35 protein-coding genes and 3 pseudogenes (2 of these 38 only partly in view) are annotated in these 57,671 nt (G+C 72.3%); 13 read left to right on the top strand and 25 right to left on the bottom strand.

All coding sequences use genetic code 11. The features are described 5' to 3' along the window. The 4 genes from OHB00_RS03590 to OHB00_RS03575 all read right to left on the bottom strand — a co-directional run. On the bottom strand, positions 1–446 hold the start of the coding sequence (locus OHB00_RS03590) for an extracellular solute-binding protein (RefSeq protein ID WP_406431112.1). It extends 928 nt beyond the left edge of the window; the window shows 446 of its 1,374 coding nt (coding positions 1–446); its start codon is at positions 444–446; its stop codon lies off the left edge, out of view. Between the two features lie 135 nt (positions 447–581). Continuing rightward, positions 582–1,229: a peptidyl-prolyl cis-trans isomerase gene (locus OHB00_RS03585; RefSeq protein WP_406431110.1), complete on the bottom strand. Its 648-nt coding sequence runs from the start codon at positions 1,227–1,229 to the stop codon at positions 582–584. Then, positions 1,226–5,491 carry an NEW3 domain-containing protein gene (locus tag OHB00_RS03580; protein WP_406431108.1) on the bottom strand — a complete coding sequence of 1,422 codons (4,266 nt, stop codon included), beginning with the start codon at positions 5,489–5,491 and terminating at the stop codon, positions 1,226–1,228. The genes OHB00_RS03585 and OHB00_RS03580 overlap by 4 nt, the downstream gene beginning before the upstream one ends. A 107-nt stretch (positions 5,492–5,598) precedes the next feature. Next, entirely contained in the window at positions 5,599–6,483 is an 885-nt protein-coding gene (locus OHB00_RS03575; RefSeq protein ID WP_406431106.1) for a MurR/RpiR family transcriptional regulator, read from the bottom strand. Positions 6,484–6,684: 201 nt separating this feature from the next. Between OHB00_RS03575 and OHB00_RS03570 the strand changes: the two genes are divergently transcribed. Continuing rightward, a complete protein-coding gene (locus tag OHB00_RS03570; RefSeq protein WP_406431104.1) occupies positions 6,685–7,473 on the top strand; it encodes a sugar isomerase domain-containing protein in 789 nt (262 codons plus the stop codon). Between the two features lie 207 nt (positions 7,474–7,680). Here the strand turns inward: OHB00_RS03570 and OHB00_RS03565 are convergent, their stop codons facing one another. Both OHB00_RS03565 and OHB00_RS03560 read right to left on the bottom strand, forming a co-directional pair. Continuing rightward, positions 7,681–10,002, bottom strand: a complete 2,322-nt coding sequence (locus tag OHB00_RS03565; RefSeq protein ID WP_406431102.1) for an FUSC family protein — start codon at positions 10,000–10,002, stop codon at positions 7,681–7,683. Positions 10,003–10,231: 229 nt separating this feature from the next. Beyond that, positions 10,232–11,005 (bottom strand): polysaccharide deacetylase family protein, encoded by a 774-nt coding sequence (locus OHB00_RS03560; RefSeq protein WP_406445601.1) that lies wholly within the window; start codon positions 11,003–11,005, stop codon positions 10,232–10,234. Positions 11,006–12,100: 1,095 nt separating this feature from the next. On the opposite strand from OHB00_RS03560, the gene OHB00_RS03555 reads away from it, so the two are divergent. Further along, complete coding sequence (locus OHB00_RS03555) at positions 12,101–12,388, top strand: hypothetical protein (RefSeq protein ID WP_406431100.1); 288 nt, start codon at positions 12,101–12,103, stop codon at positions 12,386–12,388. On the opposite strand, the gene OHB00_RS03550 is transcribed toward OHB00_RS03555, so the two are convergent. From OHB00_RS03550 to OHB00_RS03540, 3 genes are all read right to left on the bottom strand, one after another. Beyond that, positions 12,381–13,466: an LLM class flavin-dependent oxidoreductase gene (locus OHB00_RS03550; RefSeq protein WP_406431098.1), complete on the bottom strand. Its 1,086-nt coding sequence runs from the start codon at positions 13,464–13,466 to the stop codon at positions 12,381–12,383. The genes OHB00_RS03555 and OHB00_RS03550 overlap by 8 nt on opposite strands. Beyond that, a complete protein-coding gene (locus tag OHB00_RS03545; protein WP_406431096.1) occupies positions 13,466–13,972 on the bottom strand; it encodes an SRPBCC family protein in 507 nt (168 codons plus the stop codon). The genes OHB00_RS03550 and OHB00_RS03545 overlap by 1 nt, the downstream gene beginning before the upstream one ends. 83 nt (positions 13,973–14,055) lie before the next feature. Then, the gene (locus OHB00_RS03540; RefSeq protein WP_406431094.1) at positions 14,056–14,556 is read right to left on the bottom strand and encodes a winged helix-turn-helix transcriptional regulator; all 501 of its coding nucleotides are present in this window, start codon (positions 14,554–14,556) and stop codon (positions 14,056–14,058) included. A gap of 151 nt (positions 14,557–14,707) precedes the next feature. Between OHB00_RS03540 and OHB00_RS03535 the strand changes: the two genes are divergently transcribed. Both OHB00_RS03535 and lpdA read left to right on the top strand, forming a co-directional pair. Continuing rightward, a complete protein-coding gene (locus OHB00_RS03535; RefSeq protein ID WP_406431092.1) occupies positions 14,708–15,406 on the top strand; it encodes an SDR family oxidoreductase in 699 nt (232 codons plus the stop codon). Positions 15,407–15,472: 66 nt separating this feature from the next. Beyond that, on the top strand, positions 15,473–16,870 hold the full coding sequence (gene lpdA / locus OHB00_RS03530) for a dihydrolipoyl dehydrogenase (RefSeq protein WP_406431090.1): 1,398 nt from the start codon (positions 15,473–15,475) through the stop codon (positions 16,868–16,870). Between the two features lie 44 nt (positions 16,871–16,914). On the opposite strand, the pseudogene OHB00_RS03525 reads toward lpdA, so the two are convergent. The 5 genes and pseudogenes from OHB00_RS03525 to OHB00_RS03505 form a co-directional block, all read right to left on the bottom strand. Then, positions 16,915–16,995 (bottom strand): annotated as a pseudogene (locus OHB00_RS03525) (VOC family protein); the annotation flags it as partial. 149 nt (positions 16,996–17,144) lie between these two features. Next, positions 17,145–17,777 (bottom strand): TetR/AcrR family transcriptional regulator, encoded by a 633-nt coding sequence (locus OHB00_RS03520; protein ID WP_406431088.1) that lies wholly within the window; start codon positions 17,775–17,777, stop codon positions 17,145–17,147. A gap of 56 nt (positions 17,778–17,833) precedes the next feature. Further along, entirely contained in the window at positions 17,834–19,372 is a 1,539-nt protein-coding gene (locus tag OHB00_RS03515; protein WP_406431086.1) for a sensor histidine kinase, read from the bottom strand. After that, on the bottom strand, positions 19,369–20,031 hold the full coding sequence (locus tag OHB00_RS03510; protein WP_406431084.1) for a response regulator transcription factor: 663 nt from the start codon (positions 20,029–20,031) through the stop codon (positions 19,369–19,371). The genes OHB00_RS03515 and OHB00_RS03510 overlap by 4 nt, the downstream gene beginning before the upstream one ends. A 49-nt stretch (positions 20,032–20,080) precedes the next feature. Next, entirely contained in the window at positions 20,081–20,749 is a 669-nt protein-coding gene (locus tag OHB00_RS03505) for a DedA family protein (protein ID WP_406431082.1), read from the bottom strand. Positions 20,750–21,058: 309 nt separating this feature from the next. Between OHB00_RS03505 and OHB00_RS03500 the strand changes: the two genes are divergently transcribed. Beyond that, a complete protein-coding gene (locus OHB00_RS03500; protein ID WP_406431080.1) occupies positions 21,059–21,850 on the top strand; it encodes a hypothetical protein in 792 nt (263 codons plus the stop codon). 313 nt (positions 21,851–22,163) lie between these two features. Here the strand turns inward: OHB00_RS03500 and OHB00_RS03495 are convergent, their stop codons facing one another. Both OHB00_RS03495 and OHB00_RS03490 read right to left on the bottom strand, forming a co-directional pair. Beyond that, positions 22,164–23,363, bottom strand: coding sequence for a glycoside hydrolase family 3 N-terminal domain-containing protein (locus OHB00_RS03495; protein WP_406431078.1), 1,200 nt, complete (start codon positions 23,361–23,363; stop codon positions 22,164–22,166). A gap of 101 nt (positions 23,364–23,464) precedes the next feature. After that, positions 23,465–23,662, bottom strand: a pseudogene (locus tag OHB00_RS03490) (proprotein convertase P-domain-containing protein); the annotation flags it as partial. Between the two features lie 284 nt (positions 23,663–23,946). Between OHB00_RS03490 and OHB00_RS03485 the strand changes: the two are divergent. Continuing rightward, positions 23,947–24,300 carry a hypothetical protein gene (locus OHB00_RS03485; RefSeq protein ID WP_406431076.1) on the top strand — a complete coding sequence of 118 codons (354 nt, stop codon included), beginning with the start codon at positions 23,947–23,949 and terminating at the stop codon, positions 24,298–24,300. Positions 24,301–24,343: 43 nt separating this feature from the next. On the opposite strand, the gene OHB00_RS03480 is transcribed toward OHB00_RS03485, so the two are convergent. Then, positions 24,344–24,748, bottom strand: coding sequence for a winged helix-turn-helix transcriptional regulator (locus OHB00_RS03480; protein WP_406431074.1), 405 nt, complete (start codon positions 24,746–24,748; stop codon positions 24,344–24,346). A gap of 127 nt (positions 24,749–24,875) precedes the next feature. On the opposite strand from OHB00_RS03480, the gene OHB00_RS03475 reads away from it, so the two are divergent. Beyond that, positions 24,876–25,766, top strand: coding sequence for an NADP-dependent oxidoreductase (locus OHB00_RS03475; RefSeq protein ID WP_406431072.1), 891 nt, complete (start codon positions 24,876–24,878; stop codon positions 25,764–25,766). A 123-nt stretch (positions 25,767–25,889) separates the two neighbouring features. Here the strand turns inward: OHB00_RS03475 and OHB00_RS03470 are convergent, their stop codons facing one another. Then, positions 25,890–26,504, bottom strand: a complete 615-nt coding sequence (locus OHB00_RS03470) for a TetR/AcrR family transcriptional regulator (RefSeq protein WP_406431070.1) — start codon at positions 26,502–26,504, stop codon at positions 25,890–25,892. Positions 26,505–26,655: 151 nt separating this feature from the next. Here OHB00_RS03470 and OHB00_RS03465 point away from each other — a divergent pair, with 151 nt between their 5' ends. Then, entirely contained in the window at positions 26,656–27,210 is a 555-nt protein-coding gene (locus tag OHB00_RS03465; protein WP_406431068.1) for a cysteine hydrolase family protein, read from the top strand. A gap of 81 nt (positions 27,211–27,291) precedes the next feature. Here the strand turns inward: OHB00_RS03465 and OHB00_RS03460 are convergent. From OHB00_RS03460 to OHB00_RS03450, 3 genes and pseudogenes are all read right to left on the bottom strand, one after another. Next, positions 27,292–27,405: pseudogene (locus OHB00_RS03460) on the bottom strand (MarR family transcriptional regulator); the annotation flags it as partial. A gap of 93 nt (positions 27,406–27,498) precedes the next feature. Further along, positions 27,499–30,021 (bottom strand): right-handed parallel beta-helix repeat-containing protein, encoded by a 2,523-nt coding sequence (locus tag OHB00_RS03455; protein WP_406431066.1) that lies wholly within the window; start codon positions 30,019–30,021, stop codon positions 27,499–27,501. A gap of 37 nt (positions 30,022–30,058) precedes the next feature. After that, on the bottom strand, positions 30,059–43,828 hold the full coding sequence (locus tag OHB00_RS03450) for a hypothetical protein (RefSeq protein ID WP_406446364.1): 13,770 nt from the start codon (positions 43,826–43,828) through the stop codon (positions 30,059–30,061). 171 nt (positions 43,829–43,999) lie between these two features. Between OHB00_RS03450 and OHB00_RS03445 the strand changes: the two genes are divergently transcribed. Both OHB00_RS03445 and OHB00_RS03440 read left to right on the top strand, forming a co-directional pair. Further along, the gene (locus OHB00_RS03445) at positions 44,000–44,854 is read left to right on the top strand and encodes a hypothetical protein (protein WP_406431064.1); all 855 of its coding nucleotides are present in this window, start codon (positions 44,000–44,002) and stop codon (positions 44,852–44,854) included. Positions 44,855–44,900: 46 nt separating this feature from the next. Beyond that, a complete protein-coding gene (locus OHB00_RS03440) occupies positions 44,901–45,212 on the top strand; it encodes a hypothetical protein (RefSeq protein ID WP_046730425.1) in 312 nt (103 codons plus the stop codon). A 69-nt stretch (positions 45,213–45,281) separates the two neighbouring features. On the opposite strand, the gene OHB00_RS03435 is transcribed toward OHB00_RS03440, so the two are convergent. The 3 genes from OHB00_RS03435 to OHB00_RS03425 are packed head-to-tail and all read right to left on the bottom strand — an operon-like array spanning position 45,282 to position 51,642. After that, positions 45,282–49,826 (bottom strand): FtsK/SpoIIIE domain-containing protein, encoded by a 4,545-nt coding sequence (locus OHB00_RS03435; protein WP_406431062.1) that lies wholly within the window; start codon positions 49,824–49,826, stop codon positions 45,282–45,284. Between the two features lie 59 nt (positions 49,827–49,885). After that, a complete protein-coding gene (locus OHB00_RS03430) occupies positions 49,886–51,070 on the bottom strand; it encodes a hypothetical protein (RefSeq protein ID WP_406431061.1) in 1,185 nt (394 codons plus the stop codon). Further along, positions 51,067–51,642 carry a sigma-70 family RNA polymerase sigma factor gene (locus OHB00_RS03425; protein WP_406431059.1) on the bottom strand — a complete coding sequence of 192 codons (576 nt, stop codon included), beginning with the start codon at positions 51,640–51,642 and terminating at the stop codon, positions 51,067–51,069. The genes OHB00_RS03430 and OHB00_RS03425 overlap by 4 nt, the downstream gene beginning before the upstream one ends. 386 nt (positions 51,643–52,028) lie before the next feature. On the opposite strand from OHB00_RS03425, the gene OHB00_RS03420 reads away from it, so the two are divergent. Beyond that, complete coding sequence (locus OHB00_RS03420; protein WP_406431057.1) at positions 52,029–52,871, top strand: ricin-type beta-trefoil lectin domain protein; 843 nt, start codon at positions 52,029–52,031, stop codon at positions 52,869–52,871. 10 nt (positions 52,872–52,881) lie between these two features. Here the strand turns inward: OHB00_RS03420 and OHB00_RS03415 are convergent, their stop codons facing one another. Next, positions 52,882–53,544 carry a polysaccharide lyase family 7 protein gene (locus OHB00_RS03415; RefSeq protein ID WP_406431055.1) on the bottom strand — a complete coding sequence of 221 codons (663 nt, stop codon included), beginning with the start codon at positions 53,542–53,544 and terminating at the stop codon, positions 52,882–52,884. Positions 53,545–53,785: 241 nt separating this feature from the next. Here OHB00_RS03415 and OHB00_RS03410 point away from each other — a divergent pair, with 241 nt between their 5' ends. Together OHB00_RS03410 and OHB00_RS03405 are read left to right on the top strand one after the other, a co-directional pair. Then, positions 53,786–56,128 (top strand): glycosyl hydrolase family 95 catalytic domain-containing protein, encoded by a 2,343-nt coding sequence (locus tag OHB00_RS03410; protein WP_406431053.1) that lies wholly within the window; start codon positions 53,786–53,788, stop codon positions 56,126–56,128. A gap of 25 nt (positions 56,129–56,153) precedes the next feature. Continuing rightward, positions 56,154–57,671 carry the 5' portion of a glycoside hydrolase family 97 catalytic domain-containing protein gene (locus OHB00_RS03405; RefSeq protein WP_406431051.1) on the top strand. 378 nt of this gene lie beyond the right edge of the window, so only the first 1,518 of its 1,896 coding nucleotides appear in the window; it begins with the start codon at positions 56,154–56,156; the stop codon falls past the right edge of the window.

Below are 57,671 nucleotides of genomic sequence, written 5' to 3'. Positions count from 1 at the left end.
ACGAAGGGCTTGGCGGAGTCCGGGTCCTTCGTGCCCACGTCGAGCAGGTAGCCGGCCTTGGTGAGCGCGGTCGCCGTCGGGGCGTTGAGGTTGATGACGTCCGGCAGGGTGCAGGCCTGGGCGTCGGCGACCGTGCGGGTGGTGAAGGTGTTGTCGCCGGGGTCGTCGATCCACTTGACCGTGGCGCCGGGGTGGGCCTTCTCGAAGTCCTTGATCACTCCGTTGAAGAACGAGCCGAAGTCCTTCTTCAGGTTCGTGGTCTGGAAGGTGATCTGCCCCTTGACGTCCCCGGTGAGCTTTCCGGACCCGACGTTTCCCTTGTCCACCTTGCAGCCGCCCGCCGTCGCGCCCCCGCCGCCGGAACCGCCCGACAGGCCACAGCCCGCGGCGGTCAGAGCGAGGACGAGGACGCCCGCCATGGATCCGGTCAGTCTCTTCGCGCGCATGGTTGTCCTCCTGTGGCCGTGCCGGATGGTTCAAATCACCAATGTGGAGTTCAGTTGATGAAAAGGTGGACCAGAATTCATCGGAGGTCAATGGTTTGCATGTTGCGTTTCGGTTCCGTGCGCGAAGCCGGCGGCTCAGTGCCGGTGTTCGTGGTCGGGATGCGCCGGGTCGCCGGGGTGCTCGTGCCCGGCGGTGTACGCGACGCCGGCCCGGGCCCGGTCCAGCCAGTCGAAGAAGGCCTGGCGTCCCCGCGCCCGCCGCAACTCCCGTGCCACCTCCTCCCGTACGCGCTCGTACGGCTGGAAGTCCCCGGCGGCCGCCGTCGTGAAGGCGTCGACACCGCGCCGCAGCGCGTCCTTGGTGAGGAAGCGGTCCCGGTTGCGGACGTAGTAGTCCCGCACCGCCTCCTCCGGCACCCGCTGTTCGTTCTCCAGGGCGGCCAGCAGCGCGCGGGCGGCGGGGGAGTGGGCGAGGGCCACCGCGACGATGCTGCCCAGGTCGGCGACATCGGTACCGGACACGGCCAGGACCCGCTCGGGCGAGACCTCCCGCGGCGGCGCGAGGCCGCGCTCCGCGCAGGCCCGCCGGGCGAGTTCGTCGGTGACGACGACCTGGGTCGCCCACCGCCTGCGCTGCCGTTCGGCCTGAGCCAGGGCCTCCTGGCGAGCGACCTGCCGGTCCCGGGTTCCTGCCCGGTCCCGGGCGGGAACGGCCGCCAGCAGCGCTTCCACCCGATCCACGGGCACGGACTCCCCGTCCACCACAGCCGCGTGCTCGCTCACGGCGTCACCTCCAGCGCGACCGCCTCGGTGTAGGCGACACACCCGTGCCAGCCGGCTTTCGCCAGCAGCCAGTACGACCCCGGTGCCACCGCCGAGCCGTCCACCTCGATCCCGCACTCCAGCGACCCGCCTGCGGGCACCGTGAACCCCTGGCAGCCGGGGGCGACCCCGGCCCAGGTCCCCCACGACGACACCGCCCACAGGGTGCCGTCGACCGGCCCCCGGGTCGGGTTCCGGAGCACGACCGGGACCGTCACCCGTTCACCCCGGCGGACCCGGATCCGGGCGACTCCCAGCCGCGCCAGGAGAGTCGGCCCGGTCCGCCCGTCCGGCTCACCCTCGGGTACGGCACCCGGCACATCGAGGGCGACCACGTCCTCGTACGCCTGCCCGTCGCGGGTCAGCCGCGCCGCCAGCCAGTGCCGGCCGGGTGGTGCGTCCGGCGGCGGGGTGACCGTGACCTCGGCGAGGGTGAAGCCACCGGGTCCCAACTCGTAGGGCACGCCGGCGGGTTCGGCGGTCCAGCCGGGCGGGTGCCTGAGTTCGACCGTGCCGGATGCCGCGGCGTCCGTGAGCTCCGAGGAGATCCGGAGCGTCGCGGTGACGGGTCCGGAGGTGGTGAGCGCGGCCGGAGAGAGATGGACCGCGACCGGGAGGTTGCCGCGGGGCGCGGGCCCGGAGTTGTGCAGCCAGTAGCGGGTGGCGACCGGCTGGGCGGGCTCGTCCGCGGCGACTCCGCGTCCCCGCGCCGGCGCCGCGTCCCCGGGAGTCGCCCGTACGGTCGCCACCTCGAAACCGGTGAGGACGAACTCCAGCCCACCGGCGTCGGGGACCAGCGGCTCCCCGGGTCTCTCCAGCACGTCCGTCCGGGCACCCCGCGTCCACGGCCGGGGCCCGGTGACCCGGGCCCGCACCGGCCGCCCCTCCACCTCGTGCAGCCGTACGACGACTCCGCTCGCCGGATCGGCGGCCGCCACGCTGCCACACGCGAGGGGCGCACCGCTCGGCTTCAGCGCGTCGAGCAGCACCCGGCCCTCGGGTTCCAGGGACAGGAGGGTCGCGGTGCGCGACAGGGTGCCCGGTGCCTCGGCGGAGCGCCGGATCCGTGCCGTGAGCGGGTGGTTGAAGGCGTGCCCCGCCTGCGGCAGCCCCAACTCCCGCCAGTCGCCCGGACCCGCCACCACGGCGTACTCGAACGTGTGCGACCAGCGCTGGAGCTGGAAGCCGGATCCGTCGGGTGCGGTACGGCGGGGCGGGTCCACCCAGATGCCCGAGGGCCAGCCGGTGCAGGACCGCATCAGGGACATGTACAGGTCGCCGGAGGAGGTGACCACACAGCCGGGCGTGCCCCGGTTGAGCACGGCGAAACCGCGCCCGTCCCAGGCGTCCCCCGGGGGCAGCGCGTCGCCGCCCCCGGCCGCCGTGGCCCGTACGACCGCGTCGTCCAGGTCGGCGATCAGCGCGTCGACCGCCTTCGCGTCGTCCTCGGCGCCGGCCACGATCAGCAGCGGGAGCTGCTCCAGTTCGCGGAGGTCGGCGCCGGGCACCCACTCCTCGCGCAGCGACGCTCGCGGCGCCACCCAGACGGCCGCCGGGCCGCCCTCCGCCAACTGCCGGTTCAGCTCGCGGGCCGCCGCCGGATCCCAGCCCAGGGCTTCCGCGACCACCGGGTTGCGGTCGGGACCGCCCACGGCGATCCGGAGGTCGGGCAGGTTGGAGTCGACCTCCAGGTCGCCGTAGCGCGGGCCGCCCGCGACCGTGGACGTGGCCGTGACACCCGCCCGGACCAGGGCCGCCGCGAGCGGGGTGCCCAGCTCACCCGCGGATTCCCAGTCGGCGTAGATGAGTTCGGCGACGCCGACGGCCCGCTCCCCGAGCGGCCGTCCGGTGTCGTCGTGCACGGCGATCCGGGCCGTCGCGCCCAGCCCGAACCAGGTGTTGGCCGGATTGTCGAGCGTCCACGGGAACCGCTCGCTGTCCACCTCCACGAACCCGAAGCCACGCCCGATCACCGCGTCCGCGACCTCGTGCACGGGCAGTCCGCCGTGCACGTCCGAGGGCCAGCGCACCCGGATCAGCCGGTCGGCGCCGTCGTACCCGTCGACGCTCGTCGTCACGTCCAGCCGGTCGACGCCGGTCCAGAGCGTCAGCCGCTGGGTGTACCGGAACAGGCCGAGGTCACCGCGGACGGTGATCCGCGACCCGGCGGGGGAGTGCTCCACCTCGACGTCCGCGGTGACGTCCCGGCTGCGGGCGACGGTCGTGCCGGTCGGGGTGAGATGCCAGGGCCCCTCGCCGAACCGCGGATGCCGGGGGTACTCCTCCTGGACGACCAGTTCGTTGCCGATGTCTGCTGAGCGCAGCAACTCCCGCCCGTCTTCGGCGAGTCGACGTAGGCCGCAGACTCCGCCGCCGCGTGCCGGATCGACCGTGACCTCGTAGAACTCGTTGCGGATGGTGAGCCCGTCGCCCGGCGCCCACCCGGGGACCGAACCCTCCGCCAGCGAGAGGGCCTTGAGGCCCGTCCCGGGCACGTCAGGTACCACGACCCGGAGCCGCCCCTCCTCCCGTACGGCCGGCAGCGGCAGGCCGGTGAGGTCCAGCGGGACCAGGCCGCCCGGGTCGGCGACCGTGAGCACGTCCCGGCGCCGCCAGGTGGCCGAGTTGAAGACGACCAGGTCCGGGGCGCCGCCGGGGAGCGGGACGACCTCGCGGGCCAGCGCGTCGGTGGCGTCGGCGTGCACCGTCTCGGCCAGGTCGTACAACTCCCGCCAGCCGGTGAGGAGGTCGATGTACACCTGGTCCGACTCGGAGCCGGTGATGGCGTCGTGATGGGCGCCGTAGATCAGCTGCCGCCACGCCTTGTCGAGTGCCGCGTCCGGGTAGGGGTGCCCGGTGACGAGGGAGGCGAGGGTCGCCCAGGCCTCCGCGTCGGCCAGCAGAGTCTCGCCGTGGCGCTGGGCCTGTTTGGTGTCGATGTAGGAGACGTCCTTGCCGGTGTAGACCGGATTCATGTCCCGGGTCTGCGGGGACGCCGTGCGGCCCTCGGCCGCCAGCTCGGCACGCACGGCGGCGAAGAAGTCCCGGGGGATACCGCTGACGAAGCGCGGCCAGACGTACCGCTCGTTCCAGTCACGGTGGATGCCCATCACCCAGCGGCACGGCGGCGCGTAGTCCCCGCCGACCGGCAGCAGCACGTTCCTGGTCAGCGCGACCTTCTTCAGCCCCAGGAAGAGGCGGAACGCGGCAGCCTCCGCCTCGGCCAGGGTGGGCGCGTTGTCGATCGCCCAGCCGGCGCCGTAGTGGTTGACCATGTAGGCGGTCAGCAGCCCGCGCCCCGAGGGCGCGATCCAGTTGAACTCGGCCGGGAACTGCATCCGCCCCGGATCGCGCGGCTCCTCACCGAACACGGAGAGCGTGGGCCCCCACTGGTGGAAGGGCCCGCGCGCCCAGGAACTGGAGGTGATCCCGGCGTCCGCCATCAGTCCAGGGAACTGCGGGTCGTGTCCGAACGCGTCCAGCTGCCAGGCGGTTTCGGGCGCCGCGCCCATGATCCGGCGCTGGAAGCCGTCCCCGTACAGGGCGTTGCGTACGGTGGCCTCGGCGCCGGTGAGGTTGGTGTTGGGCTCGTTGTAGGTGCCGCCCATGATCTCGACACGGCCGGACCGGATCAGCTGGCGCAGGAAGGCCCGCTCCTCCGGGAAGGCGTCCCAGTAGGGCTTGAGATAGTCGACCTCCGCGAGCACGAAGGTGTACGCGGGGTCGCGCCGGGCCAGGTCGCAGTGGGCGCGCACCAGGCTCATCCCGGACTGGCCCCGGGAGTCGAAGGTGCGGGCGGGCAGCCCGCTGGTGGCCGGGTCGTCGGCGACGTCCCAGGTCTCGGTGTAGGCGGCCTGGGTGTTCCACCAGACGGGGTCGTAGTGGAAGTGGCTGACCATGAACATGGTCCACCCGGGCTCGGCGGCCGTGAACTCGGCGACGTGGTGCACCAGCCGGCCCGCGCCCGCGTCCTCGACGGTCACCGTGATCCCCCGCCGGTCGCCGGGCGCGAGCCGTTCGGCCAGGACGGGGACCTCCGCGCGTACGGTTCCGTCCGCGTCGGCGGTGGCCCGGTTCTCGCCGACGCTGCGGACCCCCGGCCCCGCGACGGTCAGCAGCACCGGGCGGCCGGGGATGTGCTCGGCCCGCACGACGACCACTTGCAGCGGTTTCTCGGGGGTGCCGGTGAAAAGCTCGGTCGACTCGACAGAGGTCACACGCATGGGGCTCCTACGAGTGCTCGGCGGAGCCCCATCCTGGCATCGAGGGGTGGTTCAATCAACCGTGTTCGTGATTCCTTGATGGTTCATCCATGCAAGGGTAGGTGGACTCAGCGCGACCGCCGGGACTTCGCCGCGTGCCGGCCCGCGATGTGGTCGGTCAACGCCAGTGAGGCGCTGGCCCGTTGGTAGGAGAGCTGGGCGACCCGCACGTACAGGCAGTCGATGAGGACCAGCACCGAGTGGCGGGCGCCGATGATGCCGGTGGGGAAACTGGTCTCGGAGGTGGAGGAGATGAGCCGGATGTCGGCGGCGCGGGCGAGCGGGGAACGCGGGTCGGCGGTGAGGGCGATCGTCGTCGCGCCGCGCTCCCTGGCCGTCTCGAACGGCTCGGTCGTCTCGCGGGTCGCCCCGGAATGGGAGATGCCGATCGCGACGTCGGCCGGGGTGAGCAGCGCGGCCGACGTGGCCGCGGCGTGCACCTCGGTCCAGCCGCGCACCGAACAGCCGATCCGGAACAGCCGGGTCTCGGTCTCCTGGGCCACCGCACCGCTGCCGCCCACGCCGTAGACGTCGATCCTGCGGGCCCGGGCCATGGCCTGCGCGGCCCGCTCGACCGCGTCCAGGTCGATCCGGTCCAGGGTCTGCTGGACGGCCCGCAGATCCGCGGTGCCGATCACCTTCACGACCCGCTCCAGGCTGTCGTCCGGGGAGATGTCCGGTCCGATCTCGGCCGTACCCCAGTCGGAGACCTCGCCGCGACCCCGCTCCTGCGCGAGCGCGATCAGCAGGTGCTGGTAGGAGTCGAGGCCGACGGCCCGGCAGAAACGGGTCACGGTCGCCTGGGAGGTGCCGGTGCGGCGGCCCAGCTCCGCGGCCGAACAGTGGGTCACGGCGGCCGGATCCTCCAGGATCAGCTCGCCGACCTTCCGCAGGGAGCCGGCCAGGCGCGGCAGCTCGGTTCGGATGAGTGTGGTGACGTCGGTCGAGGGCATGCAGAGAAGGTATCAGCCACCGTATACGGCGTCAGTTGGATACCAGGACCACTGCGGGGCGCCATTGCACCGCACACGGAGTGCATGATTTATTGATTCACCGGAAGAGGTGAAACTGGGATGGTTCAATCCAACATCGATCGTCGTCCCGGTGGCTCGCCTCGGTTGTCCTGGTTGTTCCCGGCAGTGGGGAGTGCGCACGTGTCCGTCGAGTCCGCCAACGAGTCCGGGACCGAGCCGGTGACCGCCGAACGCTTTGCCCGCGAGGGCCTCGCCGCCCTGCACCGCCTCACCGAGTCGGCTCGCGCCGACGTGACCCGGGCGGCCGGCCTGATCGCCGACTGCGTCCGCACCGACGGGGTCGTCCAGGCCTTCGGCACCGGCCACTCCCAGGCGATGGTCCTCGAAGTCGCCGGCCGCGCGGGCGGGCTGGTGCCCACCAATCGGATCAGCATCGCCGACCTCGTCCTCTACGGCGGCGAGTCCCCGAGCGTCCTCGACGACCCGCTCCTGGAACGCGAGCCCGGCGTCGCCGCCCGTCTCTACGACCTCGCCGCCCCACAGCCCCAGGACCTCTTCGTCGTCATCTCCAACTCCGGGGTGAACAACGTGATCGTGGAGATGGCCCTGCACGCCAAGGAGCGCGGACATCGCATCCTCGCCCTCACCTCCCTCGCCCACACCAGAGCGGTCCCGGCCGGTCACCCGAGCGGCAGGAAGCTCGTCGACCTGGCCGACGTGGTCCTCGACAACGCGGCCCCGCGCGGCGACGCCCTCCTCGAACTCCCGGGCGGCGGCGCGGTCTGTGCGCTGTCCACGCTGACCGGGGTCATGCTCGTGCAGATGGCGGTGGCCGAGGCGGCCGGCCTCCTCCTCGCCTCCGGCGACCGCCCCCCAGTCTACGTCTCCGCCAACGTGCCCGGTGGCTTCGAGGGCAACCTGGAACTGGAGAAGCGGTACGCCGGACGGATCCGGCGCACCGCGAGCTGACAGCGCGGCAACCGGCTTCGAGCGCCGGGAGCATGGCCTCGACGGCCGCCGCACACGCCGGGCCCACATCGCCCCCCCGACCGATCGCACGAGACACCGAGGGCGTCACTCCCGGCGAAGGCAAGGGCACCGACTCGGCCGGTGGGCCCCCTTCCAAGCCCAGCGGGCGGTCCGTTTCCGCGTCCAGCGGGTGGATCCGTGTGGCCCTCAGCCAGTGGGCCTCTTCCGTGCCCAGCTGGTGGATCCCTGCGCACCCCTGCCGCGGGCCGCTCTCGCCTGTGTCCTCGCTGCCTCGGCGAGAGCGGGCTGGAGTCGGCGGGCGGCGTCGACGTGGTCGTCGGTCCAGATGATCCGGACGGCGACGGGGGTGGCCCGGCCCCGGGCGTCGCTGAGCTCGGTGCGGACGGACTCCACGAGCCGCGCGGCGCCCTCCGGCTGGAGCGGCACGGCGCCGGGCACGGGCGAGCGGCCCCCGAGGCTCGCGGCGAAGGTGTGGTACCAGTCGGTGACCACGGCCGCCGACCCGAGGACGGCGCGGTGGGCGTCGGCGTGGACGGCCTGGACGCGCGCCCGGTCCTCGCCCTGCCACAGGGAGACGACGGCGTCCGCGGCCAGCCGCAGCCCGACGACCCCGGTGACGAGCGTGGTCGCACAGGACAGCGATCGTGGCTTGGCGCCGCGTTCGGCGAGGTAGTTGCGGAACGCGTCGTCGAGACGGCGGGCGGCGGCCGCCGCCACCCGGCTCTGCGGATCGGGGTCGACGGGCCGGCGGCGGCCGAGGGCGTAGTCCACGGCGTCCCCGAGGTAACGCGCGCTGTCGTCGTACGCCTCCGCGAGCGCCTTGTGGACGGCGCCCTGTGCGCCGCGCGGCCAGAAGAACGCGGCCACGACCACACTGACCAGGCATCCCAGCGCGATGTCCTGGACGCGCAGCAGCGCGATGTGCCAGTTCGGGTCGTGGCCGATGTTGAACAGCACCACGAGCGTGACGGTGAACGCGGCCTGCCCGGCGGCGAAGGAGACGGCGGCGGGCGCGATCCCGGCGAACAGGATGGCCACGGGAAGCACGAACCACAGCGCGGTGCCGTGGTGGCCGATCAGATGCAGCAGCCCGGCGCCGACCACGGACCCGGCCACCGTGCCGAGGACGGCGCGGACGGCGTTCTGTCCGGTGCTGAGCGCGTTGGAGCGCAGCACGGACAGGGTGCCCAGCAGCACCCAGAAGGAGTGCCCGACACCGGTCACCCCGGCCAGGAACACGGCGATGCCGAGGCCGACGGCGCCGCGCAGACTGTTGTGCAGCCACACGGAGTCGGGTTTGAGGTGGGTGACGGCCCGCTCCCGGGCGGAGGCGAGGGGGGCGGCCAGCGCGCCCGGCTCACGGCCGAGCAGCCGCTCGGGCCAGCTGCGTTGCCAGGCGGTGGCCGCCGCGTCGACGTTGTCGGCGATCTGCAGCACGGCGAAGCCCAGCTCCTGGGACCGGAAGGACACGTCGAGCGTGGCGATGAACCCGTAGACCTCCGCCGTGCTGGTGCCGCCCGGGTGCTCGGCGGGCACCCGGACGGTGGAGCTGTGCTCCATCTCGGCCAGCGCCGCCCGCAGCTCCTTCTCGCGGGCCCGCAGCGGGCCGGTGTCCCCGTCCAGGTCCGTGAGCAGGTCGCAGGCCGCCTCCAGGACCCGGGCGGCGGCGCGGCGCACGGTGTGCGCGGCCGGATCGCAGGCCGGGGGCTCGGCGGTGTACTCGGACCGGTCCACGAGGATGGCGCACAGCCAGGTCAGCTCGTCCACCAGCCGGACCACGGCACGTGAGGTGGCGGACAGGCCGGTGGGGCGGTACGGGGTGGCCTCGAAGGCGCCGCGCAGGTCCGCGCCGGTCCGGGCGGTGCGCTCCGCCTCCACCCGGCAGCGCTCGGCGTCGGACCCCGGCCCGTCCGGGCCCGGCAGGCCCGCGCGGATGCGCAGGTATCCGGCGGCGGCACGGCAGACGGCGGCCGCCGGGGCGCTGAGCGGGTCGGCGACGGGACGCGGCCACAACAGGGCGACGGCAGGCAGCGCGACCGCCGCCGCCAGGCCCGCGCCGGCGAGCCGCTCGGGCAGTTGCGACAGCGCCGCCGGGGCGCTGACCGGCAGCACGAAGGCCAGCAGGAGGGCCGTCGAGCTGCCGGCCAGGACCGAGCTGACCACGCCGGCGAAGAGGATCACGAACCCGATCACGACCGTGGCCGCCACGGCGAGCCAGAGCCACTGCGCGGCCGACGTCCCGAGGCAGATCAGCACCAGCCAGGCCACCGCGAGCGTCGCCTGCGCCCGCAGCCGCTCCACCATCGGCCCGGAGTAGTCCACCAGCAGCAGCATCGAGAACGCGCCGAACGCGGCATAGCTCGCCATCGTCGGGGAGTGCAGCACCTCGGTGCACAGGGCGAACAGGGCGGGCATCACCAGCGCCGTGCGCCCGGCCCGCCGGGTCGCCGCGAGGTCCGGGTCCTGGCCGCGCAGCCACGTCACCCAGCGTGGTGCCCGCCCCGACATGTCCACCTCCCGCTGGCCCCGGGCAGCCGGCTCCGCCGCCGCACCGCGCACACCACCCATATGCGGCCACCACCGGGCCGGCCGCAACATTTACCGGGCACGTACGACTCCCCGCACGCCGCGGCACGCCGCTGCGGTGTCACACCGTTGACCGGCGCGGCCGGGCGCGGGCAGGTGCCGGCCCGCCGGATGGGCGGGGCGTCCGCCGGCCACCGGCACAGCCCCGTCCTCAGCGCACCGGGAAGCCGAACGCGTACCCCTGTTCCTTCAGCCACGGCAGCACCTCGCGCAGGGCGGCCACCGTCTCGGAGCGGTCGCCGCCGGCGTCGTGGAAGAGGATGGTCGGCCCGTTCGGCATCTCCTCCTTGACGGTGGCGACGATGGCCGCCGTGCCGGGCCGTTCGAAGTCCTTCGAGTCGACGTTCCAGCCCAGCGGCCGCATGCCGTGCGAGGCGGCGAGCTTACGGCTGTAGGGGGTGAAGGCACCGCCCGGGGCACGGTAGTAGAGCGGTCGTACGCCCCCGGACGCCTCGGTGATCATGCGCTCGGCGTCGAGGATCTGCTGGGACTGGTAGGCCTCGGACTTGGTGTCCATGGTGACGTCGTGGGAGACGGTGTGGTCGCACAGCCGGTGCCCCGCCGCCACCACCGCCCTGACCAGGTCCGGGTGCGCCTGCGCCTGCGGCCCGATCATGCAGAACGTGGCCTTCACGCCGTACTCCTTGAGGACCTGGAGCACCTTGGGGGTCCACACCGGGTCCGGTCCGTCGTCGATGGTGATGTTCACGCCCCGGGTGCCCCGGTCCGAGGCGTGCGCGATCTCCACCGACACCGGGGCCGGCGCCTTCGGAGCGCTGTGCCGCACCGAAGTCCCGGCCCTCGCAGGCCCGTTGACGGGACCGGCCTGCGCGGTCCACAGCGAGGCGGCCACGGTCACGGCCGTGACCCCGAGCGCCGCCGCGACCACTTGGCCGTACCATCCCCGTCCGCCGTGCCGCGCCATGTCCGCCCCGTTCCTCGTAGCTGAGTCCATCTCGTACACCCGTCAGGACGGATGACGGCGGGCACCGGATCCATCCGTTACCGATCACGGACAATTCCGCGAGGGTTCTGCGACAGGCTCTCTGCGAGACCTTTAACGCGGGGGAGGGCGAACGGTGTTGGCCTCCTCCGCGAGCGGGCACAGGGTGCTGCGGACGGGGCTCGGGGGGACTGCCGTCGGCGCGGCCGCACTCGGCCAGGCCGACTCCCCGGCAACGGCCTCGTGCGAGCCGCCGGGATCAGTGAGCGTCTGGTTACGGACCCGTCGGCCCGTCGGTCATGGGCGTGTGATTTCCGCCCCTGATATTCCGCCGTCCGAGACCGCGGATATGGGGATCTCCTGATCCGGCGGGCACGTCGTCCGGAAACTCTGAGGGAATTCAGAGAAAGGGTGGCACGTCGGCCGGGGCGCACGCCCGTCGCACCGAATAGCACGCCATATCCGATTCATCCGGGCAGGTTGGGCAAAGGGCCGGTAAGGGCATCCACCAGTGGAATCAGCGCCGCTCGGCCGTGGCTGAATTCTGCCGCCGACCGACACTCGATTCTCGGTCAATCGATGCGAGAGCGCTTTCATCTATTTCTCATCCTTCTCGGCGATAGCCATCGCGCAGCCGCCGACCAGAAAACCCGGAGATCCGAGAAAAGAGAGGTGCGACCTGGTGTCCGAAAACGACATGACTGAAAGCACGGCAGAGGAAGGTCACGCGGCAGAGGTCCGGTCGGCGGAAGCGGACCGAAGGCATGTTCCCGTTCCATCGCGACCCGGAGCAGGCCCGGATCGGGTCCGCCGGCCCCAGCGGCCCGCGGGGCCGGCACCCGGCGGGCGGCCCGGTCGTCGATGACCACGGAGCCGATGCCGCGGCAGTGGAGTTCGGCCGGCTGCTCGTCCGCGCAGTCCGGAACGTGATCCACCGTTAGCGGTGATCATATGGAGATGTGCCGGAGTCCTCGGGCGGGCCTGGATCCGGGCGGCCACGCACCTCGAAACTGTCAACTATCAGCCGGTGGCGGCCTGTTCGAGCAGCGTGTGCGCCCAGAGCCCGAGGGAGCAGTTATGAGATCGCGCCTCCAGTGGATCCATGGCCGCGGAGAACACGCCGTCGTCGCCCGTACCCAGGCGTACGCGGCGGAGATCCTGGTGAAGTTCCTCGTCCTGGTCGGCCTGCTGTACATGCCGGTTCTGCTCTTCCACTGGGGTGAGTGGATCCCGTTCGCCGTGGCCGGTGTCTACCTGTTCTGGGAGCTGGTGCGTATGAACACCGCACTGGGCGAGCTCGCCGGTCTCTGGAACGAGCAGCACCAGCAGCGGCAGGAGCCGGCTCGAAGCGACGTCCTCAGCTGACCCGGGCGGTCCCGCCGGCTTCCCGGACCGGCTCGGCCTCCCGGACCAGCTCGATCGCCCGCCCCAGTGTGGTGAGGCGGTCCTCCAGGGTCTCGCCGGCCGGATAGAGCCGGACGGTGTCGACACCGGCGTCACGCCAGACCGCGAGGCGCTCGCGCACCATGGCCTCCGTGCCGATCAGCGTCGTACCGAGCACCATCTCGTCGGTCACCAGAGCGGCCGCGCCGTCCCGGTCGCCTGCCTGCCAGCGTTCGCGTACCTCGGCGGCGACCTCCGCCCAGCCCTGGCGGCTGTAGGCGCTGTTGTAGAAGTTGGTGGACGCCGACCCCATCCCGCCGAGGCTGAAGGCGAGTTCCTTCTTGCGTCCGGCGACCATCGCGCCGAGCGCCTCCTCGTCGGAGGCGAAGGCGACCTCCGCGCCCTGGCAGACGTCGAGGTCCGCGCGGGTACGGCCGCTGCGCGCCAGGCCCTCGTCGAGGTGGGCGAAGTAGGCGCCGGTGGCGCCCTCGGGCACGAAGCTGGTGCCCAGCCAGCCGTCGGCGGCCTCGCCGGTCAGCCGCAGCATGGCCGGGGAGAGGGCGGCGAGGTAGACGGGGATCTCGTGCTCCGCGCGCATCGACAGCCGCATCGGTACCGTCTCGCCACCCGGCAGCGGCAGGGCGAACTCCGCACCGGAGTAGGAGAGCCGGCCGCCGGCCACCACCTGCCGCACGATCTCCAGCGTCTCGCGCATGCGCCGCAGCGGCCGGGCGAAGGGGACGCCGTGCAGCCCCTCGATCACCTGCGGGCCGGAGGCGCCGAGGCCGAGCAGGAAACGCCCGCCGGACAGGTTGGAAAGGGTGATGGCCGTCTGGGCCACGGCCGTCGGTGTCCGGGTGCCGAGCTGCATGACGCCGGAGCCGAGGAGCATCCGGTCGGTGCGCGCCGCGTAGTAGCCGAGCGCGGAGGGCGCGTCCGAACCCCAGGCCTCGGCGACCCAGCAGACGTCCAGACCCAGCTTCTCTGCCTCGACGACGAAGTCGCTCTGCTGGGACCAGTGTTCGCCGCCCGAGGCCTCGATCGTGGTGGCCGTCCGCATCACGCCTCCGCCCGCTTCTTGATCTGCGCGAGGGTGGCGGTGATGCCACGCTCGAACTCCCGCAGCCGCACGAACACGATCTTCTGCTCCTTGTCGGGCATCCGGTCGATGGCGACGGACAGTCCCGAACGCCCCGGGCCCAGCTGCATCCACTGCGACAGTTCGGTCCCGCCGTCCTTCGGGCGGAGCCGGAACCGCCAGACCGCGGAGGGTTCGCACGGATCCTGCACCGCCCAGGCGAACACCGACTCGGGCTCGCACTCGATCACATGGGAGGTCGTCTCCCACTTCCCGAACGCCTCGTGCTCACTGCGGCCGACGAACCTGGCCCCCACCGCCGGGCCGGCGGCCCCGTCCAGCCAGGCGACCGAGCGGAGCTCCCCGCTCATCTCCGGCATCAGCCCGATGTCGCTGACCAGGGCCCACACCGTGGCGGGTGGGGCGTCGATCCAGGTCTCCACCTCGACCGTGGGTCTGTCCGCGTAGCGCGCGCCCGTCCACTCCACGACCGTCGGCCTCCTCACCGTCCAGATGCCTGACCTCCAGAGTTGCAATATGAGACTCACTCTGTCAAGAGAGCGTGCCCGGCTCAGTCGGTGCCGAACCGGCGGCGGACGTCCGGCCGCTGCCCGAGCCGCTCGGGATATCCGGGCCCCATCCGCATCGAGGTCTCCTCGGACCTGAGCGGTGTGCGGCACAGGGAGCAGACGACCTCGGCCGTGGTGTCGTGGTCGCAGGCGTCGTGATGGAACACCACGGGCACGCCCCGCTCCCCGGCCAGCCACCGGTCGCCCCACGCGGACATCGCCGCGAGCACCGTGAACAGGTCCCGCCCCTTCTGCGTGAGGACGTAGTCGTAGCGTGGCGGCTCGGCCTCGTACAGCCGCTTCTCCAGGATCCGCTCGTCCACCAGGAGGCGCAGCCGGTCGGTCAACGTGTTGCGGGCGATGCCCAGTTCCTGCTGGAACTCGTCGAAGCGGCGGATCCCGTAGAACGCCTCCCGCACCACCAGCGGCGTCCAGTGGTCCCCCAGCAGATCGACGGTCCGTGCGATCGAGCACGGCCACTTGGCGAACGACGTCCGTTTCATGCCTCCACGATAGCGAGTCTCATGAAGAAACTCAGCTGACACCGCCCTCATGAACCGCACGGGATGTGGGCGGCCCGCGCAGGCCACAGCATGAAGCGAGGGCCCGGCCGTCCGCCGGGCGGCGCTGAGCGGTGAATCGAGGTGTCCGACCATGAAGATCGAGGGATCGGTCGCGCTGGTGACCGGAGCGAACCGGGGGATCGGGCTGGCGTTCTGCCGCGCCCTGCTGGCCCGGGGCGCGGCCAAGGTGTACGCGGGCGTACGACGGCCGGAGGACTTCGCCGTGCCGGGGCTGGAGCCGCTGCGCCTCGACGTCACCGACCCCGAGCAGATCGAGGCCGCCGCGCGGACGGCGTCCGACGCGACCATCGTGATCAACAACGCGGGCATCCAGGCCGGGCCGGGCCTGCTGGAGGGCTCCCTGGACGGCGCGCGGCAGGAAATGGAGGTGAACTATCTGGGCACCTGGGCCGTCTCCCGGGCCTTCGCACCGGTGCTCGCCGCCCATGGGGGTGGCGCCCTGGTGAACATGCTGTCCGTGGCGTCGTGGCGGTCGACCAGGCTGTTCCCGAGCTATGCCGCGTCGAAGGCGGCGCAGTGGTCGGTGACCAACGCGTTGCGGGTCGCCCTGCGGGAGCAGGGGACGCTGGTCGTCGGCGTCCACGTCGGCTGGGTGGACACGGACGCCACAGCGGCGGTCGACGAGCCGAAGACGGATGCGGCCGAGGTGGCCGCGCGGACCATGGACGCGATCGCCCGCGACGAACCCGAGGTCCTGGTCGACGACACGGCCCGCCGGGTGCGCGCCGCGCTCTCCGGCCCGCTCGACCTCCTCTATCCGGCCGGCTGAGCGCGCGGTCCGATCGTGCGACGGTGGAGTCAGCAGACCGACGCGACACAACGGTGAGGTGGAGCCATGCAGACCGACTTCGACGTCGTCGTCCTGGGAGCCGGGCCGGGCGGCTATGTGGCCGCGATCCGCGCCGCCCAGCTGGGCCTGCGCACGGCCGTCGTGGAGGGCCGCTTCTGGGGTGGTGTCTGTCTGAACATCGGCTGCATCCCGGCGAAGGCGCTGCTGCGCAACGCCGAGGTCGCCCAGCTGATCCTGCACGACGCCGACAAGTTCGGCGTGAAGATCAGCGGCGAGGTGGGCCTGGACTACCGGGCCGCCTACGAGCGCAGCCGGGTGGTGGCCGACGGGCGCGTCAAGGGCGTCGGCTACCTCATGCGCAAGAACAAGATCGAACAGTTCGACGGGCAGGGCACTTTCCTCGACCCGCACACCCTGCAGGTGCGCATGAGGGACGGCGAGACGACGCTCTCCTTCCGCTCCTGCATCATCGCCACCGGCTCGACCGTGAAACTCCTGCCCGGCACGGCACTGGGCCGGCGCGTCGTCACCTACGAGGAGCAGATCCTCTCCGACACCCTCCCGTCGAGTCTGATCATCGCGGGTGCCGGGGCCATCGGCGTCGAGTTCGCCTACCTGCTGCGGTCGTACGGCGTCGACGTCACCCTGGTGGAGTTCCTGGACCGGATCGCCCCGCTGGAGGACGAGGAGGTCTCGGCCGAGCTGACCAGGCGCTTCAAGCGGCAGGGGATCCGGGTCCTGACCTCGACCGCCGTGCAGTCCATCGAGGAGACCGAGGACAACGTCAGGGTCACGGTCCGCTCCGGCGACTCCGAGCAGGTCCTGGAGGCGGAGAAGGTCCTGCAGGCCACCGGCTTCCAGCCGCGCACCGCCGGCTACGGGCTGAACAGCACCGGTGTGCGGCTCACCGAGCGCGGTGCCATCGACGTCGACGGGCACTGCCGCACCAGCCGGCCGCACATCTACGCCATCGGCGACGTCACGGCGAAGCTGATGCTGGCGCACACCGCCGAGGCGATGGGCATCGTCGCCGCGGAGAGCATCGCCGGCGCGGAGACCATGGAACTGGACTACCGCATGATCCCGCGCGCGACGTTCTGCCAGCCGCAGATCGCCAGCTTCGGCTGGACCGAGGCCGAGGCCCGTGCCCAGGGCTTCGACGTGCGCGTGGCCAAGTTCCCCTTCACCGCCAATGCCAAGGCGCACGGCTTCGGCGACACGGTGGGGTTCGTGAAACTCGTGAGCGACGCCCGGTACGGAGAGCTGATCGGCGGCCACTTGATCGGACCGGACGTGACAGAGCTGCTGCCCGAGCTGACGCTCGCCCAGAAATGGGACCTCACGGTCCATGAGCTCGCCCGGAACGTCCACGCCCACCCGACGCTGAGCGAGGCGGTCCAGGACGCCCTGCACGGGCTCGCCGGCCACATGATCAACCTCTGATACCAGCTGGGGCATCCTGACACCCGGGTGCGGGGGCAGGGCCTACGGACGTACGGCCGCGTCATGATCTCCGTGTCGTGGCCGGCCGGGTCCTCGAAGCAGGCGCCTCGGCCGCCGAACGGTGCGCGAGGCCGGCGCGATCCGGCAGTACCACGGTCTGGCCTCCGCGGTGCCGGCCGCCGCGGCCGTGGCGGCCGAGACGGGTGCGGTCAGGGGCGCGGACGCGGCGTCCTGAGGGCTGTCCGGCACCCCCGGCGTACGGACGCGACGGCCGTCAGCGTCCGCCCTCGGCTGCCATCCGGACGGCGGCGTCGTGGATGAGCCGGGCGTGCAGCTCGAACAGGGCCACCAGGTCGACGGAGTCGCCCTTGACCTCCCGGTGCACGAACAGGCCGTCGGCGCCGGCGACGGCGTAGGTGGTCAGGGTCTCCACGGCGTCCTCGGCCAAGGCCGGGAAGAGGGAGGCGATGATCTCGGCGATACGGCGGTGGGAGATGTCGCGGACCTGGAGGAAGACCGCACGGCCCCGGGGTTCGGTGGGGCGGCGCTCCAGCGCGAGCATCAGGCCGAGGCGCAGGAAGTCCGGGGCCGCGACCAGGGATCTGGCCACGTACGCGGCCATCAGGGTGACCCGTTCCAGCGGGGTGCCCGCCTCGTCCCCGGGCAGTTCGACGGTCGTGAGCCAGGTTTCGAAGCTGCGCTCGATGACGGCCGCGATCAGGTCGTCCTTGTCCTTGAAATGCCAGTAGATCGAGCTGGCGGGCAGCCCGCACCTGGCGCTGACGGCCGCGATGGAGGTGCCGTCGTAACCGCGCTCGCCGGCGATCTCGACGGTGGCGTCGAGGATGCGCCGGCGCGACTCCACCCCGTTCGCGCGCTTCCTGCGCGTCGTCTGCGGCCCGGTCATCCCTGCGCCTCTCGGGATCGCGGCGGCCCCGGCGAGCCGCCTCTGCGGGGACCACTCTAATTGGAGCATCCCCTACAACAGGCACCGCCGTCACCAGCGCATTGTTTTTCGCGGTCGTCCCCGGACCCCGCGGCAGGCGGCCGGACCGGACACGCGGCAGATGTTCCGGACAGGGAAACTCCCGGGGGTGGCACTGGTCCCGTCCGGCGGGGAATCCAGCCGGCGGGCAGGTCGGCCAGGAAGCGAGCCCCTGAGGTGTGCGCGGGATCGTGGGACACCTCGCCGCCGACGGTCCGGGCCAGGCGCCGGGCGAGTGGCAGTCCGAGGCCCGCTCCGTCGTGCCCGTCCTCGGGGTCGGCCCGGCGACCGGGCTGGAAGAGGTCGCCCACGAACGTCTCCGGCACGCCCGGACCGTCGTCGGTGACGCTGATCCGCACCCCGCCGGGCACCGGTCGCGCGGACACGGTCACCGTGGAGCGCGCGTACCGGACCGCGTTCGTCAGGAGCGGGCTGACGATGCGTTCGAGAAGGGCCGGCCGGACGGCCGCCGCCAGCTCCGGAACCGCCGTGTCGACGACGGCCTGCACCTGTTCCAGCGCCCCGAGGCGGTCGACCAGCCGGCACAGGACCGGCTCGACGGCCGTGGCGCCGGGAGCCGCGGGGGCGGCGGTGCGCGCTTCCTCACGGGCGTCGTCCAGCAGGGTGTCGCAGATGGTGCGCATGGCCTGGGCGGCGTCGGTGATCACCTCGTGCGTGGCGCGGGTCTCGGCGGCGGAGCGCGGCCGGGCCCGCCACCAGTCCAGCTCGATCATGATCCGGGTGAGCGGGGTGCGCAGTTCGTGGGACAGCTCTCCGGTCAGCTGGCGCTCGTGCCCCAGCACGGTACGGGTGCGGTCCAGCAGCGCGTCCAACGAGGCGCCCAGGCTCGCGAGTTCGGCCGGATGGTGGGCCGCGCCGAAGCGTTCGTCGGAACCCACGGCGCTCCACTCGGTGGCCTGGTCGGTCATGGTCCGCACCGGACGCAGCGCCCGCCCGACGGCGAGGCGGATCAGCGCGTAGGTGCAGGCCAGCATGACCGAGTCCAGGACCAGGGAACCCAGCAGTACGGCGGCCGCCGAGTTGCGGTACGGCGCGAGGTCCAGGGCGGTGACGACCGTCGCCGTGCCGCTGCTCCCGGCCAGCGAACGGGCACACAGCCGGACGGACCGCGGATTCCCGGCCGCCACGGTCGTACAGACACCGTCGCCCCGTACGGCGAGCCGGGCGGCGGCCTCGGTCAGGGTGCTCTCGCCGGCGGTGGACGGGGGCCTCTCCAGCAGCCGCGTCCCGCTGTAGATCCAGACGTTGTCGTCGAGGAGCCGGTCGTTGACGGTCTCCAGGACCCGTACCCGCGGGCCGCTGGTGTCCACGGTGGTGGCGACGGCGTCCGCACGGCTGCGCAGCTCGGCGTCCGCCTGATGCCGCAGATGCCGTTCCATCACGGTGTTGAACGCCACGGTCAGGACGGTCATCAGGAGGGTGGCGGTGGTCAGGGCCACGAGCGAGAGCCGGCCGCGCAGCGTGCGGGGGGCCGGGAGCCGCAGGAGCCAGGTCATGACAGCCGGTGGCCCATCCCGCGCGCCGTACCGAGGCTCAGGCCGCTGCCCGCCGCGCGCAGCTTGCGGCGCAGCCGGCTCAGGTACTGGTCCAGTGTGTTGTCGCTGACCTGGGCGCCGTCCGGCCAGGCGGCCCTGACCAGGTCGCGGCGGCTCACGATGCCGCCTTTCGCGGCCACGAGGGTGGCCAGCAGGCGGAACTCCGTCGGGGACAGCTCGACCTCGGCCTCGCCGACGCTCGCGCGGTGCCGGGGCGCGTCCAGGACCAGGCCTCCTGCCGTCCACACCGTCGGCGGCGCGGCCCGTCTGAGCGCGGCCCGCAGCCGGGCGACGAGTTCGGCGAGGTGGAACGGCTTGGGCAGATAGTCGTCGGCCCCCGCGGAGAACCCGGACAGCCGGTCGGTGAGGTGGTGGCGGGCGGTCAGGAAGATGATCGGCGCCGCGAACCCGTTGGCACGCATCGCCTGGCACACGTCCCTGCCGTCCGCGTCCGGCAGTCCGACGTCCAGGACGACCGCGCCGATGCCGTCGGCGCTCAGCCGCAGGGCGCCGGCGCCGTCGGCGGCGGGCACGGGCTCGAAGCCCTCGTCGGCCAGCCCCCGGCGCAGGACGTCACGCAGGGCGTGATCGTCCTCGACGACGAGGATCTTGTGACGCATGGTCCTCCATCGGATCTGCGGCCGTACGGCCCGCTCCGCCGGGTGATGATCAACCGCGTCCCTCTTCGGACGCGGCAGCCCGTCGTCCCCGGTACACCTCGGAAAGGACAGGGATCAGCGACACGACCACGATCAGTGCCACCAGCGGCAGCAGGTACCGGTCGACATTCGGGATCGACGAGCCCAGCGCGTATCCCGCGAGGGTGAGGCCGAGACTCCACGCGAGTCCGCCGACGACCTGCCACTGGGTGAACGTCCGAACCGGCACCTCCAGCGCACCCGCCATCGGATTGAGCACCGTCCGCACCACCGGCACGAAGCGGGCCAGCACGATGGCCTTCGCGTGGCCGTACCGGCCGAGGAACTCCTCGGCGCGTTTCACCCCTTCGTGCAGGCGCCGGGAGCGGCTGCGGGCCAGCAGTGTCCCGCCGGCCTTCCGGCCGACGAGGTATCCGAACTGCGCCCCGGCCAGCGCACCCGTGGCCGCCGCCACGAGCAGCGGGCCCAGGGACAGGTGCAGACCGCCCTGCGCCGAGCCGGTGCACAGCAGGCCGGCGGTGAACAGCAGCGAGTCGCCCGGCAGGAAGAACCCGACCAGCAGTCCCGTCTCGGCGAACATCACCACACCGACGCCCAGCACGCCGAAGGCCGCCAGCAGTGAATGGGCGTCGAGCACGTTCACGGCCAGCTGTGACGCGGCGAGGATCGGAGCGGTCATGAACGGGGCCCTTTCCGGCGGACGGCTGCACACGGACACCTCGGCGACTACAGTCCTGTAGACGCTGTATGGAACTCTAGACGATCGCGGGGCCCGTTCGTCGCCTCGTCACTCCGGGGTGTGAGCCTCTACACAATGTAGTAGAAGTCTCCCGGTCGGCGGGACACCCACGTGGAACGGAGGTCTTGCCGAGGCGTACCGGTTGCGTTCGGGTTCGGGCGACGGACGTGAAACTCATGCACCAGAGGCGCCAAAGCATTGGCAAAGACATCTGTGGCGCCGGGAGCCCGGCGTGTCATCGTGCCGCCCATGACCACAGAGCACCTCCTCGACGACCGTTCCCGCGTTCCCCTCCGCACCATGGCGAACAAGGTTCCGGAAGTGACCGCCTACTTCTGGATCATCAAGGTGCTCACCACCGGGATGGGCGAGACCGCGTCGGACCTGCTGGCCAAGGTCCTCGGGCCGATACCGGCCGTCGGCCTCGGCGGGCTCGCCCTGGCGGCCTCCCTGGCCGTGCAGTTCGCCGTGCGCCGGTACGTCGCCTGGGTGTACTGGACCGCCGTCGTCATGGTCAGCGTGTTCGGCACGATGGCAGCCGACGTCCTGCACGTCGGCCTCGGCGTGCCCTATACGCTGTCCACCCCCTTCTTCCTCGTCGTGCTGACCGCGGTCTTCGCCCTCTGGTACGCCGTCGAGCGGACCCTGTCCATCCACGGCATCCGCACCCGCCGCCGGGAGGTCTTCTACTGGGCGGCCGTCCTCGCCACCTTCGCCCTCGGCACCGCCGCCGGCGACCTGACCGCCACCATCGGCCTCGGCTACCTCGGCTCGGCGGTCCTTTTCGCCGCCGCGATCTGCCTGCCCGCGATCGCCCACCGCGGCGGTGTCCTCAGCGCCGTCCCCGCCTTCTGGACGGCCTACGTCATCACCCGCCCCCTCGGTGCCTCGCTCGCCGACTGGATGGCGGTCGGCCACACCCGGGGCGGGCTCGGCCTGGGCCTGGCACCGGTGACCCTCGCCTGGACAGCCGCCATCGCCTGCTTCGTCGGCTACCTGGCCGTCTCCCACCGGGACACGTCAGCCGTCGACACGGCCTGAGCAACGCCGGGAAAGGGTTCCGCCGCAGCATCGGGCGCCGATGTCGGCAGCCTCTTGCCGTGTCCGACACCGTGCGACGAGACGGCCGACTTGCCGTGCAGCGCCACCAGTTGACCGACGAGAAGCCCGCCTGGCCAGGCGAGCCACCACTCCGTGTCCTCGTCCACCGGCACCAGCAGTGGCGCGGACCGGTGGTCACAGTCGGCTCACCCCCACCTCGACCGCATGCGCGCCGCCTCCCCGGCCTCGGGGCCGACGATATCGAGGCCCTCCACGGGCGTTGAGGAGGCGGCCGCTCGCTCGGCAGGCGGTCTCAGCTGCAGGTGAGACGGCCGGCGGCTGCCTTGGCCGTGAGGATGCGGTGCACGGAGGCGGCGACCTTGGCACGGAAGGAGGCGTCCTTGGCCATCTGGGCCTGCACCCCCTGTGCCATCGCCGGCACGGTCGACGCCTTGACGGTCAGGACCATGTCCCCGCCGGCGCCGATGAACTGCACCGCCCGCTGCGCCGGGGTGTAGGCACGTACCGCGACCGCCTGGCCGAGGTCGTCGGAGATGACGACTCCCTTGAAGCCGAACTTGGTGCGCAGCAGCGAGTTGATGACGGTCGGTGAGAACGCGGCCAGGTGCTTCGAGTCGATCTTTGTGTACTTCGCCGACGAGATCATCACGAACGGCGCACCCGCCTTGATCCCGCTCTGGAACGGCTGAAGGCTCGAACTGGAGGCGGTGGTCACCGAGTCGACGACGTTCGCGGTGGTGTCGGTGTTGCCGATCACCTGGCCCAGTCCGGGGAAGTGCTTGAAGGTGGTCATCACCCCGGCCGTCCGGAAGCCCGCGGCGAAGGCGCCGGTGTGCGAGGTCACGACGGCGGGGGTATGGCCGTACTCGCGGTAGAAGTGGCCGATCGGAGCATTGCGGGTGCCGAGGCTCGCGGGCACCACATCGGCGACCGGAGCGAGATTGAGGTCCAGGCCCGCCGCCTTGAGCTGCCGCGCCCAGGTCTCGGCGCGGCTGCGCAGGGTCGCCGTGCTCCACGTGCCCTGGGTCAGGGCGTTGGGCATGACCGAGAAGCCGGGGCCGCTGAGCACCTGGACCTGGCCGCCTTCCTGGTCGGTGGCCACGAGCAGCCCGACCCGTCGGCCGCCCACTGTGTCGGCCTGCGTGCGGATCCCGTCGACCACCTTCCTCGTCGCGGTGGTTCCGGCGGTGCTGCGCCCCGTGAGCATGACGGACCCCACGTGGTAGGTGCGCAGTGTCCGCAGGTCCGTCGTGCTCGGGTTGGTGGCGGCGACGCCGCCCATGAACAGCTGGCCGACGCGCTGTGCCTGGGTCATTCCCGCATAGACCGTGTCCGCGCAGCTCGCGGCGGTGACGGTGGGCACGTGCTGGGCGCTCGCCTCCGCGGCCGGCACGGTGCACACTCCGGCGGCGAGCGCGGTGGTGAGAAGTCCGACAGTGGTGCGCCGCGCGGCAGCACCGCCGCGCGTGCGCGGACGTACAGGTGTCCCCATGATGCGCTCCTGACTCATGCGGGTGCACGCCACGGAGACCACCGGGCCGACGGACAGCGTCGGACCGCATGGCCCGCGACCGCTTCATTCCCCCCAACACGTTACGCCGAACGGGTTCCGTCGGCACGTGGGCGGAGCGGGGACGGCCAGGGGACGAGCCGCCACTGGTCGATGCAGCCGACGTCGATTGCGGCGTGGTCCTGGACACGGAGTTTCCAGGTGCCCGTCAGAGGCTGTGCGGAGGCGTCGACGGTGAACGTCTGGCCGACGTTGCCGGCGGAGCCGCCACCGCGGTTCAAGGGGAGTTGCGTGAGACGCCTGAGAGAAGGCGGTGAACTTTCGGAGAGCGGATTGACACCCGGAAACCGGGACCGTCATGACCGCACTCAGAACGACGGCTTGAACTGGCGGTTGCGAGCGGCGGGTTCGAAGACGTGCACAGTGTTTTCGGTCGCGGGCCGGGCGGGAGAATGTCCCGCGGAACGAGCCATCGATCACGGCGACTTGGGGGCGAGTCTTTGAGCTCAGGGGGACCGGACGGCCGAGCGGCGATCAACAGCCGGGCATCAGCCTGGAGTCGGAGATGCACCGGGCGAGGCGGAACCTGCGCGTCGGTACGTTCAACTACGGCATCACCTATTTCGTGACCCGCTTCACCCTGATCATCGCGTCGGCGATCGTCGCGGCGGACCAGAACCTCAGCGGTGGTGGCGCGAGCTGGCTCGTCGACTGGGTTCCGGCCCTGTCGCTCCTGGTCGCGATCGGGACGGCGTTCGACACCTGGTACAAGCCCCAGCAGAAGTGGAAGGGGTACATGGAGTCGCGCGACGCCCTGGCGGACCTCCTGATCCAGGTCAACCAGGGGCTCCCGGAAGAAGAGGCCCGCACAAAGTTCGTCGAGGTACGCCGGCAGCACCGCCGGAACAACGTCTTCTGAGCGGCGCCGCAGGGGCGGGAGCGCGGAACGCGCGGCTCCCAGGCTAGCCCTCCGCCCCCGCGTCATAGCGCTCGCGTGCCTCGTGGACCTCCTCGATGTGGGTCTCGGCCCAGTCCTTCACGCCTGCCAGGAGCAGGGAGAGGCTGGCGCCCAGCGGAGTGAGTTCGTAGTCCACGCGGACAGGGACGGACGGGGTCACCGTGCGGGCGAGAACGCCGTCGCGTTCCAGGGCGCGCAGGGTCTGGGTGAGCATCTTGGGGCTGACGCCGGCGATCTTGCGGGCGAGCTCGCTGTAGCGCATCGGGCCGGGGGACAGCGCGCAGACGACCAGGCTGACCCACTTGTCGCTGATCCGGTCGAGGAGCTGGTTGGTGGGGCAGGCCCGGATGAAGGCGTCGTACTCCACGCGCGCCTGCTCGCGCCGTTGGGCCGCTGTCGTCGTCGGCATCGCTCACCTCTGGGGGACCTAGGCACCTTCAGGTAACTACTTACTGAAAGAGAGTAGCTATTCCTAGGGTTGCTGACAGCCGAGGAGAGACCGAGGCGCGAAGACCGTACAGGGGGAGCAAGCCGTCATGCGTGCAGCAGTGGTGAACAGGTTCGGCGGGCCCGAGGTCGTGGAGGTCGTGGAGTCGGAGCGGCCCGAGCCGGGCCCGCGCCAGGTGCGGATCAAGGTCGCGGCGGCCGCGCTGAACCCCGTGGACGAAGGGGTGCGGGCCGGCTTCTTCGGCGGCGCGGGCAAGCGGATCGGGCTCGGCTGGGACGTCGCCGGCACCGTCGACGCGACCGGGGTCGCCACCGCCTGGAACGTCGGTGACCAGGTGGTGGCGCTGGACCCCGGCATGGTCCGGCCGCTCGGCACGCATGCCGAGTACGTCGTGGTGGGGACGGACGCGGTGGCCATCGCCCCGGCCACGGTGGACGCGGTGCACGCGTCGACGTTGCCGCTGAACGGGCTGACCGCCGTACAGGCCCTGGACCTGCTGGAGTTGACCGAGGGCCAGTCCCTGCTGGTCACCGGTGCGGCGGGCGCGGTCGGCGGCTTCGCCGTCCAACTGGCCGCCCACCGTGGGATATCGGTGACCGGGCTGGCCCGCGAGGCCGACGAGAAGCTCGTACGGTCGCTGGGGGCCGAGCGCTTCACGGCGGGCGCAGTCGAGACCGGTGGCTTCGATGCCGTACTGGACGCGGCGGTGCTCGGTGAGGCGGCCCTGGAGTGGGTGCGTGACGCAGGCGGCTACGTCGGTGTCCGGCCCGGAGGCGAGCCGGCCCCGGTGCGCGGGGTGCGGACGGCCTCCGTCGCCGTGACCGCCGACGGGGCGCGCCTGGCGGAACTGGCGGGACTCGTGGACGAGGGGGTGCTGACGCTCCGGGTGGCCGGTACATTCCCCCTGGCCGACGCTGCCGAGGCCCACGCCCGCCTCGCGGAGGGCGGGGTGCGCGGGCGGCTGGTGCTGGTCCCCTAGCCGGAGAACCAGATTCTCGCCGCCTGTACGCCGATGTGCTCGCCCACCCTGTCCCGGCTGCCGGCGCGGCGACCCCGCCGAGGGCGACAAGGCCTCCGCGGGCCCGAGCGGCTCGGCGGGGGATCAGCCCGGAGGTGGCTTGAGGAGCCCCTCCACGATGTCGCGGAGCGGGCCCACGAGGTCGCCGGGTGTCGCGTCGGCCAGCGGCCGCAGGCCCACTGCGGAGCGTACGACGGCGACACCGACGCCGAGGGCGACCAGGAGCTCCGCCCGCAGCTCGGCGTCGGGTGCGGACGCGGCACCCGACGCTTCGAGCACCTGCCGGCCGAACTCCGCCAGGGCCCGCCGGCGCAGCTCGGCCACCTGCTCGTCGCCCGAGTCGCGCAGCAGCATCAGCACCGGATGCTCGCCGAACTCCGCCCACGCCCCGGCCGCCAGCTGCCGGCTGAGCGCCTCGGCCAGGGCGGCCCGGCCGCGCGGGAACTCCCCTTCGCCGCCCAGGAACCGGGGCGTCGACGCCAGTGCCGCCTTGAACAGGCCCTCCTTGGAACCGAAGTACCGCTTGATGAGCGCCAGGTTGACCCCCGCGTCCGCGGCGACGTCCCGCAGCGTCGTACGGTCGTAGCCCAGCCGCGTGAACCGGGCGCGGGCGGCCAGCAGCAGGGCCCGGCGGGTCGCCGCGGCGTCCCGGCGCCGAGGCCCGTCCGCGGCCTGGTCGGTCACGTCGTCCGATGACACAGCGGCTCCTCTCTCCAACGCCACCTGGGCCCTTCGGCGGGCCGAAGCTCCGCCACCAAGTAATCATGCGTTGACATGGTCCCCCAGAGCGGGCTACGTTGCCAAGTAATCACTTGATGACTAACCGGGCCGCGTGGAAGGAACAGGGACGGTGCCTCAGCAAGCCCTCCTCGTCATGGACGTCCAGCAGGTCGTCGTCGACCGTTTTCCCGACGGCGAGTACCTGCCCCGCCTGAGCAAGGCGATCGACGCCGCCCGGGCCGCCGGCGTCCCGGTGATCTACGTGGTCGTGGGCTTCCGCCCGGGCTACCCGGAGGTCAGCGCCCGCAACAAGATGTTCCGCGGCCTCGTGGGCGCCACACCGCGGCCGGCCGGGGAGGACACGGCCACCCGGGTCCACCAGGACGTGGCGCCCGCGCCCGGCGAGCCGGTCGTCACCAAGCGGCGCGTCAGTGCCTTCGCCGGCAGCGACCTCGACATGGTGCTGCGGGCCGGCGGGATCGATCACCTCGTCCTCACCGGCATCGCCACCAGCGGTGTCGTGCTGTCCACCCTGCGCCAGGCCGCCGACCTCGACTTCGAGCTCACCGTCCTGTCCGACGGCTGTCTCGACTCCGATCCGGAGGTGCACCGGGTGCTCACGGAGAAGGTGTTCCCCAAGCAGGCCGAGGTCACGACGGTCGACGCGTGGGCGGCGGCACTCTGACCGCGTTCCGACCGCACCCGCCCCGGGCCGTCAGGCGAGCGTCGCCTCCACCGGCAGCCTCTTGATGCCGTTCACGAAGTTCGAGGCGGCCCGGTGGATGGTGGCCACCGCCATCTGCTCCCGGCGGACCGGGATGCCGCCGAGCTTCGCCGGGGCCAGCTTCTCGGCTTCGGTGATGGACCGCTGACCGGGCACGGGTGACACCTTCGCGACCTCGCCAAGGACCGTGCGGCGGCAGGCCCGCCGCACGGTCGTTCGGCCTCGAATTGTACGAAACGAGGCGTGCCGTCAGCGCGCGGCCGGGTGGGGCAGGTCGTGGGCCTCCAGGCTGATCAGCTGTTCCGCCGTCGGGGCGGTCAGCTCGGCGACGCGCTGGGCCTGGCGTTCGGTCATCTCCTGGAAGATCTGGCGGGCCGAGCGGCCGTTGCCGAAGCCCTCGCTCCGGGGCATGGCCTGGAAGAGGGAGAAGAGTTCGGTACGGGCCGTTGGGGTGAGCTCGTAGCGGTGCTGCCCCGCCTGGAACTCGACGATCGACACCAGCTCGCCCGGCTCGTAGTCCTCGAAGAGGAGGGTGCGGCCGAAACGGGAGGCGAGGCCGGGGTTGGAACCGATGAAGCGGTGCATGTCACCGGGGTAGCCGGCGGCGATGACCACCACGTCGTCGCGGTGGTCCTCCATCAGCTTCACCAGGGTCGCCACGGCCTCGGTGCCGAAGTCGTTGCCCGCGAAGGCCGGGGCCAGGGAGTACGCCTCGTCGATGAAGAGCACACCGCCGAGCGCCCGGGTGAAGGCGGCGGTGGTCTTCGGGCCGGTGTGGCCGACGTACTCGCCCACGAGCGCGGTCCGGTCGACCTCGACCAGATGGCCCCGGCGGAGCAGGCCGAGTGCCTTGAGGAGGCGGCCGTAGAGGCGGGCGACCGTGGTCTTCCCGGTGCCGGGGTTGCCGGCGAACACCAGGTGGCGGCTGAGCGGCGGGGCCGGCAGCCCGGCCTCCTCGCGACGACGGACCGTCTGCATGAGCTTGACCAGGGAACCGACGTCCTGCTTGACGCGGTCCAGGCCGACCAGTTCGTGGAGTTCGCCGAGCAGGTCCTCCAGGTTCTCCTCCTCCGGCTCGTCGGAGCCGTCGGCGGCCCTGGCACCGGAAGCGGGCGCGGGGACGGCACCGGATCTGCCGTTACCCGGGGCCGCGGCCGGGATGCCGAAGGTCAGCGGGGTGCCGTCGGCCGTGCAGTCCTCCAGGACCGGCTCGGCGCCCTCGTCGGTGCCCAGCGCCTCCGCGCAGTCGCGGATCCGGCAGTGCCGGAAGACCGGGTCGGCGCCCTTGGCCACGTGCAGGGCCGGGAAACCCGCGCCGGTGATGTCGAGCGAGGTGAACGTGCCGCCCGCCCCCTCGGCCAGGAACACCCCGTTCTTGCCCGGCCGGTCGATGTGCAGCCCGGTCACCTCCGGCCTGGCGCCCGTCCACACGACGGCGCCGGAGCCCGCACAGTCCTCCACCCGGCCACCGGTCACCGTCGCCTCGGCGCCTTCGTCGACCACCAGTCCGGCCGCCCCGGCACCGCTGATCCGGATCCCGGCCAGGGAGACGGCCGCCCCCTTGGCGACCTGCACGCCGATCTCCTTCGTCCCGGTCACCGTGGTGTCCGCGACCGTGCTGCCGACCGGCGAGCCGATGCCGATCCCGGCGGCGGACCCGGCGACCCGGCAGCCGGTGAGCGTGGCCACCGCCCGCTCCAGGACGCTGACCCCGGTCATGGCGACGTCGGTGATCCCGCAGTCGGTCAGCTCGATCCGGGCTTCGCCCATGGCGTGCACACCGTGCTCGGCGCCGCCCCGCACCCGGCAGTCGGCGAGCCGCCCGACGGCCGTATCCGCCAGATGGACCGCGCTGAAGGCGCTGCGGTCGATCCGGCAGTCGGCCAGGTCCGCCTCGGCCGAGCCCGTCACCAGCAGCCCGTTGGCCCCCGCGTCGGCCACGGAACAGCCCGACGCGCTCAGCCGCGCGGTCTCCTGCACGACCAGTCCGCTGGCGGCCGCCCCACGGATCCGGCAGTCGGTCAGCTCGGCCCGCGCCGAACCGGTCAAATGCACCCCGGCCGCCCCCGGCGTCTCGATACGCGACTCCCCGGCCATGGCCTCGGTGGAGTCCTCAAGGAGCAGCCCGGCCCGGCCACTGCCCGCCAGCACCGAGTCGGTGAGCCGCAGCCGGGACCGGCCGCGCAGCCGCACCCCGGACCCGGTCGTGCGTTCGAGCCGCAGCCGTACGGCCTCCAGGCTCGCGGTACCGGACAGCACCACACCGGTGCCGTCGACGCCGGTCACCGCCGTGTCCTCCACGCGGGCCCGGACACCGCCCGCCAGGTGCAGACCGGCCAGCCTGGCCCCCTCCAGACGGCAGCGGCGCAGGACGACGGCGGTCGTACCGCCCTCCTCGTCGTCCGGGCCCTTCACCTGGACCCGGCCGCCCTCCACGGAGCACTCCTCCAGGACCAGCCCGGCGCCGGGCGACACGCTCACGGCGGGCAGGCCCGCGTCCGAGCCCCAGACGGTGATGTTGTGCAGGGCGCAGTCCGGCCCGTCCACGGTCACCGCGGGCGCCTCACCGGGCGGCGCCGCGATCACCACACTGCCCCGGCCGTGCTCCGCCGTGATCACCACCGCGCGGTCAAGGACCAGGTTCTCCGTCCAGGTGCCGGGGGCGATCACCACCAGATCGCCGGGCGAGGCGGCGCGTATCGCCTCGCCGATGGTCCGGTACGCGCCCCGGCCGCCCTGACCCTTGGGCGCCACGGTGTGACGGGTGGTCATCTACGTTCCTCAGTCCTCGGTGATCGCCGCTGCCCGGTCATGGCGCCTGGTAGTACGTGGGATTGATGCTCGCACGATAGGAACTGGTCAGGTACAGCGACTGGATCGTCTTCTCGAAGATCTTGAAGGGTAGCTGGATCCAGAAGTCGGCGAAGCCCTGGCGGTGGAAGAGCCGGCCGCCCGCGCTCATCACGAACACGTTCTTGACCAGTCCGGTGGTGGCCGCCGTGGTGACGGAGGCGGCCGCGTTGATCCCGCCCTCCCAGACCGCGTCCCCGCCGTGCAGCTTCAAGGTCTGCCCGTCGGCGTCGGTCACCCCCCACACGGCCGCGTTCATGCTGCCGTTGACCCAGCCCGACAGCGCACTGCTGAAGACACCGAACGAGTAGTCGTAGATGCCGCCGCGCCAGCGGGTCGCCGTCTCGTTGCCCGCCCACTCGTTGACCCAGGTCTTGTCATGGTTCAGGGGACGCCGGGTCCACGGCTTGCCGCCGTCGATGTTGGCGATGCCCGCCTTGAACCGGCCCAGTCTCTCGAACCCGAGAGCCCGGTTCTCGTGCACCGCCGTGCTCAGACCGGTCTTGATGCCCGCGCCGACCGCCGCGTTGGCGAACGACTTCAGCGCGTCCTTGCCGGTGAACGGCTTGTTCTGGACGGCGGCCACGATCCCGTTGACGGCCAGGTTCGCGCCGAACTCCAGGATGAACTCCTGACCGAACTCCAGGGCCGCCTTCTTGGCCACGGTCTGCCAGTACGGCTCGTAACGCGCCTCGCGCAGCGCCGCGTCGCCGTCGGGCAGGACGGTGCCGGACCACGGCATACGCTGGGCCTCACGGGTGGTACGGCCCCAGCCGCGGATCTCGGTGAGCGCGCCGCGGAAGTCGTACTCGTTGCCGGTCAGCCGCCACGTGCTGAAGGTGTCCCGCTCGAACACCAGGCCGCTGTCGGTGCGCTGGGCGATCAGATCACCGTTCCTGTTGTAACGGTTCCACTGGCCACGCCAGGCGTCGGTCTCCAGGAACCCGTCGCCGTCCGCCTTGCGCTCCCGCACCACACTGCCGTGGTCGAACTCCTTCCAGACCGAGCCGGCCGGGGTGTTCTGCGTGACGGTCGTGCTGTACGCCCGCACCCGCAGCGGTCCGCCGTTGTGCAACGGGGTCTCGCGCAGGACGGTGGGCGCGGCCTGGCCGGGGACGCGCAGCTCGTCACGGAAGTGGCGGGCGCCGTCCGTCCACCGGTCCTGCCAGGCCCTGCCGTTCCACCAGCGGCGGACCTGCTCGCCGTTGCCCACGGCGATGGGCGTGCCGTCGCGTTCGTGGGCGCCGGCGTGCCAGTTGCCCTGGTTGTCCCGCCAGGCGTCGACGTACCGGCCGGAGTCCAGCATCCGGCGCTCGCGGACCAGGTTCCCGTTGCCGTCGTAGTCCCGGTAGGAGTCGTCCCAGGGCAGCCGCGAGTCGTTCGAGCCACGGAAGAACTCCCGTCGGCCGGTGCCGAGTTCGGTGCCCTGGGCGTCCAGCTCACGCCAGGTCCAGCGACCGGAGTCGGCGCGGCCGGAGCCCTGGATCACACTTCCGGTGCCGTCCGGGTTGGCGTGGCTCTGCCCGACCAGATTGCCGTGCGGGTCCCGGTCCACCCAGGTGCGGTCACCGGTGAACTCCCGCACGACCCCGCCCGGGCGGCCTTCACGGGCGGTCCGGGTGACGCCGTCGGCGTCCTGGTGGACGTCCTGCCAGAGCCTGCCCTCCGGGTCGTTCGCGAGCGGTTCGCGGTATCCCCTGAGGTCGCCGGCCTGCCAGGGAAGGCCGGCCGGGTCGGCCGGGGCGTGGGCGGGGCGCGCCGCGTGATCGCCGACCTTCAGGGACGTGCCGTCGTGCAGCTTGCCGCTGAAGCGCGCGAAGGTGCCGTCTGCCGCGAGGTCCAGAGCGCTGCCGTCCATCCCGACGTAACGCACCCCGGAGGTGGTGGCGCCGTCGCCCGCCTCCTTCGTCCAGGTGAACAACTGGTAGGTGTCGTCGCCCCGGACATGGGCGTACGGCCGCCGGACGTGCTCGGCGCCGGCCAGCCAGCGGGTGCGGACCCAGGTGGGCGGCCGCTGCTCGCGCCAGCGGTCGGTGGTCAGGAAGCCGTCGCCGAAGGCCTCGCGCTTGCCGACCTCCTTGCCGTGCGGGGAGTGCCGCTCCCAGGTGGCACGGAGGGTCCCGTCGGCCGGGTTCATGGCGTGTTCCTGGTACTGGCCGGCCCGCTCGGGCCATTCGGCCATGCCCCACTGCCGCTGGGCGATCCGGCCGTCCGTGGTGCGGTCGGTCCAGCCGCTGCCGACGCGCTCACGGGTCCGCGGACCCGAGGCGATCACCTTGCCGTCGCCGTCGTAACGGTGCCAGGTCCAGGCCCCGTTGCCGTTGTCGACGCCCAGGGTGTGGCCGGTCCGGCCGTCGAACTTCTGCAGCCCGTCGCGGTACTCGCGCACCGTGCGGCCCCAGCCGTCGGTGTCGCGCCAGCCGGTACCCGCCGTGTCGTGGTGCCGGCTGCCCGTGCCGACCGGAGTGCCGGTGTCGTCCCAGCGCACCCAGTGGGTACGGGGGTTGGTGCGGGCGAAGTCGATCGTGTCGGTCCGGCGGAAGGAGTCGACCACGTCACCGGAGGCACCGGGCAGCACCCGGCGCTCGAAGACGGGCACCTGCTTCTTGGTCGAGCTGAGCAGCTTGATGTGGCCGCTCGCGGCGCCGGACAGGTCGGCGGTGCCGTGGTGGAAGGACCCGGCCGCCACGGGCGCACCGGACCTGGTGGTCCGCTCCCAGGTGCCCGTCGTGTGGTCGACGACGTACCGGTGGTCCGTGCGCCGCCCGTTGTCCAGCACGTTGAAGCCCTGCCGGGCCACGCCGCCGTCGGCGGCCAGGTGCACGAACTCGCCGTGCCGCGGGCTGGTCCGGTCGTCGAAGGCGATCCGGGTGGTGCCGTCGGGCCGCCGGGCGGCGCCCCAGTGCGCGAGCCTGCCGCCGTCCGCGTCCTCCAGCCAGGCGGCGGGGTGCGCCGCGGTCGGCGGATCAATGACGAGGAAGCGTCCGCCGTGGCCGGCGGGCAGCGGGGTGCCGGTGGCCGTGACGGCGCCCTGGTTGTCGTACCGGGTGAACGTCCCGTCGGCCCGGGTGGTCCGGTGGCCGCCGCCGGGCAGCGGGACCGTCTCCTGGACGAACCGTCCGGTGTTCTGGTCGAAGACCTGGTGGCCACCCCCGGGGCGCGCGATCTCGATGTGGCCGGCCGGGCCGAAGGTGACCGCCCGCGCCGGGTCCGCCGCGAAGGTGCCGTCCAGCCAGTGCGGAGCCGCGCCGAGCGGCCGGTCGAGATGTCCGGCCGGTACGCCGTCCCGTCCGGTCAGCCGCAGCCCGTCGCCCGCGAAGTCGCCGTTGGGCGCGAAGGTGCGGTGCCCGGTGTCGTGGACGGTGCGGAAACCGCCGTTGTCCGGGAGCGCGGTGACGGTGCCGGGCAGCGGGGTGCCGTCGGCGTCGGTGAGACGGTGACCCCCGGCGCCGTCGGGCTCGGCGAACCGGCCGCCGCGCGGCCCGCCGGCCGGGTCGGCCAGCGCGGTCGAGGTGCTCACCGGGCGGCCCTGGGCGTCGTACAGCACGGACTCGCCGGTGACGTCGTCGATCGTGCGCGGCCGGTTGCCGCCGACCGCGATCACACGCTGGGGCAGCGGCTGCCCCGCCGCGTCGGTGAGACGGTGACCGCCCGCGCCGTCCGGTACGACGATCCGGCCGCCGCGTGTGTTCGCCGTGGGGTCGAACAGGGCGAGGCCGGTGTCCTGGTAGCGGCCGTCGGCCGTGAACCTGCTGGTCGCACCGCTCGTCTCGTCGGTCACCCGGAAGCCGGAGCCGCCGGGCAGCGCGGTGACCGTCTGGGACTGCCGGGCACCGGACGCGTCGGTCAGCGTGAAGCGGCCCGTGCCGTCGTCGGCCAGGAACCGCTGTCCGCGCGTGCCCCGCGGGTCGGTCAGCGAGACACCGGTCTCCTGGAGGCGGCCCTGGCCGTCGTGGCGTACGGACACCCCGGTCGTCTCGTCGGTGACCCTGACGCCGTTCCCGTCACCCAGGTCCCGCACCCGCAGGTCCAGACGGTTGCCCGCGAGATCGGTGGCATGGACGTCGGCGCCGTCGGTGACCCACACCCGGTCGGTCCCGGTGGGGACGCCGTCCCCACCGGTGAGCTGGACGCCCTCGTCGAGCCGCATACCCAGGGCGTCCACGCGCTGGGTGACGCCGGTGTCGAGATGGGTGATCCGCGCTGCCCCGTCGGGCAGCGGGAAGGCGGTCAGCCGGTCGGCTCCGGGGCCGCCCACCGTCAGCGCCTGGCGCGTACCGTGGCCGTTGACGTCGACGTGCAGACGCAGCCCGGCCGGCCGGCCGGCGGCACCGAGCAGCGGCATGTCGTAGGCGATCCGGTCGCCGTTCGCGGTGTAGGTGTCGACGGTGTCCGACGGAGTGTGCCGGACGTCGAAACCGCCGTCCGGGCGGGCGACGACCGTGCGCGTCGGGTCCGGACGCGACTGCTGGTCGACCACCCGCAGCGTCATCGCGCCGTCCTGGCCGACGCTGCGCTCGATGGTCAGGCCGTTCGGCCCGCTCACGCCCGAGTTGTTCAGAGCGATGTGGTCGACCGCGGGCGGGGTGGTGTCGGGCAGCGTGTCGCGCGTGCCCGCGCCCAGCGTCGCGCCGCGGCGGGTGGCCGCCAGCTGGATCTCCTGGACCCGGGCCTCGATCTCGGCCGGCTGGACACCGAGGTCCTGCAGGTTCGTGTAGGCGGTGCGGAACCGGTCCTGGGCGGCGATCAGTTCGTGGTTGAGTTGCACGTCGAATGCGCTGACACCGTGTGAGGTGCTGGCTCCGCCCGGCGCGGCGCGCAGGTCCTCGACCCGGTTCAGTTCGGCCCGGGCGGACGACAGCTCGACCCAGGCCTCGCGGAACGGCCGGCCGTCGCCGCCCAGCAACTCGTCGAACCGCGCCGAATCCTCCGCCCACGGCGTCTTACCGGGCTGCCGGGAGGGTACGGCCGGGCCCTTGCCGCGGTCCGGCGGGGCGGGTGCGGCAGGGGTGGTGTCGCCGTCCGGCCGGGCCGGTGCGGCGAGGGTGGTGTCACCGGTGTTCCGGAGCGGCGGGGTGCCGTCCAGCAGGCTCAGGGCGTCGATCTGCCGCTGGGCCTGCGCGGACCGGTCCGTGCTGTCGAGCATCGTCTGGAGCCTGGTCTGCGTGTGCGGGGTCGTGCCGCCGGCGGCGAGCGCGGCCCGGGTGCGGCCGGCCAGCCCGTCCCCGTCGCCGCCGAGCCGCCGGAAGTCGTCGAGCAGCCGGTAGGCGTTCGCCTCGGCCCGCACCTGGTTCAGCAGCTGTTCCACTCCGTCCCGGCGGACCGAGTCCGGGCGGTCCCGCAGGAAGCGCCGGGCCGCGTCCGCCAGGTTGTCGAGGGCCTCCGCCCGCTGCCCCAACTGGTCGGCGGGGACGCGGTGGAAGGCGTCGAGAGCACGGTCGACATACCGGATCTGCGAGCGGGCGCGGATGCCGTTCTCCCGGTAGGTGCTACGGCGGAAGGCGGCCCGGTCGAGGAGGTCGGGCGCGGCCGGGTGAGCGGTGCCGGGCGCCGTCGTCCCGGTGGTGTCGCCGGTCCGCCGGGGCGGCCTGAGCATGTCGTCGAGGACGGCGTCACCGAGCGGCCGCGTGGACCGGCCGCCGCCGAGCCGTGTGTCGTCCCTCGGGGGCATCGACGCGAAGTCACCGTCGCCGCCACGGTGGGGTGCGGCCGGGTGGATGTCGTCGAGATGCGGTGCGGCCGCGTCGGTTTCGGTGGGGTGGGGCGGGGTGGTGTCGGTGTCCGCGAGGTGGGGTGTGCGTGTCTCGGTGTCGGCGAGGTGGGGTGTGCGTGTCTCGGTGTCGGCGAGGTGCGGTGTGCGTGTCTCGGTGTCGAGCGGGTGCGGCTGGAAGGTCTCCACCTCGGTCTCGGCGGGACGGTGCGGTGTGGTCGTGTCGGAGAGGTGCGGCGGGGCGGACTCCGCCTCGATGGGGTGCGCGGCGGCGCCGTGGTTCGTGGAATCCGAGACGGCGGTGTCGCCCTCCTTGACCAGCGGCGGGGCGGACTCGGAGTCGAGGGGGTGCGGGGCAGGCGACTTGCTGTCGCTGCCATGAGGTGCCGTGGCCTTGATGTCGGAGTCGTGAGGAGCCGGGGACACGGTGTCCGTGTCGGCGTGGTGCGGTGCCGGCGAGCCGGTGCCGAGGTCGTGCGGTGCCGAGGAGGTGGTGGCCGGCCCGTGGGACGGGAGGCCGTCGCCGGTGAGTGCGGGGGCCTTGGTGTCGGCGCCCGACGGCGTGTGCGGGAGCTCGGGTCGGGCGTGGGCCGGGGCCGTGTGGACGTCGGTCGCACCCGACCGGGACGGTGCCGCCGTCCTGGTGTCGGCGCTCGGCGGCAGGAACAGCCGGCGGCCCTCGTCCGTGAAGTGGAGGCCTGCGCCGTCACCGTAGACCAGTTTCGCCTTGAACAGGTGCTTGTACGCCTTGTCGAAGGCGGTCCTGCCCAGGTTGACGGCCGCCGTGGTCTGCGTGCCGTCGCTGGAGTTCGGCAGGGACCGGAAGCCGTCCGAGTTGCCGAGTGCCCGGACCATCTTCTTCATCTGTTCGCTGATGCCCGGCACGGCCCCGAGCGCGTCCTCGGCCGCTTGTGGGAGCGTGTTCAGGTTGGGTCCGTTCGACGCGGCGGCCGACGAGGAGGTCCCGGCACCCTGGTTCCTGGCCGGCCTGGGCTGCGCCTTCACCGCGTCCGGGTCGGGCCCCTGCTTCAGGGCGTCGATACGTCCGTTGATGGTGTCGAGAAGCTTCACCCGCTCGTCGAGCAGCCCCTTCGCCATGTCCTTGCGGGCGCCCTGGGCGATGTCGTGGAACTCCTGCGTCAGCTTGACCGACTGCTCGGCGAGGGGCTGTGCCTTGTTGAGGTTGTAGCGCTGCGCCTTCCTGTTGTTGCTGGCGACGGCGTTGTCGGCCTGGCGCAGCTTGTCCGACGCCTCGTCGAACGCCTTGCCCGCGGCCCGCGCGGCCGGGTCCACCGTCCCGTCGGCGAGATAGCGCCCGTCGCCGTCCGCGTCGTGGACCATGAGCGGCCTCGGCCACTCGGAGTGGACACTGCTCTCGAACGGGTTGATGGGCAGCCCGGAGCCGAACTTCGCCTCGGGCCGGTACAGCTTGGAGACGACCGCGCCCATCTTCTCCACGTCGACCGGCCCCTGGGCGAGCCTGAGGACGTCGTCCTTGAAGCCGCCGCCGATCCGGTGCACCTCGCGTACCACCGACAGGGCGAGCGCCTTCTGGACGTGCGCCCCGTGGAAGACCTCCTGGTCGAAGGAGACCGTGCGGGGCTCGCCGCCGCCCGGGTACTCGTACGTCCAGCGGGCCCGCTTGCCCATCTCGTCGAAGCCGTCGTCGTACCTGGCGCTGCGCACGGTGTCGTCGCCGAACTTCAGGTCGCGCATGGTCTCGCGGTCCAGTGGGTGCAGCTGGTCGTGCAGCGACACCCAACCGCCCTTCTCCTCAAGGACCTTGGCGTCGAAGACGAGTGTGGTCGGCCCGTACCGCGTCGCCATCGGCTTGTCGCCTGCTTCCATCCGGAAGAAGACGAAGTCGTCGTTGCCGAGGTTGGAGGTGTTCTTCACCGAGCTCTTGCCGGAGGCGAGGAACCTGATGCCCCGTCGGGCCAGGTCGCCCTGGGAGGACATCACTCCGCTGTTGGCGATGGCGTGGTAGGCCGGAGTCGCGTGCTTGATGCGATAGGGCAGGTTCTTCAGGCTGTCCAGCAGTTTCTGGAACTGTGCGCGTTCCGCCGGCGGCATGTTCCTGAGCAGGTCGCCCACCTCCTGGCGCAGCTGCCTGATGTTCCGCTCGGACAGCCTCTGCACGAACTCCGTCTGCTGCGACCTGGAGAGCTTGCCGAAGTCCTCGAAGTCGCCGAAGACCTGCTTCCACTGGGCCTGGGAGCCGGGCAGTTCGGCCTTCCACTGCTGGCCGGTGGGCACCTCGGCGTACGCCTTCTCGGTCCGGAAGCGGCGGGCCTTGGCCGGCATGGCGCGCTGCAGGCGGGTGATCGAGGCCTCGGTACCGAGGAAGCTCTTGAGGGTGATGGACTCGCCCGGCCTGGCGGCCCTGACGGCCTCGTCGACCGTCCTGGCGAGCAGGTGGGCCACCGTGGAGACGGGAGCGTGCTCGTTGCGCAGGGTGTAGACACCGCCCAGCTCGGCGGCGTCCTTGATGAAACCCCGGAGGGAGGCGTCGAAGGTGTGGGCCGTCCTGTCGAGGGTCTGGGAGAGGGCCTGGAGTTCCTGCGGGGTCTTCTTGCCCGCCTTGACCAGGTCCTCCAACCGCTGGGTGAGCCCGCGCAGTTCGAGCGACTGCTCCTGGATCTCCTGGCCGGTCCTGATGAACTGGTCCGCGTGGGCCGCGTCGGGCGCGTTGCGGGCCTGGGCGTCCAGACCCAGAGCGTGCTCCTGGAACCGCAGGGCCCGCTGGATGTCACCGGCACCGGCGAACTGGTCGACCAGCAGGTTGAGGTCGCGCTGAGAGAGCCGGCCCTCGGTCAGCGCCTGCGTCATGGCGTCGTCCAGGCGGATCGTGATCCGGGACGCCTCCTCGTTCGCCTTGGCCAGCGCGGTCTCCGCTCCGGGCCGCTGCTTGGTGGTGGCGTTGTCGAGGTTGATCTCGGCCTGGTGCACCCCGCGTTGGGCCTCGGTGTGCTCGCCGAGGATCTCGGCCAGCCGCTGCTGAGGCGTCACGGAGGTGGCCGCCTGCGTCTCGCTGTGGAGGGTCGGAGCGGAGTGGGCGGGCGGCGGGGTCGCGCTGTCGGCGGGCAGGGCCGTGCCGCCGAGCGCACGGGGCCGCTCCTTCAGACTGAGCTGCCGCAGGGCGGAGAGTTCGGCCTCCATGTGTACTGGGTTGACGCCGAGGTCGGTCAGGCGGGTGCGGGTGGCGTCGTACTGCTGCCGGGCGGTGTCGACGTTCCTGCGGGCGTTGAGCTCGGCGACGGTGGGGCCGTTGGAGCTGCCCGCGGGGCCGTTGTGCGGCAGCAGGTCCTCCTCGGCCCGGCCCAGGTCGTACCGTGCCTGGACATGGTCCCGCCAGGCGTCGCGACGGGCCTGCCGCAGCGGGTCGTCCGCGTGGCCGAACAACGCGTCGACGCGCTGCCCGTCCCGGAACCAGGCCTCCTCGAGCTGGGCCGGCGTGAGCCGCGTTCCCCGCCCCGGCAGTTCCTGGCCACCACCGGCACGGGGGGTGTCCGGCCGCGGTGCGGGCGCCGTGTCGGGGGTCCCGTGCGCCGTGCCTGGTACGGCCGGTTCCGGGTCGGGGGTGGTGTGGGTGGTCCCGGGTACGGCCCCATCCGTGTCCGGAGTGGCGTGGGCGGACCCCGGCAGGGCCGTCTCCGTGTCGGGCGTGCCCCGGGCCGGGCTGGGGACGGGGGTGTCGTGTGCCGCGGTGGGGTGGGCCGGGCTCGGCAGCTCCTTGCCCCAGGACGTCGGCGTCGGCAGGGAGCTGAGCAGTTCGTTGTTGTGGAGGACGTGTCCGCGCAGGTCGGCGGCGAGGTCGTTGAAACCGGTGCCGCTCCACTCCCTGGTGAAGGTGCGCTCGCCGCCGGTGATCGTGACCGAAACCGCGTTGTCGTTCACCTTGTGGGTGACCGTGATGGTCATCTCGTCCGCGTAACCGGGCCGGCCGACGGTGAACGTCTTCACGTTCGGGCCGTCACCACCCTCCCGTACGACCGCGTCGCCGAGCCCTTCCCAACGGCGGATCGCGTCCTGACCGAAGGCCCGCCCGAAGTCCTCGAACGCCTCGCCCGAGGGCAGCCCGGACCACTTCTCGTTGATGAGCTTGTCGAGCTGGGCCTCCGGGATCTGCTCGGCGCGCACCGGCACGACCGTGATGCCGTCGTTCTCGACCCGGGCCGGCCCGGTCCGCACCAGCCGGGTCGGCGAGAGGGTGACCTCCCACTGGTCCTGGTTGAGCGCGAGGGCGTCGTCGGCGGCCTTCTCGTACCCGGGCGGGTAGGCCATGGCGAGCTTGCCGTGGTCGGCCGGAACGTCGATCTCGAAGACGACGCGGTTGCTGTTGACGCCGTTCTTGGCCCACTCCGCCTGGAAGGCGCGGTTGTTCGAGGTCGAGGCGGGCAGCCGCTCCACGAACACGTCGGCCTGTGCGGCCCGCGGGTCCATGGACACGCCCCGCCACACCGTCATGCGCTGGTTGGGACCCTCGAACATCAGGTCGCCGGCGACCTTGTTGAACTGCCTGACCTTGCTCACCAGGCCCGGGTTGGCCTCCAGGGCGCTGGGGTTGACGAAGCCGCCGTACCCCTTCTTCGAGGTGAAGGCGCCTCCGATGACGCCTTGCATGAAGAGCTTGGTGTCGTTGTCGGCGGCAGCCTTGCCCATGTGCCCGCGGGCCGCGTGGGCGGCGGCGTCCCAGCTGTCCGCGGCCGAGCCGGTGAGTCCGGCCGGGCGTGGGGGCAGGGTGACGTCCGGGGTGGACGTGCGCAGCAGGTCGCCGGTGGCGCGGCTGTAGACGTGGCTGCCGGAGGTGGAGGCGACGACGATCTCGTCCTCGCCGTTCAGCTTCGCCGGCCAGGTACCGGCGCCGTCGCTCACGGAGTCCACGGACCTGCCCGCGACCTTGACGCTCACCCCGCCGAACGGGCCGTCGCCCAACCGCACGGTCTCCTCGGCGAGGCGGATGCCGCCCAGCCGCTTGAACGTCCAGCTGTGCGCCACCGTGCCACCGACGGCGTCCAGCTGCCGTACGACGATGCCGGTGCCCTGCTTCTCCACGGTGTACAGGCCCGACTCGACCGCGCCGCCGTGGAGTTCGGGCGTGCCGGTGCGCGGTGCCCTGAGCGCCAGCTGATGGTCGCCGGGCACCCTGACGACGTTGGGGTCCTTGAGGAGCTCGTCGAAGCCGTCGGAGTGGGCGGCGGCCGACGGCGCGGCGTCGAAGGCGTCGCCGCCGTGGCTCGCGGAGCCGGACGGCATGTCGATCGCGAAGCCCTGCTTCTCGACCGTGTCCACGAAGTCGACGCTCGCCCCGTCGAGGTAGGGGGCGCTCATCCGGTCGGTGACGACCTTGACCCCGTCGAAGTCGTTCCCGGCATGGCTGAAGGCGGACTCGTCGAACTGCAGCTTGTACCTGTCGCCCGAGGCCGAGGACGCGGCGCCCTGTTCCGGCAGGTGCTCCGGGGCATGCCCGGACGTTCCGGCGGCCGATCCGGCCAGGCCCTTGTCGGTGTCCGTGTGGGCGGGGGCGCCGGCGAAGGCGGGGCGGTCGGTGGTGCGGGCGCTGCGGCCGGTGTCGACGAGGTCGAGGGCCGAGAGGCTGTGGTCGCCGCCGGGGCCCGGGTGTCCGGAGCCGCCCACGGGGGCCGGCGCAGGCTCGTGCGTGCCGCCGGTGCTGATCATGAGCCGGTCCGGCGTCCCGGGCGCCGGGGACGGCGAGCCGTGCGGCAGCCGCTCCGCCGGGGTGCCGGGGCGCGGCGAGCCCGGCTGGTGGACGAGTTCGTCGAGGTGGAGGCGGGTCTGGTTGGCGTTGAGGGCGCTGGTGGTGCGCTCGGCGAGGGCGTCGCCGGTGCCGGGCGCCACGGGGGAGTGCGGGGTGTTGTGGCGGGTGCCGGCGAGCAGGTCGAAGGCGGAGACTCCGGCGTCGACGCTGCCCGGCCCGCCGTGCCCGATGCCGGTCGGGGAGGGGTGGGCGACGGTCGTGGGGCCGGTGAGCAGGCTGTGCGGCGCCGTCACGTCGTGCGGGGCGCCGGGCGCCGGGGCAGAGCCGAGCGCGGTGTGGGCGATGTTCGTGCCCGGCGTGCCGGTCAGCGTGGTGTGGGCGGCGCCGATGCCGGGGGTGCCCGGCGCGTGCACGGTGCCCACGTCCGGGGTGCCGGTGAACGCGGAGTGCAGGGTGCCCGCGGTCGGGTTGGCGGTCGGCAGGTGGCCGGGCGTGGCCGCGACCGGCGGCGGGGTGGCGTGGGTGCCGGTGAGGACGGTGCTGCCCGGCGCGTGGGTGGAGTTGTGCGCGCCACCCGGCAGCAGCACGTCCGCGTGGGAGGTGAGGCTCGCCGGCGTCGGGGGCAGCCCGGTGAGTGTGGTGTGGGCGGCCCCGGAGACGGCTGTCACCGGCGTGCCGGTGATGCCGTGGGTGGCGCCGGGGACACCGGCCGAGGCGGGCACGTGCAGGCCGGACGCGGTGGTGATGGTCGGCGTGGCGCCGGCGCTCACCCCGAGCTCCGAATGGCCGCCCAGCGCGCCGAAGTTCTCCACGCGCACGTTGCCGAGCTGCACATGGGGCATGTCGACCAGCGCGTCCACCGTGCGCGCCGCGTGGACGCCGAAGTTGCCGCGGTGGGCGATCGCGCCGACGTCGCCCAGGTTCAGGGACGGCGGACGCAGCGTGGAGGTCACGTCCAGATGCGTGCTCGGTATGTCGAGGTCGAGGTTGCGGATGCTGCTCTGCCCCGAACCCGCCCCGAACCGCACCTCGTTCAGCTGGATGCGGGGCATGTCGACCAGGGCGTCGACGGTGCGCGGGTCGACCGGGACCGAGCTGATCGTACGGCCGATGCCGCTGGTGATCGGGGCGCCGAAGACGTGCTGCCCGAGCACACCGCGGTCGAAGAGGCTGATCCGCAGGGCGCGCGCGAAGCCGTACTCGCCGATCTCCGCCGCGTCCACCGGAAGGAAGATGCGCAGCCACTTGGTACCGCCGAACTCCTGGCCCACCCACTCCTTGGTGGTCTGCCAGCCCCGGGAGAGGGTCTCGGGCAGCCCGCGTACGAAGCCGGGGATGGCCTTGAAGCCCTGCACGACCGTCAGGCTGACGGAGTTGACGCCGTGGCTGATGATGTTGGGCAGGTTGTGGATGCCGTCCAGCACCCACAGGCCGCCCTTGTAGACCCAGGTGCTGCCGAGCCGCACCAGGTCCTTGAGGCCGAGCAGCAGGGTCGTGGGGCGGAAGCCGTTGGTGAACAGGTTGCGCAGGGCCTGGAAGGTGCCCCGCGCGATGTTGGCGAAGCCCTTCGCGAAGGCCGTCGTACCGACGCCCTTGATGATCTGGAAGATCGGCAGCGCCTTGGTGGTCGGCGCCAGAATGCCCAGTCCGGCGAGGAAGAGGTCGAGGAAGCTGGCGTCACCGTTGGCGAAGTCGACGATCGTCTTGATGAAGAGGGTCAGGTTGACACCGAGGGCGAGCAGCGCGATCGGGCCGCCGAAGATCAGCGCCGGCACGATCAGGATGATCGCCAGCCACTGGAACGCCTCCCAGAAGATCTGGCACTTGGAGATAGGCAGCTGGATGTTGGAGACCCCCGAGATGCTGCTCGCCGCCGCGGCCGCGCCCTCGCCGTGCTCGGTGCCGGCCTGCCGGGCCGTCGAGGCGTAGGTCTCCCGGTCCGGATCGTCCTCGGACAGCCCGCGGCCCGAGTTGAGCGCGCCGTCGGCACGGGACTGGAGGTCGACCAGCTTGTCCGCCCACGTGGTCAGCGCGGTCGCCGCGCTCTCGAAGGACTGCGCCACGTCCTCGATGTGCCCGCGCAGCCGGTCGTTGACCTTGTCGCGCAGGGCGTCGGCGGCCTCGCCGACGAAGACGCTGTCACCGGCGGTGTTCATGACCGCGTCGATCGCCGTGCTGATCCGCCGGGCCTCGGAACCCAGGTGGTTGAGCTCGGTGGACAGCGCCCGGATCTGGTCGGGCTCGCCCGGCGTGGGGTCGCTGTCCAGCCCGATCGCGTTCCAGTCGGTCGGGCGTGGCATACGAGTTCCTCCCGGAAGCTGCGGGGCTCGGGGCGGTCACTCCCCAACTGACCACGCCCCAGCGGCCGCTGTGGTTCACGTGATCTGGGTTACAGCCGCCGTCCGAGGTGAACCGGCGAGGGGTGTGCGGCGTGGTCCAACTGACCGGAGTCGCGACTGGGAGGACCACTCATGGCCGACAGCCTGAAAATCGAATACAACGTCCTCAACGACGCCAAACGGGACCTGGAGAACCTGGCCGGCGACATCGGTCCGCTCCTCGACAACAGCACCTTCTCCCGGCTGGGCCAGACGGACTACGACGGATACACCTCCAGCGAGGCCCTGACGGTCCTGGGCGACCAGACCCTGGCCGACGCACTCTCGGGTTTCTACTCCAACGCCAGCAGCACCATGTCCCACGCGGACAAGGGCCTCAAGGAGCTGGCGGGCGCCTTCGGTTCGGTGGGCGAGGCGTTCCTGTCGTTCGACTCCGAACTCGCCCAGGGCATGGGCATCACGGGCAGCAACCTGGGCCTGCAGAACTACTTCCGGGACAAGGACCTGTGGGACTACAAGCAGTCCCACCTGGACCAGTGCGTGCCCGGCCCGGACGGCAAGATGCCGGACTTCTGCTCCGCCACCGACCCCGGCGACCCGCCGCTGGACCAGACGATCACCACCGAGCGGGGCAGCGTCCACACGCACCTCACGCTCGACGACCAGCGCCATGTGATCAAGGAGGAGTCCACCGTCACCTACGACGGCAAGACGTACACCTCGGTCACCAACTACTCCAGCGACGGCAACCACTACACCACGGACACCTCGTACCCGGACGGCAGCACCGTGCACTCGGAGACCAACCTCAACTCCGACGGCAGCGGCACGATGGTGACCACCGGCAGCGACGGCGACCGTACCGAGTACACCCGCGGCCCCAAGGACGCCGACGGCAACCAGCCGGACTGGCAGCAGGTGGGCGGCAACACCGATGACGACGGCGGCGGGGACGACGACTACAACTCCACGCCCGCCGCCTGGTGACCACCCGACAACCGCATCGAGACCGACAGGAACGGACAGGAACCCCATGGCCAGCTACAACGGCATCAACCTCGACTACCACAAGATCGAGGAGGTCGTGAGCCTGCTGCACGACGCCCACGAGAACCTGCTGCCGGTGCTCAGCAACCTGCGCAACCGGGTCAACACCCTCGTCGACGACGGCATGGTCTTCCAGCAGTCCAGCGAGGTCATCCGCACGACCTACAACAACTTCGACACCAGCCTGCTGGCCGCCGTGAAGGGCATCAACGACTTCTCCGAGATGTTCAACGGCATCAAGGAGAACGCGATCCAGTTCGACCAGGGCATCAGCAGCAGCCTGCAGAACAACTCGTAACGCCGACAGGCGAGAAGGGGCCCTCCCGGACTTCCCGGGAGGGCCCCTTCTCGTGCGGTGCGGCGGGGGTCAGGCCCGCAGCGGGGTGAGCGGCACCTGGAGGGCGAGCAGGGCCCCGCCCGGTCCGGCCGTCCACGCCCGGCCCGGGTGCGTCGTCGCCCGGACCACGCTCGGCATCAGACGAACGCCGACCAGGTCGCCCTCGGTGAGGTTCTTCGGCGCGAGCAGCAGACCGCGCCGCGCCCGGCGGGCCGCGAGCGTCCAGCCGCTCATCCCGCTCTGGAACCCCTCCGCCGAAGCCGCGTAGACCAGTCCCAGGCCCTGGTCGCGGCCCGAGACCGCGATCTCCTTGAGGAGCTTGTCCGCCGCCGAGCTGGTGAGCAGATCGGCGTCGTCGATCATCACCACCTTCGGCCCCGGCAGCGCGTCCAGCGCCGCCCGCACGGTGTCCGCCGACGGGTCGTTCTCGGTGAGCACGGTGGCCGTGGCGTGCCGTTCCAGGGCGCGCAGCGGCGACTCGCGCGGGGTGAGGACGACCAGCGAGGTACCGCCGGCCAGCAGCGACACCGCGATCGAGGCGAGGGTGTTGCTGCGGCCGGACCCGGCCGGGCCGAACACCCCGAAGGCCGAGGCGGAGCCCGCCAGGTCCGTGCCGACCGGGCCGCCCTCGTCGCCGCCGACACCGAGCAGCCCCCACATCGGCCGCCGGTCGGTCCGCGCGACCTTCTCGTAGGCCTCGGCGAACTCCACCGAGCGCGGCAGCACCGCCACCTGGAACGGCCGACGTGCGTCGGGCACCTGAGCGTCCCGCTTGCGGGCCGTCTCGCCGATCGTGCGCAGCGCCTCCGCCTGCTCGGTGCCGCCGCCGGCCGCCAGCAGCGCCACCTGGGTCTCGGTGCCGCTGAGGACGTGCCAGCCCCGGCCCGGCGGGATGTCGGCGGGGATCTTGTTGGGCATCATGCCGACCGCCTGGTAGTCACTGCGGTCGCCCTGCCGCAGCAGCAGCTTGTGGTCGTTGTGCGCGGCCATCCGCCCGCCGAGCAGGGAGCGTTCGGAGGTCGCGATGACATGGATGCCCGCGGCGGCCCCCTCACGGATGAGCCGGGTCACCTCCTGCACGAGCTGGCCGTGGTCGTGCTCGTCGATGATGACCGACAGCGAGTCCCAGCCGTCGATGAACAGCAGGATGTGCGCGGGCCGTTCGGCCTTCGGCAGCAGCTTGCGCAGTTCGGCGATGCCGGTCGCGCTGTGCGTCTGCGCCAGGTCCTGGCGCTCGGTGAGCTCCCGGTTCAGGCGGTGCAGCATCCGGCCCAGCCGCTCCAGGTCGTGCCGGGAGACCACGCCACCGCAGTGCGGCAGCGCGCCGAGCGCGGTGAGTCCGCCGCCGCCCGCGTCGATGCCGTAGATGTGCACGTCGGCGGTGCTCGCCGCCCGCGCCGCCGACCCGGCGATGGTCCGCAGCACCTGGGTGCGGCCGGAGCGGGGTGCCCCGATGACGTACAGGTGGCCGAAGGTGGCCAGGTTGGCCACGGCCACCCGGCGCTGCTGGAGCTGCGGCACGTCCTCCAGGGCGTACGGGATCACCAGGCGGCCCTCGCGGGTGGCGCCGAGCTCGTCCAGGTCGTCCAGGACCAGCTCGCGCTGGAGCGGCGGCAGCCAGGGGCTGGGCTGCGGGGTGAAGTCGTCGAGCAGGTCGGCCGCGGTGCGGATCTCCTCGACGAGCGCCTGGAGGTCGGTCGGGGCCGGGCCCTGAGCGGGCGCGGCCGTCACCGTCCTCGCCTCGGCGGGCAGTTCGGCGGGGCGGCCGAGCGCGTCCCAGCCCACGTCCACCGCGCGCACCGGCTTGCGGGGACCGGCCTCCGGCTCGGCCGCGGCCGCCGCCGGGGTCTGACGGGGCCGCTCCGCGCCCACCCAGGCCGTCTGGAACGGGTCCGCCTGCTTCGGCCCGCGCCGGACCAGGGCCCGCCCGGGGGTGCCGGAGGAGATGTCGACGGCGTCCTTGACGTCGATGATGTCCTGGCTCTCGGTCATGTCGGTGACCCGCAGCGCGATGCGCAGGTTGGTGTTGGCACGGATGTCACCGGTGACCACGCCGGCCGGACGCTGCGTGGCCAGGATCAGGTGGATGCCGAGCGAGCGGCCGCGCTGCGCGATGCTGATCAGCCCGGGGACGAAGTCGGGGACTTCGCGGACCAGGGTGGCGAACTCGTCGATGACCAGCAGCAGCCGGGGCAGCGGGGCCAGGGAGGGATCGGCGGCCCGCTTGGCCCGGTACTCGGGGTGGTCCTTGGCGTCGGCGGCGGCCAGCACCTGTTCCCGGCGCCGCAGTTCGGCACCGAGCGACTCCAGGGCCCGCTCCACGAGGTGGGCGTCGAGGTCGGTGACCATGCCCAGGGTGTGCGGCAGGTTGGCGCACTCCTTGAACGCGCTGCCGCCCTTGTAGTCGACCAGCACGAAGGTGAGTTCGTCGGGCCGGTTGGCGGCGGCCAGCGAGGCCACGAACGTCTGCAGCAGCTCCGACTTGCCGGAACCCGTCGTACCCGCGACCAGGCCGTGCGGTCCGTCCTGCACCAGGTCCAGCGAGAGCGGCCCGTCGAAGCCGGTACCGATGAGGAAGGACGTGGAGGCCGGATCGGTCTGCCAGCGCTCCAACAGGGCCTGCGCGTTGGGCGGCTCCTGCTCCAGCAGGTCGAGCAGACGCACCCGCTGGGGCAGTCCGGCGTCGTGCTCGGGGCTGACGTCGCGGATCGGGGCCAGCGCGCGGGCCAGCTGCTCGCACCACTCGGGGGAGACCCGGTCGGCGCGCACCGCGGGCAGGTCGGGCGCACCGGGACGTCGCACGGTCAGCCGCCCGTCGGCGGCGAGCACGACACCCGTGCTCTCCTCGGGCAGCAGCCGCTCCTGTTCGTCCAGACAGACGCTGAAGATCCGCACCCGCGGGCCGTCGGTCAGCACCTGCACCATGCCGGGCACGTCGCGCAGCCGCCGTGCCCCGTCCGCGATCACCAGCACGTCGGGGTCGGTGAAGACCACGTCACGCTCGCTGCCGGCCTGCCGGCGGCGCGACTGCACCTGGGAGACGAGTTCGCTGATCCGTGCGGCGGTGGACTCGGGGTCGTTGCCGATCAGCACCACCGGACCGCCCGCCGTACCCGGCCGCAGATGCGGCAGCCAGCGCGTCCACGCCCAGTCCGCCACCCGGTCGGGCTCGGTCAGGACGACGATCCTCAGGTCACGCGGACTGTGCAGCACACCGGCCTGCGCCACCAGCCAGCGGGCCAGCGGCTGCACCTCGGCGGCCGCACCCGCGACGCCCACCACACCGTGCGCGGCGATGTCGACGCCGATCGGCGTGTCGGGGATGTTCCAGCGGATCGAGCGGTGGTTCTCGTCCCGCGCCGGGTCCTCCAGTTCCCGCACCGACGGCTGGTCCACCGTGCCCAGGCGCAGCACCAGGTGGTCGGGGTCGCGGCGGCGCCGCTCCCAGAGCCGGCCGCCGGGACCGGTCGCGATCAGCGCGACCGCCGCCGGGTCCGGGCCGGTCTTGTCCCGCACCCGCCGCTCGCCCACCACCGCGTCCCGGACCTGCTCCTCCAGGACGTCACGGCGCCGTTCGTAGGCCGCCTCCGACTCCAGGAACTGCTTGCGGGCCGCACGGCGCCCGGTCGCCCAGTTCGACAGCATCATCATCGGGCTGAGGAACAGGAACACCAGGAAGTAGTACGACTTGAAGATGCTGACCATGAACAGACCGAGGACGATCGGGGAGATCATCATCACGGTCGGGAACGGCCGCTTCTGCGGCGGTGACGGCGGCTGCGGCAGCCGGATCCGCTCGGCGTCCAGGTGCGGGGCGATCCGCGGCGGCCGGTTGTAGTCCACGCCGTAGCCGTCGGCGGACGGCGTGACGGCCGCGTCCGCCTCGACCGGCGCGCTCATCCGCAGCAGCACCGGACCCACCGTCAGGTCCTCACCGACCGGCCAGGGCACCGGGCCGGGCCCCGCCGGGCGTTCGCGCGGCGGCTGCGGGCGGGGCCGGCGCAGCTGGGTGATCGCGTCGTCGGGCGGCGGCGAGGCCAGCCGGGCCCGCACGGCGGCCTCGGGATCGTCGTCGATGCGCAGCCAGGCCGCGGTGCCGTCCGCGCCGACGGTCACCCACAGCCCGTGCTCGGGCACCCCGTCGGCGGCGTCCAGCCGCAGGGCGCACAGCGGGTCGGCGCCGATCTCGTGACTGCCCGGACCGAGCCGCCAGGTGCGGCCCGCCCCCGGCCCGGAGACGAGGTGCACCTCGGCGAGGACCCCGTCCCGGTCGCCGTCGTCCTGGAACCGGACCAGGTCGGCCGGGCGGGCCGGGCCGCCGAGCCCGACCAGCCCGCCGTCGCGGATCCCGCTGCCGGAGACCGGCGTGCCGGGATCGAGCCGGTGGTCGCCGGCGTAGAGGTTCCGGGCCCGCGGTGTGCCGGCCGCCGCCCAGTCCGCGCCGCCGGTGGCGGCGGCCTCGTCCTGGGGCAGGGCGGCGGCGAGGTCGCCGACGGTGGCGTTCGAGGGCAGCCGGACCTGGTGGTCGCGGCGCTGTCCGTCCGTGGCGTCCACGGTGGTGATGGTGAGGTTCACGGCTCCCAGCCGGGCGTTCGTTCGTACGGGATCGGGGGACGGGTACGGCGGTTACGGCGTCAGCGTGCCGGTGGCGAGGTCGCGGAGACCCCGGCCGCTTCCGAGGTGCTCGGTTCCGCGAAGTCGTCGTCGCTCTCGACGGCCGCGGCCGGAGCGGGCACCGGCGTGGCGGCGGGCTCGGGTGCGGGTGCGGTGGCCGGCCGGGTCGCGGAGACGCCGGTCGGCCCGGCGGCGGGGGCCGCGCCGGCATCGAGGTCCGGCTCGTCAGGCAGCAGGCCGGGGTCGGCCGCGGGCACGGTGTCCGCCGAACCCGCGGCCTCGTCGTGCGGGAGGTCCGGGCACGGCGGCAGTGCGGCCAGCGTCCGGGCGACGGCCCGAGACAGCGGCAGGGCGTCGACCCGGGCGGCGAAGGGCGCGCCGTGCACCGTGAGCACCGCGTCCGGGGCGATCTCCAGCAGCCGGGTCCGGCCCCGGGCCACACCCAGGCTCAGCAGCCGGACACCGGACGGCAGCGGCCGCTCCAACGGGTCGGCGCAGACCGCGACCTCGATGCCGGGCTGCCCGACGGCCGCCGTGGCCGGCGCCCCCGGGTGCCGCGGATGCACGCCGGCGGCGATGGCGACCCGGCCCTCCGGCAGCCGGGCGTCCAGCTGCGCGGCCAGTGCCTGGAGTACGGCACGGGCCGAACGGGCGGCGCGCGGCGGGCCGTACACGGACAACGCGGGCGGCCCGGAACGCACGTCGAGCAGCACGGCGTGCCCCATGTCGTGGCCCACGCACACCAGCAGTGGTGCCGCCGAGTCCGCGGCGTCGTCCGTGAGATCGGCACGGTCTATCCACCACAGCCGGGGGTCGCTCTCGTCGGCCGCCCAGGGTTCCGGCGGCTCGCGCAGCGCGTCGCCGTCCGCCGCGACCAGCACGGCCATCCACTCCGGGCCTGCCAGCACGCCGTAGGGCCGGACCCCGGGGCGGACGCCCGCGGCCAGCGCCGTGGCGCGTTCGGCGTCGGTCCACACGGCCGGGTCGCGCAACAGCCGGACCAGCAGGCGCAGACCGCGCCGGTAGCGCAGCTCCGTGCGGACCGGACCCGTGAACGCCTTCGCGGTCAGGCCGATCTCCCGTCCGAGCCGCCGCCACAGGGCCTTCCAGCCGCCGCCGCGCCGGACCAGCCAGTGGGTGACGGCGAGAACCAGGACCAGGACGCCGACGAGGCCGAGCAGGGTGGTGATCGTGTCGGAGGTCATCGCGTCGTCTCTCCCCGGAGATGCTCGGTCCCGTTCTGGCGGAGGCCGTGGGATTCGAGGGTGGCGCGCAGCGCGCGGATGCCGTGATGGGTACGGGACTTGACCGTGCCCGGGGGCAGCCCGAGCTGGCGGGCCACGTCCTCGCCCGGCTGGCCCAGCAGATGGACGCGGGCGACGGCCTCGCGGTGCGCGGGAGCGAGGGTGCGCAGCGCGGAGACCAGTACCCGGCGGTCACCGACCTGTTCGGAGTGGTCGGGCACCGGCGCGGGGGCGGCGCTGCCGAAGTCCGCCGCCGTGATGCCCACCGGGACGGCCCGGTCCCGGCGCCGGCCGTCGACCACGAGGTTGCGGGCCACCCGGAACAGCCACATCCGGATGGGCCGGTCCCGCCAGTCCAGCCGGCCGGCCGACTGCCAGGCCCGCAACAGGGTCTCCTGGACGACGTCCTCCGCGCCGTGGGGGTCGCGCCCCATCATGCCGGTCACGAAGCGGCGCAGGCTGTCGCGCTCCGCGAGAAGGAGGCCGAGCGTCCGGTCCGCGCCGTCGGCGCGGTCATGGTCGATGAGGCTCACGGCCTCCGCCTTCCGGTGTCGGTGATGCTGTGGTGCTGTCGTGCGGTGTTGCTCTGTGTCACTGTGGGTCGTGTCAGGCACGAACGCTAGCGCGAATAACGCCAGTTCCCGAAGCCGCCCTCGTCCCGGACTTCAACAGATTCGTCACAGGCAACTCCGCATAGGTGGACGGAAGGTGACGTTCGGAAAGATCTTCGAGGGCGGGTGGGCGGATCGGTGCCGAGCCTTGGTTACTGTTCCTGTGCCCCGCGTGTTCCGGGCGTTCCGGGACCTTCACCAGACCTACGGGAGACGACGTGCCGCCCCTTCGCAGACCCCGGCCCTCGGCGGAACGGCCAGGCGCACCGACGGGACGTTTCAGTGACACCTTCGCCCGCCGCCCCGCCGTGCCCCGGCGCGGGCTCGTACCGGGCGTGCGGGTGTGGGCGACCGTCGGCGCGGCGGCCGGACTGACCGTCGTCGCCGCCCTGGCCGTACCGCTGCTCGGCCGGGTAGACCTCTTCCCCGACCCGGACACCACGCCGGCCGCCGCGGTGGCGGCGGGGGATCCGACGACGCTTTCCGCCACCACGGATTCGCCGTCCCCGTCGCCGTCCTCGTCCCCCTCGCACACCGCCGCGCACAAGCCCGCGAAGACCACCTCCGGCGGTTCCGGGTCGGCCGGCGGCACGGGGACGGGCTCGGCCGGGCAGCAGTCCGGCGGCGGTTCCGTCAGCTCCGGTTCGAGCTCGAACTCGGGCTCCACGTCGTCCGGTTCGAAGAGCGGCGGCTCCAAGTCGTCCTCGTCCGGGAAGTCCTCGTCAGGCAGTTCCTCCTCGGGCGGCAGTGGTACGAAGACCACCACCGTCCCGGGCGTCGCGCTCATCGGCACCGGGTCCGGCCGGTGCATCGACGTCACCAACGGGGGCGGGGACGGCACCCGGCTGGAGATCCTGGACTGCTCGGGCGCCGCCAAGCAGAAGTGGGTCTTCCAGTCGGACGGCACCGTCCGCTCGCTCGGCCTGTGCATGGACCTGGCCTGGGCCAACACCGCGGACGGCACCGCGATCCAGGTCGCCAAGTGCAGCGGCAACCGCGCCCAGCTCTTCTACCTCAGCGCGCAGGGCGACCTGGTCAGCGCCCTGGCCGACAAGTGCGTAGACGCCACCGACAACGGCACGGCCAACGGGACCAAGCTCCAGCTGTGGACCTGCGCCGGCACCCCCAACCAGAAGTGGCGCAAGGGCTGAGCGCGGCCGTTCACCTGGTCCAGTAGCGGAGGTTGCGGAAACGGGCCTCCGCACGGCCGGAACCGTGGTTGTAGACGCCGTTCTTGAAGTAGCGCGTGGCCGGGCCCCGGTCGTCGACGGTCAGGACGAGGGAGTCGTCCAGGTACACCTTGACGGTTCCGGTGCCCGTGCTCGCCTGGTGGGCGATCTTGACGTTGAACCAGGTGCCGTAGGCGCCGGTCTTGAGCACCGTGCCGTCGTACCACCGCACGGTGCCCCCGCCCGTGTCGTAGACGTCGAGCATGATGTCCGTCGCCGGGGTGCCCGAGGGATGGACGCTCCGCAGGATCTGCACGAAGGTCGCGCCGTCGGTGCCGGACGGCAGGTAGACGTCGGCGTCCCACATGTGGCCGCCCGTGCTGTAGTCGACCTTCCAGCGCATCTCGGTGCGCGGATCGGTGCCGCTGCCCTCCTGGAACGGCTCGTCGGTGGCGTACACCCACATCCGCTCGACGCCCCCACTGGAGCTGTGCCGGTCGCTCAGGTCGAGGTTCCAGGGCTTCTGCCAGCTGTAGGTGAACGAGGTCTGCGTCCACCCGTCGGTCGGGGCGACGGCCGCAGCGGCGGCCGCGTCGGTCAAGGGGAGGACGAACAGCGCTCCTGCGCCGGCCCGTAAGAGGGATCTCCGGTTCATCGACTGTCCTTTCCGGTGGGGGAGTGGCGAGCGATAGCGCGAACGCAGGCAACTCCAATACATCGGAGGAGTCAAGGACTTGGGTCAAGGTTATTGATGTGAACGTGAAGCTCAAGCCCGTATGCAGGCCCAAGGGGCCAAGATCGGCGCAGTGTTCGGGCTGTTGACAGGTGCACGCATGGTCCTTAGGTTCGCCGATACACCCGATGTATCGATGATCCGTCAGGTATGGAGGACGATGATGACCTCGCACCCGGAGAAACGTTCACCGTTGCCCCGCAGAGCCGTACTCGGCACCGCCATCGGCGGCGCGGCGGCCGTGACCCTGCCGGGCACCGCCCACGCGGTGTCGACGGAACCGGCCGTCGCGACCGCCCCCGGGGGGCCGGAGAAGGCCGCCACAGGCGCCAGACGCCCCTGGAAACTCCGCGACACCATGACCACCGACGGCGCCTGGGACCGGTTCCTGCACGGCCAGGACCTGCTGTGGAGCAGGCTGCCGACCGTCTGGTACGAGGGACCGTTCCTCGGTGACGGCCTGCTCGGCAGCATGATCTACCAGGAACCGGGCGCCAACCAGATCCGCTTCACCGTCCAGCACGGCCGCGTCCAGGACCACCGCCCGGAGTTCGGCAGCGGCTGGGGCACCGCCCGCCTGCCCGTCGGGCACCTCACCCTCGAACCGGTCGGTACCATCACCGCCGTCGACTGGCGCCTCAGCCTGTGGAACGCCGAACTCACCGGCACCGTGACCACCACCGCCGGCACCCTCACCCTCGCCGCGCTCATCCACGACGAGGTCCTCGCCGTCCGCGCCACGGCCGCCGGCGGGGAACGGGTCACCTGGACCTTCCACCCCGAGGAGGCCATCAGCCCGCGCAAGATCCAGGAGGCGCCGCCGGCCGGCTACACGGCCAACCCGCCCTGGACCACGAGGACCACGGCCGACGGCACCGAACAGGTCCTCCAACCTCTCACCGGTGGCGGCCAGACGGCGACCTCCTACCGCCGTACCGGCGACGACCTGCTGGTGAGTGTCGGCCACAGCTTCCCGTCGGACAGCGCGGCCGAGGCGGACTCCCGGCGGCACCTGCGCAGCGCTGTGTCGTACAGCACGCTCAGGCGACGGCACACCCGCTGGTGGCACGCCTTCTACCGGAAGAGCTTCGTGTCGTTCCCCGACCAGCGGTTGCAGAGCTTCCACTGGATCCAGCTCTACAAGGTCGCCTCCGCCAGCCGCGCCGACGGCCCGGTCATGGCCACCTCCGGGCCCTGGCTGGAACCCACCCCCTGGCCGGCGGTCTGGTGGAATCTCAACGTCCAGCTCGAATACTGGCTCATCCACGCCTTCAACCACCCGGAACTGGACTCCCTCGCCACCACCCTGCGCCAGAACCAGGAACAGCTCACCGCCAACGTGCCCGCCGCCTACCGCACGGACAGCTCCGGCATCGGCCGCAGCTCCGACATGTTCGCCAACCGCGAGGTGGGACGACCGGGAACCGGAGCCGAGACCGGTGACCTCACCTGGGCGCTGCACAACGTCTGGCTGTCGTACCGCCACTCCATGGACAAGTCCCTTCTGCGCGACACGATCTACCCGCTGCTGCGCCGCACGATCAACTACTACTGGCACTTCCTCACCCCGGGCAGCGACGGCAAGCTGCACCTGCCGAGCACGCTCTCGCCCGAGTACCCGGTCGTCCCGCCGCAGGACACCAACTACGACCTGGCCCTGATCCGCTGGGGCTGCCAGACCCTCCTCGACTCCGCCGAACTGCTGGGCATCGACGACGAGTTGAAGCCCCGCTGGCAGGAGGTGCTGGCCCGGCTCACCCCGTACCCGGTCGACGGCAACGGCTTCATGATCGGCGCCGACACCCCGTACGACCAGTCCCACCGCCACTACTCGCACCTGCTGATGGTGTACCCGCTGTACCTGGTCAACTGGGACCAGCCCGAGAACCGCGACCTGATCACGAAGTCGGTCGTCCGCTGGCACGCGCTGACCGGCGCCCACCGCGGCTACAGCTACACCGGGGCCGCCTCCATGTACGCGATGACGGGCGACGGCGACACCGCCATCGGCTACCTGCGCAAGTTCTTCGACCCCACGACCCGCTACCCCTGCCGGGCCAACACCCACTACACCGAGGCCGGTCCGGTCATCGAGACCCCGCTGTCCGCCTCGCAGTCCCTGCACGACATGTTCTGCCAGAGCTGGGGCGGCATCATCCGCGTCTTCCCGGCCGTCCCGACCGCCTGGGCGGACCTCACCCTGCACGACTTCCGCACCCAGGGCGCCTTCCTGGTCAGCGCGGTGCGCAAGGCGGGCACCACCAGGTTCATCCGGATCCGCAGCCTGGCCGGCGAGCCCCTCAGGCTCCGGCACGGCCTGACCGGCCCCCTCACCGTCCTGCTCGACGACGGCACCCCGGCCCGCAGCCACGACCTCGGCGACGGCACCCTCGCCATCGACCTGCCCCGCGGCCGCGAGGTCCTGGTGCACTCCGGCTCCCGCCCCGACCTCGTCATCGCCCCCGTCGCCGTCAGCGAACCGGGCGCGGCGTGGGGACTGCCGTAACCACCGACCGGAAGACAGGGTTCTCATGGCTGTACCACTCCCAAGAACCGTGGTCGCGGCGCTCTGTGCCGGGCTGGCGGCCACCCTCCTCACCACCGCGCCCGCACGGGCCGAGCAACGGCGACCGGACAGCTGGACCGTGACCGAGGCGGCACACGCACCCCGCGCCCGGATAGCCCTCGACGACACCACCGGCACCCTCAGCCTCACGGTCTCCCGTGACGGCCGTACGGTCATCGAGCCGTCGCCCGTCGGCATCGTCACCCAACAGGCCGATCTCTCCCAGGGGTTGCACTTCCTGCACCGCAAGGACCGCATGGTCGAGGAGCGTTACCGGGCGAAGTCGGGCAAGCGCCTGGACCGCCGGGTCCGCATGAACGAGACCCGGCTCTCCTTCGCCACCGCCGCCGGCGCCCGCCTCGACCTCGTCGTCCGTGCCTCCGCCGACGGCATCGCCTACCGGTACACGCTGCCCGCCGGGTACGGCGACGTCCTCGGCGAGACCTCCGCGTTCGAACTGCCGGCGGACGCGGGCGCCTGGCTCAGCACCTACCGGGTGGACAACGAGGGCCAGTTCAACCAGTACACCGCCGCGACCGCACCGACCGCCGAGTACTCGGACCAGGCCCTGTTCGCCACCGACGGCGGCTACACGCTCCTCGCCGAGTCCGACCTCACCGGCGCCTACTCCGGCGCCCGGCTCGCCCACACCCAGGGCACCGGCACCTACCGCGTCAAGCTCGCCGACAGCCAGGTGCACACCGACGGACCCCTCACCACTCCCTGGCGGGCCATGATCACCGGTGACCTCGCCACCGTCACCCGGTCCACCTTCACCGACGACCTCGCCCCCGCCTCCAAGGTCGCCGACACCTCCTGGATCCGCCCGGGCACCGTGCTGTGGACCTGGCTGGCCGGCGGCCGCGCGGCAGGGCAGAGCCTCGACGCGCAGAAGGCGTACGTCGACTACGCGGCCGCACACCACTGGCCCTATGAAGCCGTCGACTCCGGCTGGTACTTCAAGGCGGACGAGTGGGACGTCACCGACCCCGACTGGCAGACCGACAGCTGGATGCCTCAACTCGTCGACTACGCGCGCGCCAAGGGCGTCGGGATCATCGTCTGGATCCACCAGCGCGACCTCGACACCCCCGAGGAACGCGCCCAGTGGCTGCCCACCCTGGAACGCTGGGGCGTCAAGGGAGTCAAGATCGACTTCATGAACTCCGAGGCGCAGTCCATGTTCCAGTGGTACGACACGATCCTCGCGGAGACCGCCGCACACCACCTCATGGTCGACTTCCACGGCGCCACCCTGCCCAAGGGCATCCAGCGCACCTGGCCCCAGGTGATGACCATGGAGGCCGTCGGCGGCGAGGAGAAGCGCACCAACACCGCCGCCCACCTCACCACCCTGCCCTTCACCCGCAACGTCATCGGCTCCATGGACTTCACCCCCGGCGGATTCCAGCGGGTCGGCCTGCGCCCGAACTCCGACGCCGCCGAGGCCGGGCTCACCGTCGTCTACGAGTCGGGGCTCCAG

Source organism: Streptomyces sp. NBC_00631 (assembly GCF_045206895.1).
Classification (GTDB): Bacteria; Actinomycetota; Actinomycetes; order Streptomycetales; family Streptomycetaceae; genus Streptomyces.
Note: the sequence above shows the minus strand (reverse complement) of the source record. Positions and strands in the feature narration are given on the sequence as shown.

What these genes read in the sequence shown, in the direction of transcription:
- OHB00_RS03580 (WP_406431108.1), bottom strand. Translation starts at nt 5,491, where the DNA reads ATGCGTGTGACCTCTGTCGAGTCGACCGAGCTTTTCACCGGCACCCCC.
- OHB00_RS03575 (WP_406431106.1), bottom strand. Translation starts at nt 6,483, where the DNA reads ATGCCCTCGACCGACGTCACCACACTCATCCGAACCGAGCTGCCGCGC.
- OHB00_RS03565 (WP_406431102.1), bottom strand. Translation starts at nt 10,002, where the DNA reads ATGTCGGGGCGGGCACCACGCTGGGTGACGTGGCTGCGCGGCCAGGAC.
- OHB00_RS03560 (WP_406445601.1), bottom strand. Translation starts at nt 11,005, where the DNA reads ATGGCGCGGCACGGCGGACGGGGATGGTACGGCCAAGTGGTCGCGGCG.
- OHB00_RS03555 (WP_406431100.1), top strand. Translation starts at nt 12,101, where the DNA reads ATGAGATCGCGCCTCCAGTGGATCCATGGCCGCGGAGAACACGCCGTC.
- OHB00_RS03550 (WP_406431098.1), bottom strand. Translation starts at nt 13,466, where the DNA reads ATGCGGACGGCCACCACGATCGAGGCCTCGGGCGGCGAACACTGGTCC.
- OHB00_RS03540 (WP_406431094.1), bottom strand. Translation starts at nt 14,556, where the DNA reads ATGAAACGGACGTCGTTCGCCAAGTGGCCGTGCTCGATCGCACGGACC.
- OHB00_RS03535 (WP_406431092.1), top strand. Translation starts at nt 14,708, where the DNA reads ATGAAGATCGAGGGATCGGTCGCGCTGGTGACCGGAGCGAACCGGGGG.
- lpdA (WP_406431090.1), top strand. Translation starts at nt 15,473, where the DNA reads ATGCAGACCGACTTCGACGTCGTCGTCCTGGGAGCCGGGCCGGGCGGC.
- OHB00_RS03520 (WP_406431088.1), bottom strand. Translation starts at nt 17,777, where the DNA reads ATGACCGGGCCGCAGACGACGCGCAGGAAGCGCGCGAACGGGGTGGAG.
- OHB00_RS03515 (WP_406431086.1), bottom strand. Translation starts at nt 19,372, where the DNA reads ATGACCTGGCTCCTGCGGCTCCCGGCCCCCCGCACGCTGCGCGGCCGG.
- OHB00_RS03510 (WP_406431084.1), bottom strand. Translation starts at nt 20,031, where the DNA reads ATGCGTCACAAGATCCTCGTCGTCGAGGACGATCACGCCCTGCGTGAC.
- OHB00_RS03505 (WP_406431082.1), bottom strand. Translation starts at nt 20,749, where the DNA reads ATGACCGCTCCGATCCTCGCCGCGTCACAGCTGGCCGTGAACGTGCTC.
- OHB00_RS03500 (WP_406431080.1), top strand. Translation starts at nt 21,059, where the DNA reads ATGACCACAGAGCACCTCCTCGACGACCGTTCCCGCGTTCCCCTCCGC.
- OHB00_RS03495 (WP_406431078.1), bottom strand. Translation starts at nt 23,363, where the DNA reads ATGGGGACACCTGTACGTCCGCGCACGCGCGGCGGTGCTGCCGCGCGG.
- OHB00_RS03485 (WP_406431076.1), top strand. Translation starts at nt 23,947, where the DNA reads ATGCACCGGGCGAGGCGGAACCTGCGCGTCGGTACGTTCAACTACGGC.
- OHB00_RS03480 (WP_406431074.1), bottom strand. Translation starts at nt 24,748, where the DNA reads ATGCCGACGACGACAGCGGCCCAACGGCGCGAGCAGGCGCGCGTGGAG.
- OHB00_RS03475 (WP_406431072.1), top strand. Translation starts at nt 24,876, where the DNA reads ATGCGTGCAGCAGTGGTGAACAGGTTCGGCGGGCCCGAGGTCGTGGAG.
- OHB00_RS03455 (WP_406431066.1), bottom strand. Translation starts at nt 30,021, where the DNA reads ATGACCACCCGTCACACCGTGGCGCCCAAGGGTCAGGGCGGCCGGGGC.
- OHB00_RS03450 (WP_406446364.1), bottom strand. Translation starts at nt 43,828, where the DNA reads ATGCCACGCCCGACCGACTGGAACGCGATCGGGCTGGACAGCGACCCC.
- OHB00_RS03445 (WP_406431064.1), top strand. Translation starts at nt 44,000, where the DNA reads ATGGCCGACAGCCTGAAAATCGAATACAACGTCCTCAACGACGCCAAA.
- OHB00_RS03440 (WP_046730425.1), top strand. Translation starts at nt 44,901, where the DNA reads ATGGCCAGCTACAACGGCATCAACCTCGACTACCACAAGATCGAGGAG.
- OHB00_RS03430 (WP_406431061.1), bottom strand. Translation starts at nt 51,070, where the DNA reads ATGACCTCCGACACGATCACCACCCTGCTCGGCCTCGTCGGCGTCCTG.
- OHB00_RS03415 (WP_406431055.1), bottom strand. Translation starts at nt 53,544, where the DNA reads ATGAACCGGAGATCCCTCTTACGGGCCGGCGCAGGAGCGCTGTTCGTC.
- OHB00_RS03410 (WP_406431053.1), top strand. Translation starts at nt 53,786, where the DNA reads ATGACCTCGCACCCGGAGAAACGTTCACCGTTGCCCCGCAGAGCCGTA.